Origin of the sequence: Barnesiella sp. WM24 (genome assembly GCF_004570975.1) — a bacterium.
Classification (GTDB): domain Bacteria; phylum Bacteroidota; class Bacteroidia; order Bacteroidales; family Muribaculaceae; genus Muribaculum.
Genome location: NZ_SPPC01000005.1, coordinates 229,358 through 287,028 on the forward strand (window position 1 = coordinate 229,358; position 57,671 = coordinate 287,028).

49 protein-coding genes (2 of these 49 running past the window's edge) are annotated in these 57,671 nt (G+C 51.3%); 37 read left to right on the plus strand and 12 right to left on the minus strand.

Going from position 1 to position 57,671, the window contains the following annotated elements; genetic code table 11:
- The 9 genes from E4T81_RS07170 to meaB form a co-directional block, all read left to right on the plus strand.
- A protein-coding gene (locus E4T81_RS07170) for a DUF5672 family protein (RefSeq protein WP_135042846.1) crosses the window boundary here: on the plus strand, positions 1-338 show its 3' end. 448 nt of this gene lie to the left of the window's left edge; 338 of the gene's 786 nt are visible here — the last part of the coding sequence; its start codon lies beyond the left edge, outside the window; the stop codon is at positions 336-338.
- 55 nt (positions 339-393) lie between these two features.
- Positions 394-747 (plus strand): hypothetical protein, encoded by a 354-nt coding sequence (locus E4T81_RS07175; RefSeq protein ID WP_167761761.1) that lies wholly within the window; start codon positions 394-396, stop codon positions 745-747.
- Between the two features lie 125 nt (positions 748-872).
- Complete coding sequence (pheT, locus tag E4T81_RS07180) at positions 873-3,335, plus strand: phenylalanine--tRNA ligase subunit beta (RefSeq protein WP_135042850.1); 2,463 nt, start codon at positions 873-875, stop codon at positions 3,333-3,335.
- Positions 3,336-3,375: 40 nt separating this feature from the next.
- Positions 3,376-4,101, plus strand: a complete 726-nt coding sequence (locus E4T81_RS07185) for a YebC/PmpR family DNA-binding transcriptional regulator (protein ID WP_135042852.1) — start codon at positions 3,376-3,378, stop codon at positions 4,099-4,101.
- A gap of 102 nt (positions 4,102-4,203) precedes the next feature.
- On the plus strand, positions 4,204-5,382 hold the full coding sequence (locus E4T81_RS07190) for a mechanosensitive ion channel family protein (RefSeq protein ID WP_135042854.1): 1,179 nt from the start codon (positions 4,204-4,206) through the stop codon (positions 5,380-5,382).
- On the plus strand, positions 5,379-6,155 hold the full coding sequence (locus E4T81_RS07195; protein WP_135042856.1) for a TIGR02757 family protein: 777 nt from the start codon (positions 5,379-5,381) through the stop codon (positions 6,153-6,155). Before E4T81_RS07190 ends, E4T81_RS07195 begins: the two co-directional genes overlap by 4 nt.
- Positions 6,156-6,236: 81 nt before the next feature.
- Positions 6,237-6,623: a DUF1573 domain-containing protein gene (locus E4T81_RS07200; RefSeq protein WP_135042858.1), complete on the plus strand. Its 387-nt coding sequence runs from the start codon at positions 6,237-6,239 to the stop codon at positions 6,621-6,623.
- A 3-nt stretch (positions 6,624-6,626) separates the two neighbouring features.
- A complete protein-coding gene (locus E4T81_RS07205; RefSeq protein ID WP_135042860.1) occupies positions 6,627-7,706 on the plus strand; it encodes a DUF1573 domain-containing protein in 1,080 nt (359 codons plus the stop codon).
- Positions 7,707-7,716: 10 nt separating this feature from the next.
- Positions 7,717-8,811 (plus strand): methylmalonyl Co-A mutase-associated GTPase MeaB, encoded by a 1,095-nt coding sequence (gene meaB / locus E4T81_RS07210; RefSeq protein WP_135042862.1) that lies wholly within the window; start codon positions 7,717-7,719, stop codon positions 8,809-8,811.
- Here meaB and E4T81_RS07215 read toward each other — a convergent pair.
- Positions 8,808-9,020 (minus strand): hypothetical protein, encoded by a 213-nt coding sequence (locus E4T81_RS07215; protein WP_135042864.1) that lies wholly within the window; start codon positions 9,018-9,020, stop codon positions 8,808-8,810. The genes meaB and E4T81_RS07215 overlap by 4 nt on opposite strands.
- Positions 9,021-9,091: 71 nt before the next feature.
- Between E4T81_RS07215 and mnmD the strand changes: the two genes are divergently transcribed.
- Positions 9,092-9,736 carry a tRNA (5-methylaminomethyl-2-thiouridine)(34)-methyltransferase MnmD gene (mnmD, locus tag E4T81_RS07220; RefSeq protein ID WP_135042866.1) on the plus strand — a complete coding sequence of 215 codons (645 nt, stop codon included), beginning with the start codon at positions 9,092-9,094 and terminating at the stop codon, positions 9,734-9,736.
- Between the two features lie 49 nt (positions 9,737-9,785).
- Positions 9,786-10,331, plus strand: a complete 546-nt coding sequence (locus E4T81_RS07225) for a carbonic anhydrase (protein ID WP_135042868.1) — start codon at positions 9,786-9,788, stop codon at positions 10,329-10,331.
- 125 nt (positions 10,332-10,456) lie between these two features.
- On the opposite strand, the gene E4T81_RS07230 is transcribed toward E4T81_RS07225, so the two are convergent.
- The 6 genes from E4T81_RS07230 to E4T81_RS07255 form a co-directional block, all read right to left on the minus strand.
- Positions 10,457-10,888, minus strand: a complete 432-nt coding sequence (locus E4T81_RS07230) for a hypothetical protein (RefSeq protein ID WP_135042870.1) — start codon at positions 10,886-10,888, stop codon at positions 10,457-10,459.
- 232 nt (positions 10,889-11,120) lie between these two features.
- Positions 11,121-12,698: a lipopolysaccharide assembly protein LapB gene (locus E4T81_RS07235; protein WP_135042872.1), complete on the minus strand. Its 1,578-nt coding sequence runs from the start codon at positions 12,696-12,698 to the stop codon at positions 11,121-11,123.
- 193 nt (positions 12,699-12,891) lie between these two features.
- Positions 12,892-13,149 carry a type B 50S ribosomal protein L31 gene (locus E4T81_RS07240; RefSeq protein WP_135042874.1) on the minus strand — a complete coding sequence of 86 codons (258 nt, stop codon included), beginning with the start codon at positions 13,147-13,149 and terminating at the stop codon, positions 12,892-12,894.
- A gap of 159 nt (positions 13,150-13,308) precedes the next feature.
- A complete protein-coding gene (locus E4T81_RS07245) occupies positions 13,309-13,788 on the minus strand; it encodes a hypothetical protein (RefSeq protein WP_135042876.1) in 480 nt (159 codons plus the stop codon).
- A gap of 240 nt (positions 13,789-14,028) precedes the next feature.
- Complete coding sequence (locus E4T81_RS07250; RefSeq protein WP_135042878.1) at positions 14,029-15,885, minus strand: biotin/lipoyl-containing protein; 1,857 nt, start codon at positions 15,883-15,885, stop codon at positions 14,029-14,031.
- Positions 15,886-15,974: 89 nt separating this feature from the next.
- A complete protein-coding gene (locus E4T81_RS07255) occupies positions 15,975-18,353 on the minus strand; it encodes a transglycosylase domain-containing protein (RefSeq protein ID WP_135042880.1) in 2,379 nt (792 codons plus the stop codon).
- A 348-nt stretch (positions 18,354-18,701) separates the two neighbouring features.
- Here E4T81_RS07255 and E4T81_RS07260 point away from each other — a divergent pair, with 348 nt between their 5' ends.
- The 7 genes from E4T81_RS07260 (at position 18,702) to E4T81_RS07290 (ending at position 33,890) form a co-directional block, all read left to right on the plus strand.
- Positions 18,702-20,120: a hypothetical protein gene (locus E4T81_RS07260; RefSeq protein WP_167761764.1), complete on the plus strand. Its 1,419-nt coding sequence runs from the start codon at positions 18,702-18,704 to the stop codon at positions 20,118-20,120.
- A gap of 19 nt (positions 20,121-20,139) precedes the next feature.
- Positions 20,140-21,702, plus strand: coding sequence for a hypothetical protein (locus tag E4T81_RS07265; RefSeq protein WP_135042884.1), 1,563 nt, complete (start codon positions 20,140-20,142; stop codon positions 21,700-21,702).
- Complete coding sequence (locus E4T81_RS07270) at positions 21,699-23,132, plus strand: hypothetical protein (protein WP_135042886.1); 1,434 nt, start codon at positions 21,699-21,701, stop codon at positions 23,130-23,132. Before E4T81_RS07265 ends, E4T81_RS07270 begins: the two co-directional genes overlap by 4 nt.
- 84 nt (positions 23,133-23,216) lie before the next feature.
- Positions 23,217-24,563, plus strand: coding sequence for a glycosyltransferase (locus tag E4T81_RS07275; RefSeq protein WP_135042888.1), 1,347 nt, complete (start codon positions 23,217-23,219; stop codon positions 24,561-24,563).
- A 52-nt stretch (positions 24,564-24,615) separates the two neighbouring features.
- Entirely contained in the window at positions 24,616-25,905 is a 1,290-nt protein-coding gene (locus E4T81_RS07280) for a nucleotide sugar dehydrogenase (RefSeq protein WP_135042890.1), read from the plus strand.
- A 200-nt stretch (positions 25,906-26,105) separates the two neighbouring features.
- Complete coding sequence (locus E4T81_RS07285) at positions 26,106-28,520, plus strand: DUF5074 domain-containing protein (RefSeq protein ID WP_135042892.1); 2,415 nt, start codon at positions 26,106-26,108, stop codon at positions 28,518-28,520.
- Positions 28,521-30,746: 2,226 nt separating this feature from the next.
- Positions 30,747-33,890, plus strand: a complete 3,144-nt coding sequence (locus tag E4T81_RS07290; protein ID WP_245207031.1) for a PAS domain-containing hybrid sensor histidine kinase/response regulator — start codon at positions 30,747-30,749, stop codon at positions 33,888-33,890.
- Positions 33,891-33,982: 92 nt separating this feature from the next.
- Here E4T81_RS07290 and E4T81_RS07295 read toward each other — a convergent pair whose 3' ends face one another.
- From E4T81_RS07295 to E4T81_RS07310, 4 genes are read right to left on the minus strand one after another with little or no spacing between them, the layout of a single operon-like run.
- The gene (locus E4T81_RS07295; RefSeq protein ID WP_135042894.1) at positions 33,983-34,783 is read right to left on the minus strand and encodes a phosphorylcholine transferase LicD; all 801 of its coding nucleotides are present in this window, start codon (positions 34,781-34,783) and stop codon (positions 33,983-33,985) included.
- Positions 34,784-34,793: 10 nt separating this feature from the next.
- A complete protein-coding gene (locus tag E4T81_RS07300; protein ID WP_135042896.1) occupies positions 34,794-36,221 on the minus strand; it encodes a lipopolysaccharide biosynthesis protein in 1,428 nt (475 codons plus the stop codon).
- A gap of 8 nt (positions 36,222-36,229) precedes the next feature.
- Positions 36,230-37,354 carry an NAD/NADP octopine/nopaline dehydrogenase family protein gene (locus E4T81_RS07305; protein WP_135042898.1) on the minus strand — a complete coding sequence of 375 codons (1,125 nt, stop codon included), beginning with the start codon at positions 37,352-37,354 and terminating at the stop codon, positions 36,230-36,232.
- 2 nt (positions 37,355-37,356) lie between these two features.
- Positions 37,357-39,165 carry an aminotransferase class I/II-fold pyridoxal phosphate-dependent enzyme gene (locus E4T81_RS07310; RefSeq protein WP_135042900.1) on the minus strand — a complete coding sequence of 603 codons (1,809 nt, stop codon included), beginning with the start codon at positions 39,163-39,165 and terminating at the stop codon, positions 37,357-37,359.
- A gap of 105 nt (positions 39,166-39,270) precedes the next feature.
- On the opposite strand from E4T81_RS07310, the gene E4T81_RS07315 reads away from it, so the two are divergent.
- From E4T81_RS07315 to E4T81_RS07405, 19 genes are all read left to right on the plus strand, one after another.
- Positions 39,271-40,224, plus strand: a complete 954-nt coding sequence (locus E4T81_RS07315) for an N-acetylornithine carbamoyltransferase (protein WP_135042902.1) — start codon at positions 39,271-39,273, stop codon at positions 40,222-40,224.
- Positions 40,225-40,241: 17 nt separating this feature from the next.
- A complete protein-coding gene (locus tag E4T81_RS07320; protein ID WP_135042904.1) occupies positions 40,242-41,039 on the plus strand; it encodes a formate/nitrite transporter family protein in 798 nt (265 codons plus the stop codon).
- A gap of 30 nt (positions 41,040-41,069) precedes the next feature.
- Complete coding sequence (locus tag E4T81_RS07325) at positions 41,070-41,528, plus strand: DUF4494 domain-containing protein (RefSeq protein ID WP_135042906.1); 459 nt, start codon at positions 41,070-41,072, stop codon at positions 41,526-41,528.
- Positions 41,529-41,543: 15 nt separating this feature from the next.
- Positions 41,544-42,215 carry a YggS family pyridoxal phosphate-dependent enzyme gene (locus E4T81_RS07330; RefSeq protein WP_135042908.1) on the plus strand — a complete coding sequence of 224 codons (672 nt, stop codon included), beginning with the start codon at positions 41,544-41,546 and terminating at the stop codon, positions 42,213-42,215.
- A gap of 121 nt (positions 42,216-42,336) precedes the next feature.
- Positions 42,337-43,749, plus strand: a complete 1,413-nt coding sequence (locus tag E4T81_RS07335; RefSeq protein WP_135042910.1) for an MFS transporter — start codon at positions 42,337-42,339, stop codon at positions 43,747-43,749.
- A 38-nt stretch (positions 43,750-43,787) separates the two neighbouring features.
- On the plus strand, positions 43,788-45,818 hold the full coding sequence (locus E4T81_RS07340; protein WP_135042912.1) for a transketolase: 2,031 nt from the start codon (positions 43,788-43,790) through the stop codon (positions 45,816-45,818).
- A 215-nt stretch (positions 45,819-46,033) separates the two neighbouring features.
- Complete coding sequence (gene rpsF / locus E4T81_RS07345; protein WP_135042914.1) at positions 46,034-46,402, plus strand: 30S ribosomal protein S6; 369 nt, start codon at positions 46,034-46,036, stop codon at positions 46,400-46,402.
- 3 nt (positions 46,403-46,405) lie between these two features.
- On the plus strand, positions 46,406-46,675 hold the full coding sequence (gene rpsR, locus E4T81_RS07350) for a 30S ribosomal protein S18 (protein ID WP_123485397.1): 270 nt from the start codon (positions 46,406-46,408) through the stop codon (positions 46,673-46,675).
- Positions 46,676-46,700: 25 nt separating this feature from the next.
- Positions 46,701-47,153 carry a 50S ribosomal protein L9 gene (gene rplI, locus E4T81_RS07355; protein ID WP_135042916.1) on the plus strand — a complete coding sequence of 151 codons (453 nt, stop codon included), beginning with the start codon at positions 46,701-46,703 and terminating at the stop codon, positions 47,151-47,153.
- 130 nt (positions 47,154-47,283) lie between these two features.
- On the plus strand, positions 47,284-48,702 hold the full coding sequence (cls, locus tag E4T81_RS07360; protein ID WP_135042918.1) for a cardiolipin synthase: 1,419 nt from the start codon (positions 47,284-47,286) through the stop codon (positions 48,700-48,702).
- 55 nt (positions 48,703-48,757) lie between these two features.
- A complete protein-coding gene (locus E4T81_RS07365) occupies positions 48,758-49,372 on the plus strand; it encodes a DUF4230 domain-containing protein (protein WP_135042920.1) in 615 nt (204 codons plus the stop codon).
- Between the two features lie 5 nt (positions 49,373-49,377).
- Positions 49,378-49,968 carry a DUF4230 domain-containing protein gene (locus tag E4T81_RS07370; protein WP_167761768.1) on the plus strand — a complete coding sequence of 197 codons (591 nt, stop codon included), beginning with the start codon at positions 49,378-49,380 and terminating at the stop codon, positions 49,966-49,968.
- 82 nt (positions 49,969-50,050) lie between these two features.
- Complete coding sequence (locus E4T81_RS07375) at positions 50,051-50,344, plus strand: hypothetical protein (protein WP_135042924.1); 294 nt, start codon at positions 50,051-50,053, stop codon at positions 50,342-50,344.
- A gap of 4 nt (positions 50,345-50,348) precedes the next feature.
- On the plus strand, positions 50,349-50,642 hold the full coding sequence (gene zapA, locus E4T81_RS07380; protein ID WP_135042926.1) for a cell division protein ZapA: 294 nt from the start codon (positions 50,349-50,351) through the stop codon (positions 50,640-50,642).
- A gap of 173 nt (positions 50,643-50,815) precedes the next feature.
- Complete coding sequence (gene rny, locus E4T81_RS07385) at positions 50,816-52,360, plus strand: ribonuclease Y (RefSeq protein ID WP_135042928.1); 1,545 nt, start codon at positions 50,816-50,818, stop codon at positions 52,358-52,360.
- 16 nt (positions 52,361-52,376) lie between these two features.
- The gene (locus E4T81_RS07390; protein WP_135042931.1) at positions 52,377-53,747 is read left to right on the plus strand and encodes a regulatory iron-sulfur-containing complex subunit RicT; all 1,371 of its coding nucleotides are present in this window, start codon (positions 52,377-52,379) and stop codon (positions 53,745-53,747) included.
- Between the two features lie 2 nt (positions 53,748-53,749).
- Complete coding sequence (locus tag E4T81_RS07395) at positions 53,750-54,220, plus strand: gliding motility lipoprotein GldH (protein WP_135042932.1); 471 nt, start codon at positions 53,750-53,752, stop codon at positions 54,218-54,220.
- Positions 54,221-54,251: 31 nt separating this feature from the next.
- Positions 54,252-55,433 (plus strand): Xaa-Pro peptidase family protein, encoded by a 1,182-nt coding sequence (locus E4T81_RS07400; protein ID WP_135042934.1) that lies wholly within the window; start codon positions 54,252-54,254, stop codon positions 55,431-55,433.
- Between the two features lie 18 nt (positions 55,434-55,451).
- Positions 55,452-56,867 carry a CCA tRNA nucleotidyltransferase gene (locus E4T81_RS07405; RefSeq protein WP_135042936.1) on the plus strand — a complete coding sequence of 472 codons (1,416 nt, stop codon included), beginning with the start codon at positions 55,452-55,454 and terminating at the stop codon, positions 56,865-56,867.
- 17 nt (positions 56,868-56,884) lie between these two features.
- Here the strand turns inward: E4T81_RS07405 and E4T81_RS07410 are convergent, their stop codons facing one another.
- Positions 56,885-57,671, minus strand: the 3' end of a protein-coding gene (locus tag E4T81_RS07410; RefSeq protein WP_135042938.1) for a helix-turn-helix transcriptional regulator. It continues 866 nt past the right edge of the window; 787 of the gene's 1,653 nt are visible here — the last part of the coding sequence; the start codon falls outside the window, past its right edge; its stop codon occupies positions 56,885-56,887.

Here is a 57,671-nt window from a genome sequence, read left to right on the forward strand (position 1 = left end):
GCGCAACATGGTGGCAAGTAGGCAATGGCGGACTATCATTACGACGTGTAGAGTCTCATCTGCGCGCGGTAAGAGAATTAAGACAAGAAATTGACCGATATCTTCTTTACCGCAATCACATCTACAATGAAGATGTATTTTTTTCAACAGAAGTAAACCGACACGGATTGGGGTTCTCATATCCTGACTGGGAAGAAGCTCTTGATTTTGCATTTGACAAATACCCTAAGCTCTGTTACAAGCTTAATGGCAAGAAGCTCCCCTTTGGCTGCCATGCGTGGCAAAAGCGCAGAATGAGAAAATTCTGGTTTCCTATAATCCTAAAAGACACACAGTGACGTAGAGTTGACAGAAAACTGTCCGGCTGACATTATCGAACGAATGATTCATATAATGACAGTTGAAAAGCCATTCGCATTGAAAGTAGGACCCTCGCTATCAATTGATGACATTCCCGACCACTTCGCTAATAAGGCAGAAGTAATCAGACATGAACAAAAATTCTGGGAACAACGTGACGGCGACAAATATCGTGCGCCTATTGACACCACATTTGCTCTGTATCGGCCTCTGTCCGGCCTGAACAGGTCACGTGCAGCCGAGGCTTACAGGCTTGCTCCACCCTATTCTTTACGTCATCTGCCTTGGTATGAGGACAGCGCCTGTCCTACTGAAGAAGAGTTGTTTTACCGTAATGCCTGCATCCGACCGACAATGTGGACTTATGCCTCCAACAAATCGGTATAACAGCATCATTTCGTGGAAAATCAAGGTCACAGTCAAAATGAGTTGGCTGTGACAGGATTTTTTTGTAAATTTGCGCGAATTATTATGCGGGCGTCTGTTTCTGCTCGCTTTCAAGCAAATAAGTAATGAATATCTCATATAACTGGCTCAAAGAGTATGTTGACTTCCGGCTCAGCCCTGAAGAACTTGCCGATGCGCTTACATCCATCGGTCTTGAAGTGGGTACTGTAGAAGAAGTCGAGTCAATACGCGGCGGACTTCGCGGCATCGTAATAGGAAAAGTATTAACCTGTGTCGAACACCCCAACAGTGACCATCTCCACATAACGACAGTGGATCTCGGCAACGGAGAACCGACGCAGATTGTATGCGGCGCGCCTAATGTCGCAGCCGGGCAGACTGTCGTGGTAGCCACCGTCGGCACCACCCTCTACGACGGAGACAATGAGTTTGCCATCAAGAAGTCAAAGATACGCGGTGTCGAGTCATTCGGCATGATTTGTGCCGAAGACGAGATAGGAGTCGGCACCTCCCACGACGGCATAATCGTGATTGACGGAGAAGTAAAGCCCGGCACTCCGGCTGCGGAATATTACAATCTGAAAAGCGACTGGCTAATCGAGGTCGACCTCACCCCCAACCGCGTCGACGCGGCAAGCCACTACGGAGTCGCGCGTGACCTTAGCGCGTGGCTTGCATGTCATGCCGAGCCGTCACAGCTCAAGCGTCCGTCGGTAGACTCATTTGCCACCGACCGCCATGACGGAGCCATAACCGTGGAAGTTGACGATTATGAAGCATGTCCGAGATATTCAGGCGTGACCATACGCAACATCAAGGTCGCAGAGAGTCCGGAATGGCTGAAAAATTATCTTAGCGCCATCGGACAGCGCCCGATCAACAATATAGTCGACATCACCAACTTCATACTTCTCGGCATGGGGCAGCCGCTCCACTGCTTTGACGTCGAAAAAATCAACGGCGGCAAAATTGTAGTGCGCAAGTGTCAGCAGGACACCCCCTTCACTACTCTTGACGGAGTTGAGCGCAAGCTTGACGAGCGCGACCTTATGATATGCAACGCCGAAAAGCCGATGTGTATCGCCGGAGTGTTCGGAGGCCTTGACTCGGGAGTCACCGAGTCCACCACCTCCATCTTCCTTGAAAGCGCTTACTTCAACCCCACTTCTATCAGGAAGACGGCACGCCGCCACGGCTTATCGACCGACGCTTCATTCCGCTATGAGCGCGGTACCGACCCCAACGCCACCATGTATTGCCTCAAGCTTGCCGCCATTCTGGTAAAAGAGCTTGCCGGAGGTGAGATATGTGGCGAGCCGATTGACATCTATCCTGCCGAAATCAAGCCTTATGAGGTAAATCTACGCTACGACTACCTGAACGCCCTTGTCGGCAAGGAGATTCCGACGGCTCAGGTCGACGCGATTGTAAAATCGCTTGAAATGGAGATTGTCAGCCAAAGCGACGAGGCTATCGACCTGCGTGTGCCGACTTACCGCGTTGACGTCCAGCGTCCGTGTGACGTAGTTGAGGATGTACTCCGCATATATGGCTACAACAATATCGAGTTCTCACGCAATCTGCGCGCAAGCCTTTCGTTCAAGACTGTCACCGACAGCTCCAACGAACTGCGCGAGCTGATAAGCAACCAGCTTACCGCAACCGGATTCAACGAGATTCTTAACAACTCACTGACTGCCGAAAGCTACTACGAAGGGCTCACCGACGAACATCACGCGCCGGTCAAACTTCTAAATCCGCTCAGCAACGACCTTAACGTGATGAGGATGTCGCTTCTTTTCGGCGGACTTGAGGTAATCGAGCACAACGTCAACCGCCGCGACGCCGACCTCATGCTATATGAGTTTGGCAAGGTTTACAGCCGCGACCTCTCGGTAGAGTCCACCGCTGAAAACCCCATCGCGCCTTATACCGAGACCGAGCGACTTGCCCTCTGGCTTACCGGCAACATACGCACAGGCAACTGGGCGCGCCCCGAAGAGAAAGCCACATTCTTCGACATGAAGGCAATCGTAGCCAATATATTTTCACGTCTTGGCATCAACGGCAAGGAAATCGAGCTTAAACCGGCTAAATCACCGATATACAGCAACTCTGTCGAAATCGCGACCCGTTCAGGCAAGACACTCGGACATCTTGGAATCGTGGCAAAGCAGATGCTAAAGCGTTGCGACATAAAGCAAGAGGTCATTTATGCCGACCTTGACTGGAACGCGCTCGTAAAACTCGCGCTCAAGAAAAAAGTCACCTACGCTACCCTGCCGAAGACCCATCCCGTGAAGCGCGACCTCGCGTTGCTGCTTGACGAGGCGGTGACAATGGCTCAGGTAGAGAAAATCGTGCGCGACAGCGAGAAAAGACTCCTGCGCGGTGTCGAGCTTTTTGATGTCTATCAGGGCAAGAATCTTGAACCGGGCAAAAAGAGCTACGCCATATCAATAACCTTGCAGGACGATGAAAAGACCCTGCAGGACAAGCAGATCGAGGCAGTAATGGGCAAGATAACAGCCAACCTGCAAAAACAGCTCGGCGCATCACTCCGATAATCAAATCAAAACAATCATAACTATAACGAACTGAAATATTATGGGAAGAGCTTTTGAATACCGCAAAGCCAGAAAACTCAAACGCTGGGGCAACATGTCTCGCACATTTACCCGCATAGGCAAAGAAATCACCATCGCTGCCAAGGCAGGCGGTCCCGACCCCGACACCAATCCGCGCCTGCGTGTTTTGATGCACAACGCCAAGGCGGCAAACATGCCTAAGGACACTGTTGAACGCGCCATCAAGAAGGCTACCGACAAGGACGCAAGCGATTATAAGGAAATCGTATATGAAGGATACGGACCTTACGGCATCGCCATCGTAGTAGAGGCGGCCACCGACAACAATACCCGCACTGTGGCAAATGTGCGTTCTTACTTCAACAAGCACGGAGGCACACTCGGCACCCAGGGTTCACTGTCATTCCTCTTTGACCACAAGAGCGTGTTCAAAATCAAGCCGAAGGAAGGAATGTCAACCGAAGACCTCGAACTTGAACTTATCGACTACGGTGTTGATGAAGTCGAGCCCGATGAAGAGGAAATCGTGCTTTACGGTCTCTTCGAGGAGTTTGCCAACATCCAGAAGTATCTCGAAGAAAACGGCTACGAGATTATCAGCGCCGAGTTTGAGCGCATCCCCAACGACCTCAAGGAGGTAAACGCCGAGCAGCGCGCACAGATTGAGAAGCTTCTTGAGAAGTTTGAGGACGATGACGACGTGCAGAATGTGTTCCACAACATGAAGGAGGATGACTCCGAGTAACAGTCAGTCGACACTCTCATAAAACAATTTAATTCAATCAGGGTGAATCCGTCTCTTACCGGATTCGCCCTTACTGTTTACTAACAATTAACCGCAGTCACAATGGACGATATAATGGTTGACATCGGCATTTCGGTCGACAAGCTCTCCACGTTGCAAAGAGTATTGATGTTCTGCCTCATCGCTATGGCGGCTTACCTGCTGGAGTTTTTCTGCCGCAAGGTAATCGTGAAAACAATAACAAAGGTCACCGCCCGCACCGAAACCAAATGGGACGACTACATCCTCAACACAAAGGTACTTAACTCGGCATGCCATCTTATATGTCCGGTCATAATATTTTTCTTCCTGCCGCTCATTCTTGACCCGGAGACAAGGCTCCTGTTTTATGCCCAGAAGCTTATCATCCTGTACATAATAGTCATCTGCGTGATGCTTGTGTGTGCATTGCTCGGCGGCTTCTACGAAGCGTCGGCCGAGGAGGCGGGGCTGCAACACCATCCGCTGCAGGGGCTCTCCCAGATGCTGAAACTCATAGTGATCGCCATAGGCGTGATAATCGGCATCAGTGTCCTCCTTGACCGGAATCCGGTAGTGATACTGACCGGACTCGGTGCGTCGGCGGCGGTAATGATGCTGGTGTTCAAAGACACGATACTCGGTCTTGTGGCGGGCGTACAGCTGTCGGCCAACAAGATGCTCAAGGTAGGCGACTGGATAGCGATTCCCGCCCGTGGCGTCAACGGCGTAGTGACCGAAGTGACCCTTACCACGGTAAAGGTCAAGAACTATGACAACACGATTGTCACCGTGCCCCCCTACTCGCTTGTCAGCGAGTCGTTTCAGAACTGGCGTGGAATGTGGGAAAGCGGAGCAAGGCGAGTCATGCGCTCAATCAACATCGATGTCAACACCATACGCTTCTGCACCGAAGAGGAGATGGCGCGCTACGACGCCGAGCGATGGACCGAGGGCATGGAGCGCAGCGGAGGCAGGGAGGTCAACCTGAAAGTGTTTCGCCACTACATCGAGGGCTACATCGCCCGCCATCCTCATGTCGACAAAGACGCCATGATAATGATACGCCAGCTTCAGCCTACCCCACAGGGACTCCCGGTCGAGCTCTACTTTTTCACGTCCACGACCGAATGGAAGAAATATGAATACATCCAGGCCGACATATTTGACCACACAATCGCCGTGGTCAACGAGTTCGGGCTCAAAGTCTACCAGTCGCCCTCAGGCGATGACATCATGTCACTTAAATCAATAAACCGATGACCGACCGCGACCTAAAAGAGATGCTTGACCGCGAGGCGTCACGCATCAACAATCTCAGCTTCATCGACCGCGACCCGGTGCAGTTTCCACGGCGTTTTGAAAAGATTCAGGACATCGAGATAGTAGCGCTGCTTAGCGCCACTATCGCCTGGGGCAACCGGAAGATGATATGCAACAACTGCGAGAAAATGCTCTCGCTGATGGACCATGACCCCTATAACTATGTCATGGACCGCGGCTATGAGGATCTCCCCGACATGAATATCCACCGCACATTTTTCGCCAAAGACTTCCGTCACTTCCTGCGCGGACTCAATGCAATATACAGCCGCCACAAGTCGCTTGCCGACTTTGCCGCAAAAGAGGGCGTTGCGGCAAGTGAACTCCCGTCATGGACGCTTGTCGAAAAAATGAACCGCGAGCTTGCCGCCGCCAACGGCGGTGTCACCGACTCGCGATGCCTGCCGGGAAATCTCGCGACAACGGCATTAAAGCGCATCAACATGGCACTCCGCTGGCTTGTGCGCGACGACGGCATTGTCGACATCGGCATATGGGACGTGATCTCTCCATCACAGTTGTATATACCGCTGGACGTGCATGTCGGCAACACCGCCCGGCAACTCGGACTGACCGACAGGCGCGCCAACGACAAGAAAACGGTAATCGCGCTGACGGCAAAGCTTCGCGAGATGCGTCCCGATGACCCGGTGTTTTATGATTACGCCCTCTTCGGACTCGGAGTCGACAATGAGCTGAAGATTGTCGATTAACCTAAATTAACATGGCTTTACAGTAAACCAAGTGCCTAACTTTGTATCTTTACATTGTTATAGTGTTATAATTTTTACATTATGAAAAGACATCTATTATCAATCATGACGCTGTTTTTCACGTTAGCAGCGTTAGCGGCGACTCCGGGCATAGCCTTTGACTCGGCTGTCCATGACTTTGGCAACGTAAAGGAAGCGGCAGGGCCCGTAAGCCATGACTTTGTAATCACCAACACAGGCGACGCCCCGCTCATCATCATATCGGCGACCACATCCTGCGGATGCACGACTCCCGAGATACCCAAGGAGCCTATCAAGCCGGGAGCATCAGCCAAGATGAAAGTCACTTTCGACCCCCTCGGACGTCCGGGCGAATTTGAAAAAAACATCAAGGTGAAGACCAACATAAAAGGCAAGCGCCCCACTCTTAAACTAAAAGGGTGTGTAATCCCTAAAAACAAGAAATAAACGATGGAGATCCGTTACATACTATTGTCAGCCGGCATCCTTGCAGCCTCGATGCCTGCCGTTGCCGGTCCTGTAGCCCGATGGAAAAGCGTCAGCCACGACTTCGGCGCATTTGACGAGGACATGGGAAAGGTATCATCCGATTTCGTGGTTGTCAACGACGGCGACGCCCCGCTCATGATATATGCCGCCCGCGCGTCATGTGGCTGCACTGTCCCGAGCTTTACTTCCGACCCCGTGGCTCCGGGCGACAGCGCGGTCATAAAAGTGACATATGACCCGACAGGACGCCCCGGCAAATTCTCCAAAAAGGTAAAGGTAGAGACCAACTGCGACCCTGCACAGAACATATTGACCATAAACGGAGTGGTGATAGGCGCGTCCAATACGTTGCGCGCACGTTTCCCGGTAGAGGTGGGCAATCTGAAACTGCGCAACAAGTCGGTCGCATTCGGTGACATAAACAAAGGCAACACCAAGACGGCGTTTCTTGACGGATATAACCAGAGCAATGACACCATACGCCCTGTCGTGACCGGACTTCCGCCCCACATCACTGTGACCACAAGCCCCGAGGCGGTGCCACCCGGCGAGCAGGTCACATTTACATTTTTCTACAACTCGGCACGCACATCGGACTGGGGGCTTACCTCCGACGAAGTATCGGTGACCCCCGCCGCGGGAAGCGCGGAGTCACAGCCGGTCGACCTCATCGCGGTGGTCAACGAAGACTTCTCGCGCATGGCTCCCGAAAAGCGCGAACGTGCCCCGAAGATAGCCCTCTCTTCAACGTCGATTGACCTTGGACAAGTAGCTGTCGGCACCCGCAACGAGGAGGAAATTATAATAGAGAATTTCGGCAAAGACCCGCTTGTCATCCGCAAGGTAGCCTCTCTCGACCCCGCCGTGCAGGCGTCGGTCAACAAGACCGAGGTAAAGGGCGGCTCAAATGCCCGGATAAAAGTGAAAGTCGACACTCGCAAAGTCGAAGGCGACATAGTCAACGCCCGCATAACAGTAATCACCAATGACCCCGACCGACCGGTTTCCAACATCCGCGTGGTCGGAGAATTACTAAAATAGCAACCCGCACATGACACAACATCATCATATCGAGAACGACGAAAAATACAACGGACTGACAGTTAACAGCGGCGTGACGCAACCGCCGTCGGTCAACCCGTATATGAAACCACGCAAGCGCAAGCCGCTCCCCTCGGCTGGAGAGCTCGTGGAGGGAATCCTGAAAGGCGACGTGACTACACTCAGCCGCGCCGTGACTCTCGTGGAAAGCCTGTCGCCCGACCACCAGACAATCGCGCAGGAAGTAATCGAGAAGTGTCTGCCCTATTCCGGCAATTCGAGACGCATAGGCATAACCGGTGTGCCCGGTGCAGGAAAGTCCACCTCGATTGATGTATTCGGGCTTCATGTGCTTAAAGACGGAGGCAAGCTTGCCGTACTTGCCATCGACCCGTCAAGCGAGCGCACAAAAGGCTCCATACTCGGCGACAAGACCCGCATGGAAAAACTCGCCATCCACCCCTCGGCGTTCATTCGTCCCAGCCCCTCGGCGGGAAGCCTCGGAGGAGTGGCAAGAAAGACAAGAGAGACAATAGTGTTATGTGAGGCGGCAGGGTACAACAATATATTTGTCGAGACCGTAGGTGTGGGACAGAGCGAGACAGCCGTCCACTCGATGGTCGACTTCTTCCTGCTTATACAGCTCGCAGGCACAGGCGACGAGCTGCAGGGCATAAAGCGAGGCATAATGGAGATGGCCGACGGCATTGTCATCAACAAAGCCGACGGCGACAACATAGACCGCGCCCGGCTCGCCCAGGCTCAGTTCAGGAGCGCGTTACACCTCTTCCCCCCTACACTGTCGGGATGGATGCCGGAGGTGCTTTGCTATTCAGGCTACTACGAACTTGGTATTCCCGAAGTGTGGGAAATGATTGACCGCTACTTCAAGTTTGTCGTTGAAAACGGCTATTTCGAGCGCAAGCGTCAGGAGCAGGCGCGCTACTGGATGTATGAAACCATCGACGAGAAACTGCGCCGGCATTTTTACGCCAATCCGGAAGTAGAGGCGATGCTCCGCGAGAAGGAGACACGTGTGCTCTCCAACCAGCAGAGCTCATTCACTGCAGCGCGCGACGTGCTTGACTTCTATTTCAGTCATTAGTCATCGTCCCAGTCATCATCATGATGGTGATGCTTGTGTTTCTTATGCTTATGTTTTTTGGGCTTCTTATGCTTGTAATGATGGTGACCATCATAGCCATACTCACTGCCTACACCCCAGTATCCGTGGAGTGTCTCGCAGGAAGTCAGTCCGGTGGAGCCTGCAAGCAGTATCGCGGCAAGCAGCCACGCAAGATGCTTTCTTTTCATATCAGTATAAATAAAAGCTGAGACGTTATAGTCTATTATACGTCTGAAAGCAATGTTTTGTTTACTCAAAGATGAACGATTATCCGGAAATCCGGTCCACAGCCGACGGCTCGCCTACCCTTTATCTGCCGGAAATGGACGAGCATTACCATTCAGTCAAAGGCGCCTTGACCGAGAGCCGGCATGTATATGTCGACTCTGCGCTCCGTCACCGCGCCGCCCGCCTATCCGCCGGCGAGCCGCTACGGCTCCTTGAGATAGGCTACGGCACAGGGCTCAACGCCGCGCTCTCGGAAGCCGCGCAATGCTGCCGGCTTCACTATATATCGCTTGAACTCCACCCGCTGGAGCCGGAGAGCGTGCCCGACTATGGCGTGGCGTCGCTGAAGGTCATGAACAACGCGGCCTGGGACACTCCGGTGGAAATATCGCCGCTGTTCACTCTTGAGAAACGCCGCGCCGACTTCCTGCGCGCCACGCTGCCGGCAGGCATCGATGTGGTCTACTTTGACGCTTTCGCTCCGGAGAAGCAGCCCGAAATGTGGACCGTCGACTCTCTGCGGCGCGTTGTCGACGTGATGAATCCGGGAGCCGTACTCACCACCTATTGCGCCAAAGGAAGTGTGCGCCGCATGTTGCAGTCGCTTGGACTGACTGTCGAACGGCTTCCGGGTCCTCCCGGAGGCAAACGCGAGATACTACGCGCCACCCTGTGACTTTTATTTTAATAGATAAGTGCTTATTTTTACGGAAAAATCAGGAATTATGATTGAAGAGATACTTAAACACAACAGAGATTTTGTCGAGTCAAAGAACTACCAACGATTCGTGACCTCAAAATTTCCCGACAAGAAGATAGCCATAGTAACGTGTATGGACACCCGCCTTATCGAGCTGCTTCCCGCGGCGCTCGGCATTCGCAACGGCGACGTCAAAATCATCAAAAACGCAGGCGGCACAATCACCAACCCGTTTGACTCCACCATGCGTTCGCTGCTCGTAGCCGTGTATGAGCTTGGTGTCAACGAAATAATGGTAATCGGTCACACCGGCTGCGGAGTGCAGGGCATGAATGCCGAGGAGATGCTCGACCTCATGAGGGAGAGAGGCGTAAGCGAAGAGCACATCACGCTCATGAAACACTGCGGCATAGACCTCGCGGGATGGCTCCACGGATTTGAAGAAACCGATACAGCGGTCAAAGAGACCGTCGACCTCATCCGCAACCATCCGCTGATGGCTGCCGACGTCAGAGTAGCCGGCTACATCATGGACTCGCTCACAGGCGAGCTGCATGTAATCGGCGACTGACCCCTATCGGCACAACAAGCATCATATATACAGCACAGTATACACTGATACACAAAAGTGCCACAAAAAAAGGATGATGCGCTGTAAAGCACACCATCCTTTTACCTTCGTCTTACCGGAAATCTCTATTTCGTAGTCACAACAAGCGTAAGCACTCGACCGGCTTCCGAATAATGGTCGGTCGCAAGCACTCCCGTGCAAGAGACAGTTTTTCCGTCAACGGTCTTCTCTCCCGTAATCTCGTAACCGGCGTCATGAGTGTCATCGCCCGAGGGGAGCGCGGCAATTGCAACATCTACCGACAGCGAACCGATACCCGGCACGATGCTGTTAAGAGCCATGACTCCCTTGCTTTGATCTTCAGTGTCAACAGTCAGCTTAACCTCTCCTGAAGTAACGGAAGCTCCATCAACTGTACACACAAGCGACTGACTTCCACCGGGAGTAAATGTGCCGGAAAGGTAACTTACGTAGTAGGGGCCATCATCGTCCTTACTGCAAGAATATACAAGACAGCCCAGCAATGCGACCACTAATAATAAACTAAATTTTTTCATACCTAATAATATTAATTATTAATCAATGTTTTCGCAAAGGTAAAGACAATAACAGACTAAAATCGTCATTTGACAATTGTTTTTTCTTATCACATACACACTCAACAGACTTATATTCAATAAGTTACCGCGACAAGAAATTCAAGTTTGTTATCACGTACTATTTAGTTGATTATCAACGCATTACAAAATTTCCAATAGCTAACTTCCGAATTACCTATAAATCAACAGCTTAAAACATTGACAAAAACAAATCTTTATCAGGAACATCTGAAGACATTATTTTAGCCTTCAAACGAGTTCGTTTATTATAGTAATTCCCAATCGTAATATTCATAAATAAACAAATTGAACGAAGGGACAAACCGGCAAACATATACACGAGAAACTTAATGTCAGTCTCTTTCATTTTTGGAAATTGACTTCTCAATTTTGAGATAACATTGAATCGAAATTTATTGACCAACCCTTCAAGTTCATTTATATATTTGGGATTTCGCATTGCCTCTATATTTTTCATGACCTCCAAATATAGATAATGCTTTACTTTATCACTATTCATATTTTCAAAATACTGATAACAAATGTCATCAATAATCTTGAACTGCGCACCATACATAGTTTCAACCCCTAAATACAAATTAACAAGCTCCTTTTGCTGCTCATCTAATTTTTCCTTCATTGCTGAGATTAAATCCTTCTGATAAAACACCGTTTTAGAAAATTCTTCTGCCTCACTCATTATTCTACCTATCTCACGGTTCTTTCGTCTAATTCTGTATCTAAAGAACAGTATCAATATTATCAAAATGAATACAGCACATCCTATCGCTAAAACAGCATATGTCAACAATGACTTTCTATCTTTTTCAATTCTCTTTGCTTCCTGTGAATAATAATTGTATTGAGCACGCATTACTGATTGCCTCAACACTTCTCCAATAATTGAATCCTGATGTATATTGGCATTTCTAAGTCTCTCAAATGCAGACTTAAAATCTCCTTTATCCTCATAATAACTTATCCACGCAAGATCAATTGCCAGCGCATTATTATCAAAATCAGTTTTATTCATTTTTGCCAAATAATATTTGACAGAATCAGTATTCCCAAAATACAAATGGCACTTTATCAGATTCAAATAATTTCCGGCACTTAGATAATCACAATTAAGCCGTTTTAATGAATCAATTTTCATTAAAGCCTCATCATAATGTCCAAGCTGCACAAGCGGCGATATCGCTGCATCGATGCGGTCTGTCTTAAAATCGCTATTTATGTCATTATCACTACCTAACGAATCGAGTATTTCGATACATTTTTCCGGCATTCCAATATCAGTATATGCCGTAGCCAAGTCAAGCAAAGACCATAAATAATAATCGCTATCAGGCACTTTCTTAAAATTCGCCACAGCCAATTTCCTACAGCGAACCTGCTCTTCCGCATTATACGTTGAATTATACAAATCACCCATTGTTGTATAAATACGTCCAAGATAAAAATAATCATCAAGCTCAAAAGCAATCTTCTCTGCTTTTGAAAGGTTCACAATGCAATTAGAATAATCAGCAACATTATATTGCACCACCCCTTGATAAAACAGCGCCATCATGCGGTGGCGTTCATCGCCGTGGCGGTTATAGTAGTCGGTGGCGATTGAGATGAGTGAGTCGGAGGTGATGTTGATGTAATTTTTGTCATAAGCCCGGGAAAGCAGAAGAGCGTGACGCGCCTGTTGCTCGCCGGAGAGGCGCGACCCGTCGACCGATTCAAGTATTGACAGGGCGCTGTCGGGGCGCTCAGTCATCAGGCTCTCGGCAGTGGCGAGGAGGGTTGAACAATTATCGCTGCATGACGCCGTAACGAGGCTTATCAGCAATGAAGCGACAAGTATAGCGAAGAGTGATCTCATGAAAGGCAAAACAAGGAAAAAAACGACAGAGCGGGCAAATTCCCGGCAAAGGGAATGCCCGCTCTGTAAAAGGTCAAGAAAGGAATTATTACTTAACTTTCTTACGGTTACCGTAACGGCTCATGAACTTGTCAACGCGACCTGCAGTGTCGACGAGCTTCTGCTTGCCGGTGAAGAACGGGTGAGAAGAGCTGGTGATTTCAAGCTTTACCAGCGGATAGGTAACACCGTCAACTTCGATAGTTTCCTTAGCTGCCACAGTCGAACGAGTGATAAAAATCTCTTCGTTTGACATATCCTTAAACACTACTTCACGGTAGTTTGAGGGATGAAGTCCTTCTTTCATATCGGTTTATTTTTATATATATTATTCAAACAGTTCAAAATCACGCTGGTAAGGCGTAAATCTGTAATGGCTTGCAAATTTACACATTTCCGCGCACCTGACAAAACTTTCCATGCTATTTTTAGCTATAATTCAGTCAAATCAGGTTGAAATCAGGGTTCAGAGGTCGTGGCACATCCCGAAATAGTCGGAAATAAGGTCAAAGTCGATACGATTAAACAGCTCGTCGTTGTCGATATTGCGCACATCATAGAGATAGCTGTCGAGCACCTCAAGATAAAACATCGCAACCTTGTCGGTCTCTCTCACCCGCTTTTCACGTGGCGCAATCTCGCGCCATATCGCGTCAATGCCCCGCGCCGCCTCAAGCATCAGGGCGCGGTTGGCTTGCGAATAGGTAGCGACGGCATCCCTCACCAGCCATGCTATCACCTCATTGTAAAGCTTCAGAGCCTTTGCCTTGTGGCCAGCCGAGTGGCATATCCGCGCCACGTTAAGCAGCCGCTTAGCCTTGTCGGCAACATTTTTAACACCCTTGACATCCTCAAGCACCTCGTTAACGAGGTAGTCAACTGTCACTGCATCGATTGACGACACCTTGCCGTCAGGATTGCATCTAAGCACTTTTGAATAGCTCATAGTCTGCAAAATTTAGAGATTAATGAAAATAAGTTACTGTACTCTTTTCTCATCTCAACCGACTGTGCATCAATCGCCTATATCGCCACACGGATATACACAAAAAGACGCAACAATCCCGTCGAGCGCCCCGCAGGGCTGTGAGATTGTTGCGTTATAAGGATGTCAATTATGTCAATTCATGTCGCAAATATAGCGACAATCACCGATATTCTCCAAATAAAACGGGAGAAAATTTTATCACATAAACTCCACAAGCGGAGCTTCCGTGCCCACAATGTCGCCCGGTTCAACAAAGATGCGCTTGATTACAGCCTCTTTTTCAACCTCGACATCATTTTCCATCTTCATCGCCTCATAGACGAGAATCACGTCGCCGGGCCTTACGGTGTCGCCGGGCTTGAAATTCACTTCAAGCACCTTGCCGCCCATCGGCGCCGAAAGCACCTCTCCGGTGATAGGCTCTTCAGGCTTTTTCTTGGATTCAACCTTTGCAGCCTCCGCCTTGACGCGCTCGGCATGCACCTTTTCCCACTCTTCGGCGCGGCGACGCTTCAGGAAGCCGTTGGCAACCGTAGGGAGAAGTTCAAGAAGCAGATATTCCTCGTCATTTGACGCGAGCTTGACACCGCCATACTCGGGCAACTCAGGATTTTCAGGCTTCTTGTATTTGGTCACGTCGTAGGCTTTCTCCTCAGGCGAGCCGGTAATCTTGGCGCGAAACTCTGGATCCACGGTGACGGGTGTATGTCCATACTCTCCCTTTACAAGCGAGATAAACTGATTGGAAGGATTGGAATAGTCGGCATTGCCTTTCTTGCGGTCGAGCGCGACGCTCACAGCCTGGCTGCCTACAATCTGGCTGGTAGGAGTCACCAGCGGCACCAGTCCGGCATCGCGGCGCACCTTGGGGATAAGACGCATGGCGTCGTCAAGAAGGTCTTCAGCCTGAAGCGCCTTCAGCTGCGCAACCATATTGGAATACATTCCGCCCGGCACCTCGGCCTCCTTTACAAGAAGATTGGGCTTCGGGAAACCGAAATATGCCTCGATCGCGTGACAGGCGTCAAGGAGCGCCTCCTCATCATTGGCATGAGCTGCACGGATAGCGCGGTCAAACTGCTCGTCAACATCGGCGGGAAGCACATCGGCAACCGGGTCAAACTCTTTCGGGAAAGTCTTCACAAGGTCGAAGTCATGCAACTCCTCGCGCACCGAGCGCAACTCCTTGCGTATCTTAGCCACGGCATCCATGTTGACCTCGACCTCGATGCCGAGCTTACGGGCAAACACATAAATAAGTTCAAGCGCCGGAGCGGCAGAGCCGCCGCCAAACCACCATATGTTAGTGTCAAGTATATCCACTCCGTGGATCATCGCCATAAGCGACGATGCAAGACCGTAACCGGGGGTGCAATGGGTATGGAAATCCACGGGCACTTTAAGCGCCGCTTTCAGCTTAGGCATTATCGACGCTATGCGCGACGGATTGACAAGACCAGCCATATCCTTGAGGGTTATGATCTTGGCGCCATATGCCTCCATAGCCACAGCCTTCTCAACGAAATACTCGTCGGTGAATATCTTTTCGGGTTTCTTGGCAAAGAGTCGGGCGAAGAATCCTGACGGAGCCTCCTCCTTCGGGTCGACAGTATAGCACACGGCGCCGTCGGGAATACCGCCAAGCTCGTTAATCATGCGTATCGACTCTTTAACATTGTCAAGGTCGTTGAGCGCGTCAAAAATACGCATCACGTTAAGACCGTTTTTGATAGCCTCTTTGTAAAAACCCTCAAGCACTGAATCGGGGTAAGGCACGTAACCAAACAGGTTTCTGCCACGCGACAGCGCCGACAGAAGCGACTTGCCCTTCATCGCGGCACTCGCCTTGCGAAGGCGTTCCCACGGCGACTCGTCAAGATATCGCATCACTGAGTCAGGGACGGCGCCGCCCCATACTTCCATTATATAAAAACCGGCATTTTCATAAAGTGGCAAGAGCCTGTCGATACTTGACTGGGTCATACGCGTGGCAAACAAAGACTGCTGTCCGTCACGCATCGTGAGATCACGGATTTTCAATTTCTTCTGTTCCATACCTTTAAGAACTTTGAGTTACAAGGTTATATTTAAGGCAAGCAAAGATAAATGAAAATCGTTAATTATGGAAATTTATCTGTAATTATTCAATCAAAAACTCCTTCGATACTTTCCTGCGTGGAATCGGACTCATCGACATACTCGCCGAAGTATTCCTTGGCACAAAGATCAAGATTAGACGGGAACTGGAATTTCACGTCCTGACTGTAAGGCAGCGTAGGGTCATCATACACTTTTTTCATGTAAAGACCATAGATAGGAAGCGCCATTGACGCGCCCTGCCCCATCGCCATGCCGTTGAAATGGATATAGCGTTCTTCTCCGCCTACCCACACTCCCGACACAAGCTGAGGGGTGAATCCCATAAACCATCCGTCGGAATTTGAATTGGTGGTTCCGGTCTTGCCGCCCATCTGCGCGGTCAGCCCGTAAGGCGCGCGACGCAGGCGGTTACCGGTACCGCCGTCGACCACATTAAGCAGTATCGACAATATCTTATAGTAAGCCTCGGAGCTTATCACCTCGGTATGTTTCGGAGCAAACTCCGATATGATGTTACCGTTGTTGTCGGCGATTGCGGTCACGAAAAGCGGGTCGACGCGCATGCCCTTGTTGGCAAACGCCGAATAAGCCGTCACCATCTCCTTGACCGACACGTCACAGGGTCCGAGACACAGCGCGATTACCGGGTCAAGATGATTGGTTATGCCGAAATTATGCATGTTTCTTACAAGCGTAGCCGGAGAGAGCTGGCTCATAAGACGCGCCGAAATCCAGTTGTTTGAGTTGGTGAGCGCCCAGCGTATGTCGACCATTTCACCTACCCTCGCGTGTCCTGCATTACGCGGAGCCCAGGGACGCCCCACCTCGTCGTAGATGACCGGCTGCTCGTTAAGAAACTGGTCGCAGGGGGTGTAGCCCTCCTCCATCGCATAGGTGTAGAGAAACGGCTTGATGGTCGAACCGATCTGACGCCTGCCCGTCGACACCATGTCATACTGGAAGAATGCGAAATTGGGGCCGCCGACATATGCCTTCACATGACCGGTCACAGGATCCATCGACATAAACCCGGCACGCAGGAAATGCTTGCTGTACAGTATCGAATCAAGAGGGGTCATTACGGTGTCGACCGTTCCCGCGTAAGAAAACACCTTCATTTCGACCGGGGTGTTGAACGCCTTGGTGATCTCCTCGTCGGAGTGGCCTTCCCTCTTCATCGCATACCAGCGGTCGCTCTGCTTCATGCCTTTCTTTATCAGCGCATCGAGCTGAGCCGACGACAGCTCCTCGCGGTTGGTCGTGTAGGGAGCGCCCTTCACGCCGCGTTTCTCCCTGAAGAAGCTCGGCTGCAGGGTCTTTCCGAGATGCTGCACCACCGCGTCCTCGGCATAGCGCTGCATCCTGGAGTCAATCGTGGTGTATATCTTCAGTCCGTCGGTGTAGATGTCATATTTTGAGCCGTCGGGCTTGGGGTTTTTCTCAATCCAGCCAAAGAGGGGGTTGGTCTCCCATGCAATCGAGTCGTCGATAAATTTCTGCTTCTCCCAGCCGCGATAGTCGGAGCGCACAGGCTTCTTCGCCTTCAGCACCCGGCGCAGCTCTTCACGGAAATAAGGCGCGAGACCTTCCTTGTGGTCGACCTTGTGAAAGTCGAGCACAAGTGGGAGCTGCTTCAGGGAGTCAAGCTCCGCCTTTGACAGCATGTCGTTCTTATACATCTGCTCCAACACCACATTACGGCGTTCGCGGGTGCGCTCGGGCTTTCTTACCGGGTTATAGTACGACGGGTTTTTCACCATTCCTATAAGCGTCGCCGCCTCCTGCACGTTCAGGTCCTTAGGGTCTTTTCCGAAATATACATATGCAGCCGACTTGATGCCCACGGCATTGTAAAGGAAGTCAAACTGGTTGAGATACATCTTTATTATCTCATCCTTGGAGTAGCAGCGTTCAAGCTTCACAGCAATCATCCACTCGATAGGCTTCTGCAAGGCGCGCTCCATAAGTCCCTCCGACCTCGGCGAATAGAGCTGCTTGGCGAGCTGCTGGGTTATCGTCGAGCCGCCTCCGGCATTTTTCTGGTGCATCACGAGAGTCTTCACCGCCACGCGTCCGAGTGCGCGCAGGTCGATGCCTGAATGTTCCTCGAAGCGTGAATCCTCGGTAGCGATAAGGGCGTCGATGACATTCTGGGAGATGTCGTCAAACTCGACATACACCCTGTTGCCCGTATTGGCAAAATAGCGTCCGAGCTCCTCCCCGTCGGCCGAATACACAACTGAGGCAAAGCGGTCCTTCGGGTTTTTAAGTTCCTCGATAGGAGGCATATATCCAATCACGCCGTTATAGACAAGGAAGAAAAAGAAAAACACTCCTCCCACGATGAATACAAACACCGCCCACATGGCGGCGATTATGCCCTTGCGGCTTCGGCGCGGTCTATCGTTGTTAGATTCGCTCATGCAATAATGATATATAACTATTTAAAACCAGTTTCTAATGACTTATCTCAAGCAACCCTACACTGACCGGCATCAGGCAAAGAAGCATCAGGCGATTTTCGCGGGGTCACTTATTGAGCGCAAATTTACATATTTATAGTCATTCAGTCCTGCTTTAGACCTATAAAATTCAATAATGTCACGGCTCTGACATAAAATAATTCAAAAATTGCCCGCAACCGAGCCAAAACCTATTGATAAAATAAAATATAATTGCTATCTTTGTCAATAGTAATAAACCGACCTAATATCAACTAACTATTGACAGCCCCCTTACTCGTTGATCGGGTAAGCTATACGGCATCATTTATGTACCTGATCATAATGAACCGACCTAACCACATTATAGCCTTATTTCAGGTAGTGGGCATAGCCATGATACTTTCATTGCCTGCTGTGACCTGCCGCCTGTCGGCGCAGAATCAGCGCGGCATGGAGATTCTTGCCAACTTCGACAGCCGCTTCGAGCATCTCGACTCCCTCATATTCGGTAGCCGCGACAACAACCACCCGGCATCGTTGAGCGTGACCGACTCCATGTCACGCGGCCACAGCAGCGAATCGCGGGAAAACCTCAACCGAGCCATCGACCGCAGGACCGAAGCCGAAATCGGCGAGATAAAGAGCCTTACGGGACTCCGGTTTACGGGTCAGACCTACTACCGCCTCGACGGCGAGCTTGGCATGGACGACGATGACCCCGTGTCGGTCTACAAGGGCAAGCTACAGGCGGAGTTGAGATGGTATCCGTTTCAGAGCGCGCTCTTCAAGCGTGAAGGACGCATCGAAGAACAGAAAATACGCGGCAAGATTGACAAGCTCGCCTACGACAAGGAAGACCTCGGAATGCTTGTGGAGCGACAGAAAGAGCGGTTTCGCCAATACAGCGACTCGCTGATGGGCGGCGTGCTGCTGCAGCGCATACGCAACCTCAACATGCTTAGCGCCGCATACATGTATCTGCTTGAAAACGAAAATATCCCCAGCGACGACCTGCTCCAGATACTCAACGAGAAAGCCGAGGCTGAACGGATGCTCGCCTCGATTCCCGGCCGTCACCTCCCGGCGCTCGACCTGTCACGCCCCGCAGGCTATTTCGTTCAGATAGACACCGCCGCCTATATGGACCATGTGCGCAAGACACAATATGACATCTCCACGCTACAGCTACAGATGCAACTGCTCGAGCAGCAGGAAAAAAACACGAGCTACTGGACCGAGGTAAACGCCGCGCCGTTTGTGCGCTATTCCTACTATACGCGTCTTCACGCGCCCAATTCCTCCAATGTCGACGCCGGGCTCGTGTTCACCATTCCCCTTTCGTTTGAGTTCTGGAAGAAAAAAGACTCGCTTCGCGCCCGCCGCAACATACTCGCGGCTGAAGAGAGCCATATAGCGACGCGCATCATGGAGGCGATCAACGCCATTCTGCTTGACATCGAGCGCTACAACAACGCCTCCATCGGTGAATACCGCCGCATGGAAGAGCTGAAAAAATATCTCACCATGCGCGCCAACGCCTACGACAACCGCGTCGGCGAATACAACAGGCTTGCCAGGATGAAAGAATACAACAGCTATCTTTCCTGCTGCGAGAAATTTATCGAATTTCAGTACCGCAAGGACTGCTGCATAGCCGATCTACAGAAATTCCTGACCGACGAGTCGGTGCTCCGCTTCTGCCGCGAGATACCCCTCCAGTCGGTCACTGTCAATATTAACCAGTAACAGCCCGCCGATAACAGATATGAAAAATTTCACCTACCGCTCCCACGACGAGAAGGAAAACATTGAAGAAATCCTGCGGCAACGAAAACGCAAGGTCAACCGCCAGCAGATTGTCGCAGCCACTGTGCTTGGAGTGATTCTGGTAATCCTCGGGCTATATTTCGGAAGAAAAGTCGTCTACTCCGACTTTGACGGCTACATACATGTCGACGCCAACCAGGTGAGGACTCCTTTTGACATCTTCCTTGACAGCCTATATGTCGAGACCGGCGACATCGTGATGCCCGGCGACACGCTCTACTCCTATTTCATGATGGACATCATGAGCGAGCAGGCAAATATCAACACCGAGCCTACAATCGTGGCGCGTAACCGCGACCTTACATTACGCCACAACAGCCTCCTTCAGGAGATTGCCGTGCAGAAAGTAAGAATCGCCGAACTGCGCAAGCAGATCTCGCTCGAAAACCACAACATCCAGTTTGGTCTCAGCGACAATTCCCACCGCATGGACCTCGAACGAATGCTCAACGAGGCGCTCGCCATGCTGAAGGCGATGCAGGCGGAGGCGGGAATGCTCGCCGGCATGCGCCACTCCACCGACCCCTCGCGGCGAGGAATCCACGGCGGCAACGGGGCGCAGATATATGACAACATCGGACTGCGCTCAATGCAGGCGGCACGCCGCTACCGCCTTGCCACCGACTCGGCTATCATAGTCAACATCGTGGCGCCCGACCGCATGGTCTTTTTTGAAAAAGAACTGCTCATGACGGCACAACACCTCAATCTCACTGACAACAACCTGCATGTCGTGGCCTACATCCCGCCTGACAAGATACACAATATCACCTACAACTCGCTCGCCGAGATTGTAGTCAACGAGAATCTGTCGTTTGACGCCCATGTGTCAATCATAGGCATGCGCACAGAGGAGATTCCCGAAAACCTCCGCAGCTACTTCACGAAAAAGAACACGGCGCTCATCGCGAAGCTTGACATCGACTTCGACCAGCGCATACCGTTCTGGAGCGTGGCGTCGGGGCTACCCGTAACCATACGCATAAAGAATCTTGACACCTGGAAGAGTGACTCGCCGAGCAATTACCTATGGGTGACCACCGGAGCCGGAGTCAGCGAGGAGTCACTTGTCGAATACCAGAACCGCCGTCGCCACTACAGCGTAATCGAGCGCCGACTCGAAGAGCAACGCGCCGACTCGATCAAACGCGCCCGCAAGCAGCAACGGGCCGACTCGCTCGCCGCCTTAAAGCAGCGCGAGGACAGCGCCTTGCAGGCTGAACGCCAGCGACAGCTAATCGCCGCCGACTCGGCAAAGGTGTTCTACATTATCACCAATGTATATAACGCGGAAAGACACGCCACCGACCGTGTCGCGGAATTGAACGATATGGCACTGATGCAGAGCGGAAAGCTCAACAGAAGCGGAAAGTGGTATGTATATGCATCACGCCACTCATCGGCCGATGAAGCGGCAGCCGAACTAAAGACCATCTCAAGGACTCAGCGGGAATTCCGCGACGCCTGGATACTTGACACAAGAAAGCCGGAAAAGAAATGAACACAAGAAATCACATAAACGAGAAATACCAGATTATCACCAACTACAGCCGACGCAAGATATTGGTGATTAACGATGTGCTTGATGTGGACCGCACTCCGGAACTGGAGTTTGAGGATTTTGACGCAATGTTTATCAACGTGATCAATCCCCTCCACGACTACACGAGGCTCGCTATCCGACTTGCCTCCCCGCTTCTGTCGGAGAAGTGCAGGTTCAAGCCCTGTTTCGTGACCCAGCGTCTTCAGGGATGGCTCGGCGAGGCTGAAATCATCGTCGACGGTTATGCTTCGTCACCCACCGACCGTGACCTCGCGCAGACAATCGATGAAATCTACGGTGCGATGCGACGCCTCAACTTCTTGCTCGGTACAGAGCCGGTCGTGACCCATGCCGAAGAGATGTTCCGCCTCGTGAGATATGCGATTTCAAGAGGGCGCTTCACCTTCAGCTCGGAGCCGGTAAGAGGCATGAGCCTCGGCTACATGGCGCTCTACAACTACACGATGTGGTACACCGGACAGGAGCGCATAGCCGCACAGGAACGCGAGTTTTTCCACTCCGAGATGCTGCGCCTCGGCTACATCCGCCATAGCCGCTTCATCGACAGGATACACGAGTGTCCCCACTGTGGCGGCAGCCACCTCTTCTTTTTCGAGACATGCCCGAAGTGCAACAGTTCCGACCTGCGACAGCAATCGGTAATCCACCACTTCCGCTGCGCCAACGTGTCGCCGGAGTCAACCTATCAGTGGGACGGCGAGCTCAGGTGTCCCAAGTGCCACGTGCTGCTGCGCCACATCGGCGTGGACTATGACAAGCCCTCGGCGATATACACCTGCAACCAGTGTGAGGAGTCGTTCATGTATCCCGACATGAGGGTGCTTTGCTCGTCATGCAAGAGAAGCCTCCAGACCGATGAACTGCTGTCGCGCGACGTCTATGAATATGAGCTCACCCCCGACGGCATCCACGCCTTTGCAGGCAACGACGTGGTCCACACCATCAGCCAGGCAGGATTCTTCGGCTACACCTCGACACGCAACTTCATGGACTATGTAAGGCAGTTCTCGACAGCCTCCAACAATCAGGACGAGGTGCTTGTCGTGACCCGATTCTATGTGTTTGACCCCAACGCCGACGAAGGTCCCTCGCTTGACGCCCGCCCCCCGGTCGTGCAGGCGATGGCGCGATTCTTCACTTACAAGAGCGCGATATGGGGTAACAACTATTACTTCATGAGCCGTGTGCGCGAAGGCGAGATCGGACGCCAGCAAAGCAAGATGGAATATGAGCTGAAGGCAGAACTTAACGACTACAAGTCGCTCCACGACGGATTTCAGTTTGAGCTTGTCGAAACCTACATATACCATCCCGACACCGACCCGGAGACATTTGTAAGACGTCTCGAAGAGTCACGCCGGAAGTAATCGTTTACACATTATTATATATAATATACCGAAAAATATTAACCGCTTACCGAAAACCACTAAAAACCTGACAGATTAAACCCGATGATAGAGTCATTTTTTAAAGGAGTGCTTTACGACATCTTTGAGCTGCTTAACGGCATCATGGTGTGCTTTTCCACCAATTTATCGTGGGAAGTGGCGCTCTCTACATTCTGGTTTCTGTTTATCATCGAGTTTCCGCGTTACTACCTGCTCGACATCATAACCGCGCTGCGACACGTATTTCTCCACAAGTCGCTACGCCGACGCGACATCGTGGCGCGCAATCTCCTGTACACAGAGATGCCGCTCGTGTCAATCCTCGCGCCCGGAAAAAACGAGGGCAGACACATCTACAAACTCGTGGAGTCGCTGCGTGAACAGACCTATCAGAACTTCGAGATAATAATCGTCGACGACGGCTCTGACGACGCGACACCGATCATATGCAACGACCTGCAGCGCGCAGGCTATATAACCAAGTTTTTCCGCCTCAACCTCGGTGGCGGAAAGGCATGTGCCGCCAACTTCGCCGCGTCTCATGCCTCCGGCAAATACATAATCCATCTTGACGCCGACAGCTCTCTTGACCGCGACGCCATAGAGAAAATCCTCATCCCCTTCTACTTTGACCGCAACATCAAGGGCGTCGGCGGCTGCATAAAGGTGCGCAACGCCCACGAGTCGCTATGCTCAACCCTTCAGGCGCTTGAATATCTGAAGACCATCATGGTCGGGCGCATGGGCTCCAACATGCTCGGCATCTATCACATCATCTCGGGCGCGTTCGGAGCGTTTGAGACCGAGGCGATACGCGAGGTAGGATGCTGGGACATAGGCCCCGGACTCGACGGCGACATCACCCAGAAACTGCGCAAGGCGGGCTACAAGGTATGGTTTGCCAACGACGCAGTGTGCATGACCAACGTGCCTACGTCATGGATGAAACTCTTCAAGCAGCGTAAACGCTGGTCCAAGTCGCTCGTGCGATTCCGCATCCGCAAGCACAAGGACATCCTCTGGAGCGACCGCAACTTCTCGTTTCTCAACATGCTTTCCAATATGGAAAACATCCTCTACGACTTTGCGTTCAACTATGTGTGGTTCTTCTACATAATCATGCTTTTCTTCATGAACGTCGACCGCCTCTGGGAGATAATCGTCATCGGCTATCTCATAAGAATGGCGTTTGCGATAATCGCGTTTGGCGTGATTCTCATCATCACCGAGCGCCCCAGGGAAGAGGCAAAACTGTTTCCCTACGTTTTCATCACCACTTTCTATACCGGATATTTCTTGCGTATAACGCGCCTGATAGCCCACACGTCGGAACTCTTCTTCTACTCGTCCTACAAAGACGCGTGGAACCCGAAGAAGACATCTGCCGTGGCAAGGGCTGAGGGCTTATAACTAACTGATATTCACTATGATAATTACCCCCCCCAATTCAGATTTGACAACAATGAATGAAGAGACAGTTCTGAAACCGGAAATAGCCATCCTCGGACTTGGTTACGTGGGATTGCCGTTAGCATGCATGTTTGCAGGCAAATATCGTGTGACAGGACTTGACATCAACGCCGACCGCGTAGACCGCCTCAACCAGGGTATCGACACAAACGGCGACCTGCCCGAAGGCACTCTCGACAAAGCCCTCGCCGGCGGACTGAGGTGTACAAGCCGCCTCGACGACATCAGCGGCTGCAATGTATATATCGTCGCCGTCCCCACCCCGGTCGACGACTTCAACCGTCCCGACCTTCAGCCGCTCATTAGCGCAAGCCGTGAGATAGGCATGGTGATTAAAGAAGGCGACACGGTCATATTTGAGTCGACCGTATATCCCGGAGCCACGGAAGAGGAGTGTGTGCCCGTCATCGAAAAGACTTCGGGACTGACATTCAACAAAGACTTCTTTGTCGGATATTCGCCAGAAAGGGTCAACCCCGGCGACCTCGCCCGTCCCGTCAACCGCATATGCAAGATTGTGTCAGGCTCGACTCCCGCCACGACCGACTTCGTCGAGAGCCTCTACAGCTCCGTACTGGAAGCGCCTGTCCACCGCGCCTCAAGCATAAAAGTGGCTGAAGCCGCGAAGGTTCTTGAAAACACCCAGCGCGATGTCAACATCGCCCTGATGAACGAGGCGGCGAAGCTGTTCAACGCCCTCGGCATCGACACCAACGATGTAATCGAGGCGGCGGCGACAAAATGGAATTTCCAGAAGCTGCATCCCGGTCTCGTAGGCGGCCACTGCATAGGTGTCGACCCATACTACCTGATTCACAAGGCCCACGCCCACGGAGTGACCCCGAGGCTCATGACCGAGGCGCGCGCTATCAACGACAGCATGTCGAGATATGTCGCCAAGCGCGCCGCCGACATTCTTACCGCAGCAGGGAAGCCCGAAGCCGAAGCCGACATACTCCTGCTCGGATTTACCTTCAAGGAAAACTGCCGCGACACACGCAACACCAAGGTTATCGACATATACCGCGAACTACTGCCCGATGCCGCCTCTGTCGACATCTTTGACCCGCATGTCGACAGCGACACGGTAAAAAAAGCCTATGGCATTGATATATTGACTGATGAAAATAAAATTTCAGAAAAAAAATATGACCTCATAATCCATAGCGTGTGCCACTCGGTATTTAACGATATGAACCTTCGGAAATACCTCCGCGAAGGCGGCGCAATCTACGATTTAAAAGGAACTCTCGACCGGAGCATTGTAGACCAAAGACTCTGATAAAATACAATAAGTACCGGCTGCGGAGACATCCTTTAAAAACGCAATGCGTTAATTAACAGTTTAAAAATTTGGTTGTTATATAATTTTTTCATATATTTGCACATTATTAACCCGTACACCTAAAAGTGATATAGTAGCAACCTTTTTAGAACAATTTTAACATTTATACCAATCTAACATTCTAACTTAATTTAAGGATGAAAAAAGCTAACTTAAATTTGCCGGAACTTTCCCGCAGAAACGCGCTCAAGTGTGGAGCCCTCGCGCTTGCCCTCGTGGCAATGACCGGCTGTAAGGATGATGCACCCGACACTAACGGACCTGCCGGCACTGATGTTGTCGAGACAGTGGATGGCATCGACCTCTCCGTACACACCAATCCCGCGTTGGCTAAGACCTACTACAACTCAAGGCTTGCTCTCGGCAGCCGCGCAGCCAATGACGACCCCAAATTCCCGGGCATGCCGGGTATACCCTCCGCTGACGCTCTCGCAGCGATGAACCCGATTGACGGAAGCTCCAATCTTTATTACTATCAGGGCTATAACGGAACCCCCGAGTTCTATCTGAAAGGCGATGTTACAGCCAACCAATTGTCAACTGAAATAAAATATGTAGGTGATGACTATCAGACACATGATGTCGAGGGTACTATCAAATACTATATTGACGGCAATGTAACCATCAACGGTATCGGAGGAGATGGCAACCGCAACATGGAGATCCACATTCTTAACGGTGGTACACTTGACTGCGCATCTAACATCCCCGGCAACACCACTCTTTACATCCATCAGGGTGGTAAGATTGTCCGTGCCGGAAATCCGAACTATATAGACATCCTCGGCGACGTAATAACCGACGCTGACCTTGTTCTTGACGGAATTGACATTAAGCTTCAGGGCGATTTCTATACTACCGGCAAGCTACACGGAAACATCGTTACCCTCATAGGTGCTGAAATCTATGCAGGTTGTGCTGTTACTGCCGACGAGACTATCTACCTCACCGGTAACAATTCAATAATCTCGGCAGGATATGTATCTGCTCCTGTTATTGAACTTGCAGGCAACGAGCCTCTTACTGTTCTTCTCCGTGATGGCGGCTACCTAAACGCTACAGAACAGCTTCGCCTCAAAGACATCGGTAATGTATTCGTAAGAGCTGACGACGGCGACTACGCAATGGTAGAAACCGACGTGCTTGATGTCAACAACAAAGACCTCATAGGAACATTCCAGAATATTGCTATCAAATACAATACTCAGATTGGTACTGAGGAAAAAGGAGCTGACGAAACCATTGTTGAGCTTTGGTTTGATGAAACAGTAAAAAAGAACGCAGAAATCGATTACACCGTTGAGGATTCTAACGACGAATGTGCACCCAAGGTTGTAGAAGGTCCGAAAGACCCGACCCCCGACCCGACCCCGGATCCCGAACTTGAAAATGTCGGTAGTGTAGAGCCCGCTGAACATTCTCACCCGATTTCAGCAACCTCTATCTTCACCGTAGGCAAGGACGCTTATCTCTCTTGGCACACTCAGGGAGGTGACTTCCACGGATGTATCGAGCACCTCACCGTTGACAACGGTACTGTAACTCTCAACTCTTATCTTGAGACTGCACCGTCCAACGACACTTACGGAGCTATTGACTTCAACCACGTGATATTTGACAACGGTAAGATTTTCGTTGCCGGTGACCACCCCAAGAAAGGCGGTATCCTCGGATGGATTAACTGCGACGGCGGTACATTCCCCACCGGAAACAACGCGAAGCTTAACCTTATCACTCTCTACAAGGAGCAGTATGTAGTAGGTGAAGACACTCTTTATTCTAACGGTGGCTCAGGCAACTGCATCATCCGCAACGGCGAATACTACCAGACCGCATCTGTTGCCGGTTTCGAGACATTCAACGTAGCTGACTTCACCGAGTCTACCTGGAAGCTCAAATCTGTAGCAAAACTTCCGTCATGGTCATTTGACCCGACTCTTGCAGAAGCGCCCGCCAATCCTTGGGAACGTGACGGCTCACGCACCGGTAAGCATATCGCTACCGACGGCTCAAAGGTTGTCATGCTCACTCTCATCAACCGCGACAAAGCAGCCAACACTGCCAACGCGTCAATCAAGGTGTTTAACGCGGCTGACGTTAACTACGAAAACGAAGTTGCTTCTTACGTAGTTGAAGACGTGCTTCTCTCACCGGTTGACGGTAAGGACGTAATCGCCATCGAAGGCAATGACATCTGGGTATGTCTCGGACAGGGTGGTGTAAAACACCTCGCTCTCGCAGGCAACACTCTCACCGAAGTAGCTTCATTCCGTCTTGCAGACAAGAGCAAGGAAGAGCTCAAAGGCTGGGAAATGTCAAGCAAGGAAGCTGCCGCAGCTTGTGCCAACGGTCTTGCTGTTGATAACAACTATGTATATATCGCTCACGGCGGTGCCGGTCTTATCGTGCTCAAGAAGAATGACCTTTCATTCGTAACCCGCACTCGTTACACCGGTGGCAACTCAGCCAACTACATCGCCCTCCACACCGACGGTTACATCTACGTAGCTTACGGAAAGAGCAAAGTACAGGTTTACGCTTGGAAAAAATAATCCCGACTGATTAAATCATCCTTATATAGAAGGGGCTGCTTCACCGCAGCCCCTTCTTCATTTCTATACCCCACCTACACCGCGCGGGCGAGCTTCCACTCGCCCCTACACTGCATGTATAAACCACCATTGATAACACCCTGTGCCACACCGCCTGTATAAACCGCCATTGATAACGCCCTGCACCACACCGCGTAGCTGTACAAACCGCCATTGATAACATCCTATACCTCATCGCGTAGCTGTAGGGGCGACTGGAAGGTCGCCCGCAACACCAACCCTGCAATCTAGCAATCTATCCCCGCAAGGGGATAATCCATGTTTAGCCGTGGGTTGAGCGTAGCGATACCCACGGTACCCCGCAACAAAACAATATCGTTTCCGCAGGAATCATCCAAACATCAACCGCGAGGATTCCTTACGGAAACCCATCCCGGATGACACGTTTTCCGTGGGTATCGCTACGCTCAACCCACGGCTACAAATCAGACTATTCCCTGCCGGGAATGTCAAAAACAACCCCGCAATCCACAACACCTCCCCCGCCGACATCGTTAACGCAACGCGGGCGAGCTTCCACTCGCCCCTACACTGCCTGTATAAACCACAATTAATAACATCCTGTGCCCACACCCTGCCTGTATAAACCGCCATTGATAACACCCTATGCCCATACCCTGCCTGTATAAACCACAATTGATAACACCCTGCGCAACACCGCGTAGCTGTAGGGGCGACTGGAAGGTCGCCCGCAACACCAACCCGGCAACCGACAATCCATCCCCGCAAGGGGATAATCCATGTTTAGCCGTGGGTTGAGCGCAGCGATACCCACGGTACACCGCCACAAAAAACAATATCGTTTCCGCAGGAATCATCCAAAAATCAACCGCGAGGATTCCTTACGGAAACCCATCCCGGATGACACGTTTTCCGTGGGTATCGCTACGCTCAACCCACGGCTACAAATCAGACCATTCCCTCCCGGGAATGTCAAAAACAACCCCGCAATCCGCAACATATCCCCGCCGACGCAACGCGGGCGAGCTTCCACTCGCCCCTACACTGCCTATACAAATCCCATTGATAACATCCTGTACCTCACCGCGTAGCTGTATAAACCGCCATTGATAACACCCTGTACATCGCCGCGTAGCTGTAGGGGCGACTGGAAGGTCGCCCGCAACACCAACCCTACACACAACCTATCCCCGCAAGGGGATAATCCATGTTTAGCCGTGGGTTGAGCGTAGCGATACCCACGGTACCCCGCCACAAAAAACAATATCGTTTCCGCAGGAATCATCCAAACATCAACCGCGAGGATTCCTTACGGAAACCCATCCCCGATGACACGTTTTCCGTGGGTATCGCTTCGCTCAACCCACGGCTACAAATCAGACCATTCCCTGCCGGGAATGTCACAAACAACCCCGCAATCCACAACACGTCCCCCGCCGACGCAACGCGGGCGAGCTTCCACTCGCCCCTACACTGCCTGTATAAACCACCATTGATAACACCCTGTACATCGCCGCGTAGCTATATAAACCGCCGTTGATAACACCCTGTGCCTCACCGCGTAGCTGTAGGGGCGACCTTCCAGTCGCCCGCAACACCAACCCCGCAATCCGCAACATACCCCACCGACACAGCCGACACAACGCGGGCGAGCTTCCACTCGCCCCTACACTGCCTATACAAACCCCATTGACAACATCATGTGCAACACCACGCAGCTATATAAACCACCATTGACAACATCCTGTCCCACACCCTGCCTGTATAAACCACCATTGATAACACCCTGTGCCTCACCGCGTAGCTGTAGGGGCGACTGGAAGGTCGCCCGCAACACCAACCCTGCAATCCACAATCTATCCCACGCCGACGCAACGCGGGCGAGCTTCCACTCGCCCCTACACTGCCCATACAAAGCCCATCGATAACACCATGTGCCTCTACACTGACTGTATAAACCGCCAGTGATAACACCCTGTGCCCAGACACTGACTGTATAAACCCGCTTTGATAACATCTTGTGCCCCACACTGCCTGTATAAACCGGCGTTGATAACACTCTGCGCCACACTTCGCGGGTTGGTTTCCCGATTTTATGTCGTAAAACATAATGTTATTTTTACAGAAACATAAATGAAAACTTACGAGAATTACTAACTTTGCATAAATACAACCAATCTAAGACAACTATTTTACAATATATCCATGAACGATTTCAGTTGCAGACTCAAAGCACTATTCACAATCACTGCTATTGTTGCCACATCACTGCTTTCATCTAAAGCGGAAGCCGTCGACCGCAACAAGCCGTCAAAAGAGATAATGATTATAAACGCCTACAACGAAGGCGCGCCCTGGAGCCAGTCATTCATCAACCCCATAATCATGGAGGCGGCTAAAGAGCATAAGTTTGTCACGACTATCGAGCACTTGAACATGAATTATGTCACCAATGACTCGCTCTACAACATCATGTCAAAAGGTGTGCTTGACAGGATTAACAAAGAAAAGCCCGACGGGCTCGTGATGATCGGAGAATCATCATTCGGACTTGTCGACACTATAAAAGCTGTGTGCGGTGACATCCCTACTATCCTGCTCGGAAATTCTGACAAAGTGGGCACGTCCAAATATTATCTCACCGGAATCGAGGGTGAGGACACTGACGACAACCTTGTACCGCTGTCACAGCTACGCAACAAGTACAATCTCACATTCATTGAGTCGCCGTTCATGTACAAGGAGACTATCGACCTGATAGTGAAGATGAACCCCAAGCTCAACAAGCTCATATTTGCTGCCGACGCGCTTGCCCCCAACCGCCATATCAACAAGAAAATTAGCAATTACCTTGCGTCGACCTACCCGTCGCTATCTTATGAGTGGCTTGTGGCCGACGACAACAACAGCGGCAAGCTTCTCGACTATCTCATGACCCACAGCGACACTACGGGCTTCCTGTTTTCATCATGGTTTTTCTCCCAGCTCGACGTAAACGGTTATCCCCAGCTTGTGTCGGGAGAATACAGGGCTATACCTCAGGCGATACAGCCTGTCTACGCTCTGCGCGAGGCATATATCGGCAACGGAATTCTCGGAGGCTACTTCCCCAACCACAAAAAGGTAATCGAAACGCTGGTAAGCTACGTCAACATGATGAACGAGGGGAAAAACATGAACAGCGTGCCCTTCTACTATCCCGAATATCCCGAAGACTTCAACTATGTCATCAACTACGAGCAGCTGCTCCGCGACGGCTATTCGACAAGCGACTGTCCTCCAGGCACAGTATTTGTCAACAAGCCCGACACATTGTGGGACGGCTACAAGTGGTATATAATCGCGATAATCCTGCTTATCGCCGCAATTGCTGTGATTATCTCCTTGCGTTCGCAGGCACTCCACGCCAAGATAAAGGCTACCAGCGCCCACGACGCGCTTGTGCGCAACATGCCTATCGCCTACGCATCGGCAAGCCTCACCACCGACAGCGAAGGACACGTGACAAAAATCAACTACAAGTCAAGCAATACATCGTTTGAGACACTTTACAGCCAGAACGGAGCCGACGACACCGACTCGTTCTTCAACATGGAGCATCTCAAACGCCTTGTCGACACAGCGTTCAACGAAGGACACTCGGTGACATTCACCCACTACTTCAAAGCCACCGACCAATACTACGAGTTTCTAATCGTCCCCAACAAAGAGACCAACACAGTTGACATCTTCGGCAGCGACACCACTAAACGCAACAAGGCTGAAAGCACCCTGCGCAACTCTCGCAAACAGCTTGAGATGACACTGAGCGTGGCTCATATCATCCCCTGGCGCTGGGACATCAAGACACAGCGCATATACTGCGAGTCACAGCGTGTGTTGAAACATCTTAAATTCCCGACACTGCGCGGCTCTAAACGCGGCATGAACATCATAGACTCAAGCGAGTATTTCCAGCGCATCCACCGCGAGGACCTGCCGCGTGTCCGTCAGTCCTATCAAGAGCTTGTCGACGGCAAGACCAACTATGTAAAGGAAGAGTTCCGCATCATCACCAACGACAACGGACGTGAGATCATCGACTGGATGGAAGTCAACGCCGCCGTCGACAATAACGACGAAAACGGACGTCCGGTTTCGCTCGTAGGCTCGCTGCTGCTGATTACAGAGCGCAAGAAACAGGAAAACGCCCTTATCCACGCTAAAGAGCGCGCAAGCGAGTCTGACCGACTCAAATCGGCTTTCCTCGCCAACATGAGCCACGAGATACGCACCCCGCTCAACGCAATCGTAGGATTCTCCAACCTGCTCGCCAACACCAACGATGAGGAGAAGAAAGAGAAGTTTATCGGCATAATCGAAAACAACAACCAGCTTCTGCTACAGCTTATCAGTGACATCCTCGACCTTGCCAAAGTAGAGGCAAACACTCTCGAGTTCATCTATCACCCGACCGACCTCAACGAGCTTATCCGCAATCTTGAAAGCACTGTGAGAATGAGAGTAAAACCGGGCGTTGTGCTTAACTTCACCCTCGGCGCGGCCGAATGTAATGTAAGGACCGAGCGCAACCGCCTCTCTCAGGTGATAATCAACCTGCTCACCAACGCATGCAAGTTTACCGACCACGGAAGCATTACGTTCGGCTACGAATTGCGCGGTCATGAGATTTACTTCTATGTACGCGACACCGGTATCGGCATCGCGCCCGAAAAGCAGAAGAGTGTGTTCCAGCGCTTTACCAAGCTCAACAATTTCGTACAGGGCACCGGACTCGGTCTATCGATAAGCCAGAGCATCATCGAGAAGATGGAAGGACGCATCGGCGTAGAGTCGCCCGGAGAAGGACTCGGCTCGACATTCTGGTTTACCATCCCCTATCTCCCCGTGCAAGTATCGGAAGCCAAACCCGCCGCTGAAGAGGCGGAGACTGTCGCCGCCCAGCAGCCTCAGAAAGAGACCATCAAGCGTCAGGAAAAACTGACACTGCTTGTCGCCGAAGACAATGAGAGCAACTACCTGCTCTTTGACACAATCCTGTCAAATGACTATAACCTCATCCACGCGTGGGACGGCAGGGAAGCGGTAGAGCTGTTCAAGCAACACCAGCCCAATATCATCATCATGGACATCAACATGCCCAATATGGACGGCTATGAGGCGACACGCGAGATACGCAAGGTGTCAAAGACCGTGCCCATCATCGCTGTCACTGCCTACGCATTCGCTTCCGACAAGGAGCGAATCATGGAAAACGGATTCAACGGTTATGTAAGCAAGCCCGTAAACGCCTCCAAGCTCAAATCGGAGCTGAAATCGACCGTCGACTCGTCATTCATAATGTTATAACGCATAACTTGACAACACGATTTTTTCTACGCGGTGGCATAAAAGCCATCGCGTAGCTGTTTTTATAGACGCAGCGATTGCGGATAAAGACGTCAGAGGCTTATACGCGACGCGTGGACCTGGATTTTATCGGGATCGGGCAGACGCATATAATCGCCATAGATGCGGCGCAGATAGGCGTCAGGATCGGCAGGCGCCTTGAAGGTATATCCCTCAAAGCTCACCTCGCTCACAGGCAGAAGTTCCGGCAGCCGACGCTCAGCCGAGAAAAAACTCGGGATGACGTGACGCATGCGGTCGCCGGCGCCGACACGGCTCACAGCCGACATCACGGGAAACACTATCCCGTGGAGCGCTCCGCGAAGCAGACGGCTGCGCAGTGAACGCGGCGACTTGACACGCCACTTCAACTCTGTGCCGACAAGCTTGCACCCGAAACGATGAAGACGGCGTGACGATGACGGCGCGATGGTAAACACATCAATATAACATCCCCTGTATTTCAGCAGAGAGTCAAGACCGTTGCTCTCCTCAACCAGCGAGCCGAGGTCGCGCAACTTACCGAATGCAAAAAGAAATTCCGGGTCAGTGGCAGTTGTCTGCACGACATACCTCGGGTCGGCGACACGCTCTACAGCCTCACGGAACCTCGGGAAGTCGGCGGCAAGCATCTCGACATCAACATCGTCATCCCACGGGATAAAGCCCCCGTGACGCATCGCGCCTATAAGAGTGCCTGAACTAAGCCAGTAAGGAATATCGTTGTTACGGCACACTTCATCTATAAACCGCAACATCTCAAGCAGTTTCAACTGGTGGCGGCGCAAAAGCGAGCCGTCGGGACTGAATCTTTCACGCAGAGAGGCGTGAACATCGGCATCTATCATCGTCATTAACAATTACTTATTTTTTCTTCACAAGCTGCAGAAGCTGTCGCAGGTCACCGAGCGCACGCAACCTGAACAGAAGCGCCAGCGCAACATACAGCAACAGATAGGCGGAAGCACACACCCACCACGGCAACATGCCCATAAACGGTGCTACAGCCAGTCCCGCTGCAGCTCCGGTGGCAAGCGGAGGCAACACACAGCGTATCTGCCTTCTCAGCGGACATCCGACGTAGCGGCGCGACAATACAGCGTTTACAACAAATATATTGAGGTTGCTCACCACAATCGCCCACATGATGCCCTCCATTCCGAAAAACATACCGACCAAAAGCAGCACAAGCAGCAGACCCCATTTATAAAAGCTCCACCTGAACAGCGCATCGCTGTGACCCAGGGCGGCGACTGCGTAAAAATTGACATTCTGCAGCGACACGAATATACCGCCGACACACAGGATGCGGAAATATGGCACACAGGGAAGCCACACGTCACGGTAAAGAGTCACCACAAGCGGCTCAGCCACTATCATCAGCACTATCAGAAGCGGAAACACTACGGCAGCGATGACGCGCATGCCGAGAAGCGTCATTTCGACAAGACGCTCCCGGTCATTCTGTATATTGGAAAATACCGGGAAAAGCACCTGAACAAGCACCTGCGGGATTGAATAGGAGGTCATTTGGTCAAGCTTGTAAGCCTGCGAATAATAACCCATGTCGGCAGCCGAAAACCGTTTTCCGATTATTACGCCCTGAAGATTGCGGCATATCTCGTGCAGGATAGAGGCGGCAAGCAGATAGCCTCCGAATCCGAACAGCGAGCGAAACGACTTCATGGAAAACACGGCAACCGGATGCCAGCGGTTCAATATCCAGTAAAGCCCCGTGACCATCGCCTGGTTTATAACAGTCATGGCGACAAGACTCCACACGCCAAATCCCCTGAACGCCATGACGATAGCTATCGCCGAGGCGATTATATAGCTCGTGAGATTCACTACGGCAAGACGCTTGAAGGCAAGCTCCCGCTTCATCCTGACAAGCTGCATCTGGGCAAGCGCACTGATAACCAGGTTAAGACTTATCACCCGCAGCACATCGCGGAGGACAGGCATGCTGAAATAACCGGCAATAAACGGTGACGCCACAAACAGCACCCCGTAGAGCAAAAGCGAAAAACCGAGATTCCAGAAAAATATCGTTGAATAATCAATGTCAGTCGGCTCTTTACGCTGAATCAGCGCAGAGGCAAAGCCTCCGTCAATGACAGTCTGCGACACCGCGATAAATATGGCAAGCACCCCTACCGTACCGAAGTCGGAAGGCAAGAGCAGATTGGCAAGCACAAGATTGACAACAAACTGCAGCACCATGCCGCCGAAACGGTCGGCAGTGGCCCACACAGTCCCTTTCAATGCCTTTTTGCCAAGCGAGTCAGCCATACCACCGGTCAGCGCTTTATTGACGATATAAGATAGTCGATCGAGGCAGCGTCAAGACAAGCCACAGCTGCAGCGTCGGGGCTGTCGGCTATCTGACCGTCCTTGATATAACATTTCCCCACTCGCTCCTGAAACCACTCTATCACGCTGTCAATAACCGGAGTCGCTATGTCAAGACGCGAACACACCATTTTTATCAACATCAGCCCGTAAGGGAAGTCCTCTGTGAAATAACGGTTGTCAAAGTCGGGCATATACCCGCCGTCGACCTTCTTCATCGGCGCCGCGATGCCCTTGAAAGCAGCGATGCTGCGTATCTTACGCGTGAGCGACTCGGCGTCGACCGACTCATAATAATCCAAAAGACTCGGGACATGGCTGCGGTCAATGCCCAGACGCGCCACAGCCTGCTGAAACTCACTGTCACAGGCGATAAGCATCTCGGAACTGTCGTCGGTCCAATCGGCATAAAACGCCGGTATCTCCTTCATCGGGGAAATGCAGTCACGGAACATCGAATAAAGGCGCGCCGGGTGCAAGATGGGATTACTGTTGGTCAATGTCACCTCAAGCGGATGGGCAAGGACCGAGACCGGCGTGGAAAACATGTCGGCGAAAAGCGCTACGGCAGCTGCCGTGTCGTCAACTCCGCTGAACGCGACATTTATACACTTGCGATAGCCGAGCAGATGAGCCGAGTGACCATACTTCTCAAGTCGCGAGATGAAAGGCACTCGCTGCAGTCCGAAAAGACGTGACTGCGTGCCAAGCACGTTTATAGCCATGATGAAAAAGCCCGTGCATGAAAACACGCTGCCTACAAGGGTGTCGCGCTCAATCCAGGGCTTAATCGCCTCCAGCTTGTCATGTATTGCCGGACCCGGAAGACACACAAGCACGACATCCGCCCCCTTTACCGCTACGGCAGGGTCGGCGGAAACGCAGTCAAGATGTCCGCTGAACAGGTTTCCGTCAGGGTCGGTGACATCAATCGTCCTCCCCCAGTCACCGGGATGGTCGGTGAGCACTCTCACCCTGTAGCCGCGCGCGGCGACATATCCGGCAAGCACAGTCCCGACATTACCGCCGCCGACTATACATATCCCGGTTTCATTTCGCGGGTATAATGTCATATTCACAACGATTTTAACGCATCAATAAGTGTACAGTTGTCAGCCGTGTCCCTCACGGCAATACGTATATACTGCGAGCCGTCGCGGAAACCGCGTTTGCCCGAGCAGTCCTTTATGAGCAGCCCGTAACGGTCAAGCAATATCCTCGCCAGCCCGGCAGCCGAAAACCTTGATGTCACCTCACACAAGAAATAATTAGCCGCCGACGGCATCACCCTGAGATAATCTACCGTAGACAACCGCTCGTACATCTCGTCGCGCACCTTCCTGATTTTACGGCACGCCTCTTCATAGGATTTCTCATACTTGCCGAAAATCTGCATGTAATATTCGCCAAATGAATTTATGTTCCATATCGCACACTCCTTCCTCAACGACTTTATAAGATCCGTGTCAGCGCTTGCAAGCACACCGAGCCTGAGACCCGGCACACCGTAAGACTTCGATATGCTCTTTACCACTACCAGATGAGACGCGGTTTCGAGAATACTATTAAGCAGCATGGTGTTATCGTCGCCATCGGCAAAGTCGACAAACGACTCGTCGACGACAAGCCTCATGCCTCGGTTACGGGTCCACTCCACAAGCTTCATCAAGTCATGACGCGGGATAAAGTTGCCTGAGGGGTTGTCGGGATTGATGACAAGCAATGTGGAAATATCCTTATCCGAGAAATAATCCATCAGGTCGGCGGCTGTATAGCGGAAATCATCGCCCGACGGGACAAACACCTCGACATCATCCTTATTCATCCGGTTAGGATACTCTTCAAATGTAGGCGCAGTGACACCAAGCCTGCCCGCCGTTAGTCCCATCAGCGCCTTTATCAGTTCGGCGGCACCGTTGCCCGTGACCACATAGTCATGACGCAATCCGAAATATTTCGCACCAAGAAGCGAGTTGACCCCCATGCCGGAAGGATAATTGCGCAACAACACGTCAAAACTGCTCTTCATCTCCTCAATCATCTTCCCGGTAGGGAAATATGGATTGACCAGATAGCAGAAATCCTTCAGACCGGGATATCGCCAATAGCCGCCATAACTGTGTTGCAGCTTTTCAAGACGTGAATCAGTGTCGGCAAATATAGTCTCGGCGATGCGCAGGTCCTGCACGTCGTCGATTTCATACCACGGCATTGCGCCCACGGAAAGAGCCTTTATGCCGGTAGCGTCGACAAGGGTAATCACACGCAACACCTGCTCGTAATACTCATTGGCGCCCAACACCTTTATATACGCCTCAAGAAAAGGCAGATAACGCCTTACAGCAAACTCGCGGCTGAACTTATATATGTTGACAGTCTTGTAATAACTGTCTATGTCATTATAGCAGAATGCCTTTTTGGGGATGAAGCTGATTATATTGTCGTCATCGTCAATGCGCACCATAGTCCCGTCCATCCATGACTCATATTTGGCGACAAGCGCCACGTCAGGATAATCCGACTCATATATCATGTCGATTATGGCATCATCGACGATTATGTCCGACTCCAGCAGCAGCGTGTCATCGTCCTGCATTATATCGCGGGCAAGCCACAGAGAATAGATATTATTGGTCTTGTCATATACATCATTCTCGACATAACCGATATTCATGTCAGGATACTTCCCGTCAATATATTCTCTCAGCTTTGCACCCTCGTAGCCGATTACAATCACTATCCGCGACAAGGGCAACCTCCGCAGCTGCCGGAGCATACGGTCAATCAGAAACTCACCGTTGACAGGCACCATGCATTTGGTATTTCCGGCGGTAAATTCGCCGAGACGACGCCCGAGTCCGGCTGCCAGTATAATTGCTTGCATACTAATAATTGAAGTTAAACAGATAGCAAAGTTACCATTTTTTGACGTTATAGGTAGCGTCTATATGGAAATATTTGAGTAACTTGCGCCATAATTTGCAATCAGATGAAACAATTTACCAATGTAAACGACATAGGCGACCTTCATCTTGCAGTGAAGGAAGCGCTTGAAGTAAAAGCCAACCGCTTTGGCTATAAGCATCTTGGAGAAAACAAGACCCTCCTGATGATATTTTTCAACTCCTCTCTGCGCACAAGGCTCAGCACCCAGAAGGCGGCGATGAACCTTGGCATGAACGTAATCGTTCTCGACGTCAACCAGGGCGCGTGGAAGCTCGAGACCGAGAGAGGTGTAATCATGGATGGCGACAAGCCGGAGCATCTGCTCGAGGCAATTCCGGTAATGGGCTGCTACTGCGACATTATAGGCGTAAGGTCATTTGCCCGCTTCGAGTCAAAGGCCGATGACTACGAGGAAAAAATCATCAACCAGTTCATAAAATATTCCGGTCGCCCCGTGTTCTCAATGGAAGCAGCGACGCGTCATCCGCTTCAGTCGTTTGCCGACCTTATCACCATCGAGGAATACAAGACCGTCGAACGCCCCAAAGTGGTACTGACGTGGGCACCCCACCCCAAGGCACTTCCCCAGGCTGTCCCCAACTCATTTGCAGAGTGGATGAACGCGGCAGGATATGACTTCGTGATTACTCATCCCCACGGATATGAACTCGACCCGAGATTTACGGGCAATGCAAAAATCGAGTATGACCAGGACAAGGCGCTTGCCGGAGCCGACTTCGTGTATGCCAAAAACTGGAGCGCATATACCGACCCCAACTACGGCAAGGTATTAAGCACCGACCGCAACTGGACCATCACCGCAGAAAAAATGGCACTGACCAACAACGCCTACTTCATGCACTGCCTCCCTGTAAGACGCAACATGATTGTAAGCGACGACGTAATCGAGGGTCCGAGATCAATCGTGATTCCGGAAGCCGCAAACCGCGAAATCTCCGCGGAGGTGGTGTTGAAACGCCTGCTTGAATCACTCTAAACGGTTTACCTGAGACGATGGCGACAAAAACACCTGCCGAAGTGATAGACTCCGCGATGACCGCCGGACAAAACAAGCTGCGGTTACAGTCTTCAGGCTATACACGATTCGCGATACTTACAATACTTGCCGGAATATACATCGCCTTCGGCGGCACCCTGTCGCTCATAATCGGCTATGGATTCCCCGGCATCACAGCCGATAACCCTGCTCTGCAGAAGCTTCTGAGCGGAGCCATGTTCCCGATAGGGCTTATCCTGGTCGTGGTGCTTGGCGCTGAATTGTTCACAGGAAACAATGCCATGCTGATGCCGCCGCTCATCGCCGGGAAATGCCGTTGGCGCGACGTGCTTGTCAACTGGGCTGTGGTCTATCTCGGTAACTTTTTCGGCGCGTTGCTGTTTGTGTTTGCCATGGTCTACTTTGTAGGGCTCACAGCCCCCGAGCCCTACCACTCGGCTATAATAGGCATTGCCAAAGCGAAAGTGTCAATGCCCTGGCTCGTAGTCATGGTGAAGGGCATAGGAGCCAACTGGTGTGTATGCGTTGCCATATGGCTTGCCATGTCGGCAAAAAGCAGCGGAGCAAAGATGTTTGGATGCTGGCTCCCGGTCATGGCATTCGTGGCGCTCGGCTATGAACACTCCATCGCCAACATGTTTTTTATCCCCTGCGGAATGCTTGAAGGCGCTGATGTAACGGCATGGCAGATGGTGTGGCGCAATCTGGTGCCCGCCACCATAGGCAACATCATCGGAGGCGCTTTGCTCGTAGGCTGTGTCCACACATATCTGCACCTCAAAAAAGAAGCATAACTACAATTATAATCACAATATAAAAACTATATCACAATGAGCAATTGGTTTGAAACGAAAGTTCGTTACGACAAGTTGATGGAAAACGGCACACAGAAAAAAGTCAATGAACCCTACATGGTCGATGCCCTGAGCTTCACCGAAGCCGAGGCCCGCACCATCGAGGAGCTGACTCCGTTTATTTCCGGCGACTTTTCCATTTCGGCAGTAAAGCGCACCAACATAACAGAAATATTCTGGGATGACGCAGCCGACAAATGGTATCACGTGAAAGTCAACTTCATCACTCTCGACGAAAAGACCGCAGTCGAAAAGAAGACAACAACCCACATCCTCGTGGCTGCAAACAACTTCCGCGAAGCCCTTGACAATTTCATGGAAGGGATGAAAGGCACGATGGCTGACTTTGAGGTATCGTCAATAGCAGAGACCACGATAATGGATGTGTTCAAGGCAAAACTTGGCGGCAGCGAATCATCGGCTGAATAAAAACGCGTCATCATAATGGACCGCATAGGACAGCGCATCACCGACATCAAATCGACACTGCCCGAGGGAGTGACCCTCGTGGCGGTGTCGAAATTTCATCCTGCCCGGGCTATAATGGAAGCCTACGGTGCCGGGCAGCGTGTGTTTGGCGAAAGCCGCGCGACAGAGCTTGTTGAAAAGGCATCCACCCTGCCCGATGACATAGACTGGCATTTTATCGGGCATCTTCAGACCAACAAAGTGCGCCTTGTCGTGCCCCACGTCAACCTCATCCACAGCGTCGACTCGGAGCGCCTGCTCCGGTGTATTGACACCGAAAGCCGGCGCATCGGCAAAGTGACCGACGTGCTGCTCCAGCTTCATGTCGCCCTGGAAGAGACCAAATATGGATTTTTACCCGACGAGCTCACGGCGCTGCTCAAAGAAGGCATCCTTGAGGAGACTCCGGGCGTCAGAGTGCGCGGCATAATGGGTATGGCAAGCAATGTCGACGACGAGTCACGCATAGCAAGCGATTTTCAGGCAATCAAGCAGGCATTTGACAGTATAAAATCATTGTCTCTGCCCCGCATGGAGGCATTTGACACGATAAGCATGGGCATGAGCCATGACTATCCGCTGGCTATAAGCCACGGAAGCAACATGGTAAGAATAGGCACAACAATATTCGGGGAAAGAGAATATTGACCGCAATACATGTTTTTCAGCATATCAGCATCCGTCACTAAAAAAAAATCGCTAATTTTACAGAATTAACCAAAAATCGCTATTTAATCAAGAATCACTATTTAATCAAAACTGATTACACATGGTACAAAAAGCACAAACCAACGGCAGAACGATAGCCATCATCGCGATGTTTTTCCTATTTGCGATGATTTCGTTCGTCACAAACCTCGCAGCCCCCATCGGCACTATATGGGGCAACACATTTGAAGGCAACAGCGTGCTCGGCATGATGGGCAATATGATGAACTTCCTCGCCTATCTGTTTATGGGAATACCCGCCGGCAACCTGCTCGTAAAAATCGGATATAAGAAGACCGCTCTCTGGGCAATGGCAATCGGAGTCATCGGTCTTTTCGTACAGTATCTTTCAAGCCAGGCAGGCGCCGACACCGCCCTGTTCACAATGCAGTCTACCATCGACGAAGGCGGCATGATGGTGACAAAGGAATTCACCGTGTGCCTGAACTTCTTCATATACCTTCTCGGAGCTTTCATATGCGGATTCTGTGTATGTATGCTCAACACAGTCGTAAACCCGATGCTCAACCTTCTCGGCGGAGGCGGCAACAAGGGCAACCAGCTGCTGCAGACAGGTGGTGCGCTTAACTCTCTGTCAGGCACCCTCACCCCCTTCTTTGTAGGTGCGCTCATCGGTCAACTCACCAAGTCCACCACCATCCAGGCGGTGACTCCGCTTCTGTTTATCGCGATGGGAGTCTTCGTGGCAGCGTTCATCGTAATCTCATTTGTGGCAATTCCCGAGCCTAACCTGTCTAAAGGACACAAGAAAGTAAAATACAGCCACAGCCCGTGGAATTTCCGCCACACTGTGCTTGGTGTAATCGGTATATTCATCTATGTCGGCATAGAAATCGGTATCCCCGGAACCCTCAACTTCTATCTTGCCGATCAGAAGGCATCGGGAGCCGGCGTAATCGGCGACGCCTCCACCATAGCTGGAGCCATCGTTGCCGTCTACTGGCTGCTCATGCTTATCGGACGAAGCCTCAGCGGTGCTATCAGCGGCAAGGTGTCAACCCGCGCCCAGCTTATCAGCGTGTCGGCGGTAGCCACAATTCTCGTAGTCCTCGCCATCTTCATCCCCAAGACAGTGACAGTGCCTGTACCTGAATTTGTCTACAGCGGACTCAACGGAGAGCAGGCAATGGTGCCTGTCAGCGCCTACCTGCTTGTAATCTGCGGTCTTTGCACCTCGGTAATGTGGGGTGGTATCTTCAACCTTGCCGTAGAAGGACTCGGTAAATACACGGCACAGGCGTCGGGTATATTCATGATGATGGTAGTAGGCGGCGGAGTGCTTCCGCTCGTGCAGCAATTCATCGCCAAGGAAGCCGGCTACATGACCAGCTACTGGCTGATTGTCGCATGTCTGCTTTACCTCTTGTTCTACGGTCTCGTCGGCAGCAAGAATGTCAACACCGACATCCCCGTAAACGAAGAGCTCTCTGAAGAAGAACAATTATATCTCTAACTATACCTATACTTAATTTATTTTTAACTTTTTTATTTATGGACAAAAACCTCATGACTCGCGCAGCCGACAATATCCGTGTTCTGGCTGCCTCAATGGTCGAGAAAGCAAAATCAGGCCATCCCGGCGGTGCTATGGGTGGCGCCGACTTCGTAAATGTCCTGTACTCATCGTTTCTTGTAACGGATCCAGACAATCCTACATGGATTGCACGTGACCGGTTCTTCCTTGACCCGGGCCACATGTCACCTATGCTTTACTCTGTACTTGCTCTCACAGGTAAGTATTCGGTCGACGAGCTGAAAGAATTCCGCCAGTGGGGAAGCCCCACTCCCGGTCATCCCGAGCTTCATCCGGAACGCGGCGTGGAAAACACGTCAGGTCCGCTTGGACAAGGTCATGTAATGGCTGTAGGATGTGCCATCGCAGAGCGTTTCCTTCAGGCTCGATTCGGCGACTGGATTGCCCACAAGACTTATGCCTTCATTTCTGACGGTGGCGTACAGGAAGAGATTTCACAGGGCGCAGGACGTCTTGCAGGATTCCTCGGACTGCACAATCTCATAATGTTCTATGACAGCAACTCAATCCAGCTCTCAACTGAGACCAACGCTGTGACTACCGAAGACACAGCTGCGAAATATCGTGCATGGCACTGGAACGTGATTGAAGTTGACGGAACCGATCCTATCGCGATGGCAGGAGCGCTTGAAGCTGCTATCGAAGAGAAGGAGCGTCCGACAATCATTATCGGAAAGACCATCATGGGACGTGGAGCAGTGACTGCCGAAGGAAAGTCATACGAAGGAAAGTGTGACACCCACGGAAACCCGCTGAGCGCTTCAGGCGCCGACTTCGCCAAGACTATCGAAAACCTTGGCGCAGATCCCGCCGATCCGTTCCACATCTGGGATGACGTGAAGAAACTTTACGAGGACCGTGCAGCAGCACTCCGCGAGGAAGTAAAGGTGCGCCGCGCTGCCGAAAAGGCATGGCGCGAGGCTAATCCCGAGCAGGCTGCTATCCTTGACGGCTATCTCGCAGGAAAGCTGCCCGCAATCGACTGGAAGGGCATCGCTCACAAGCCCGGCATCGCAACCCGTCAGGCTTCAGCCGACGTGCTTGCCGAACTTGCCAAGAAAGTCGGCAACATGATATGCTCGTCAGCCGACCTTGCCAACTCTGACAAGACCGACGCATTCCTCAAGCAGACCCATCCGCTCACTCACGGCGACTTCTCAGGAGCATTCCTCCACTGCGGCGTGACCGAGCTTACCATGGCTGCAATCATGAACGGTATCGCCCTCCATGGAGGACTTATCGGCGCGTGCGGCACATTCTTCGTATTCTCTGACTATATGAAGCCCGCTGTGCGTATGGCTGCCCTCATGGAACTCCCCGTGAAGTACATCTGGACTCACGACGCATTCCGTGTAGGCGAGGACGGTCCTACCCACGAACCCGTAGAGCAGGAAGCCCAGATACGTCTCATGGAAGAGCTCCGCAACTTCAAGGGTCAGCCCAGCATGCTCGTGCTTCGTCCCGGTGACGCAGCAGAGACCTCAGTTTGCTGGAAGATGGCGATGGAAAATACCAAGACCCCGACAGCCCTTATCCTCAGCCGTCAGAACATCCCCGACCTTCCCGCAGCAAGCGGCGACCGCTACGAAGAGGCTCTCGGCGCTGAAAAGGGCGGTTATGTAGTGGTAGACGCAGCCAACTCCGCTGTCACTCTCGTGGCAAACGGCTCGGAAGTGTCACTCCTCGTAGAGGTGGCAGGCATTCTCGCCAACGAAGGCATCGCTGCCCGCGTGGTATCTGTGCCCTCAATCGGACTCTTTGAGTGCCAGCCCGAGGCTTACCGCAACAGCGTGATACCTGCCGATGGCAAGGTGTTCGGCTTGACCGCAGGTCTTCCCTCAACCCTTCGCGGAGTTGTAGGTCGCAACGGTGAAGTGTTCGGTCTCGACCACTTCGGCGCATCAGCCCCCTACAAGGTGCTTGACGAGAAGTTTGGCTTCACCGCACCCGCAGTGCTTGCCCTCGTGAAAGCCTACATCAACAAGTAATCGATCCCGACAACAACTTATTACCCGGGCGGGGCGCAGTTAACCACACGGCGCCCCGCCCCTCTTTTATCATCGCTCGACAGTCACTAACGGAACATAAACGACGCCGTAAGCATCGGGCATGAAAAAGATTTTTGCGCAGCTATTGCACAGATGGAGAAAAAGTTGTAACTTTGCGGCGTTTTTAACACATTATTAAATAATAATTATTCACAATGAATCATTACGAAACCGTTTTCATTTTAACTCCCGTTTTGTCTGATGCTCAGATGAAGGAAGCGGTAGACAAGTTCACCGGTGTGATCAAAGCCAACGGTGGTGCTATTGTCAACGAAGAAAACTGGGGTCTCCGCAAGCTTGCTTACCCCATCCAGAAAAAGTCAACCGGCTTCTACACACTCGTAGAGTTTGACGCCACTCCCGACACCATCAAGAAGCTGGAAATCCAGTTCCGTCGCGACGAGCGCGTGCTTCGCTTCCTGACATTCCGTCTTGACAAGTATGCTCACGAGTATGCAATCAAGCGTCGCAGCCTCAAGGGTGCAAAACAGAATCAAACAACCGAAGAAGTAAAGGAGGACTAAATCATGGCACAGGCACAATCAGAAATTCGCTATCTCACTCCGCTGTCAGTGGACGTAAAGAAGAAGAAATATTGTCGCTTTAAGAGAAGTGGCATCAAGTATATCGACTACAAAGATCCTGAATTCCTCAAGAAGTTCCTCAACGAGCAGGGCAAGATCCTTCCCCGCCGCATCACCGGTACTTCACTCAAATTCCAGCGTCGCGTAGCCCAGGCTGTGAAGCGTGCCCGTCACCTTGCACTCCTTCCCTACGTAACCGACTTGATGAAATAATCTTAACAACAGAGACAATTACATTATGAAAATTATATTGAAAGAAGACATCTCCGGTCTTGGTTACAAGGACGATGTTGTTGAAGTAAAAAACGGCTATGGCCGCAACTACCTCATACCCCAGGGCAAGGCAGTAATCGCTTCTGAGTCAGCGCTCAAAGTTCTTGCTGAAAACCAGCGTCAGCGCGCCCACAAGCTTGCCAAGATTAAGGCTGATGCCGAAGCTGCCGCTAAGGCGCTCGAAAATGTAGCTCTGACTATCGCGGCTAAGACCAGCGAGGCAGGCACTATCTTCGGCTCGGTTAACGCAGCAACTATCGCTGAGGCTCTTGAAAAGCTCGGTCACAACGTAGACCGCAAGCTCATCACCGTTAAGGAGACCATCAAGGAGCCCGGAAAGTACAACTGCACTATCACTTTCCACAAGGAAGTGAGCGTAGAACTTCCCTTCGAGGTTGTAGCAGAAGCAGCTGAATAATCAGCAGCTACCAAGCTATCTAACAATACACAAAATGCCGCGTCGATATTGGCGTGGCATTTTTTTGTTGTCATTGTCATGCTTTTTTGCTAACTTAGGGGGCGCGCCCGATTAAGGGGCATATGGGTCTATGGCTTGGTACAACATCTTACTATTACTGGCATATGCCGGCACCATAATAAGCCTTGTGGCAGTAGTGTTGTCGGAAAACCGCAATCCGGTGAAGTCGCTCGCCTGGATTACGGTGTTGCTCATGGTGCCTGTGTTTGGAGTGGTCTTGTACATCTTCTTTGGAAGAAGCCTTAAAAACACCCGTATGATTACACGGCGCAACCGCCGGAGACTGCGCAAGAAAGAGTCGTTCCGTAGCGTGGACGTGTCAAAGCTCGCGCTCTCGACAGCCAGCCGGCAGCAGATAAAAATGGCGAAGACAATCACCGGGTCAATCTACTATCCGGGCAACAAAGTCGAGATATTCACCGACGGACACTCAAAATTTGACGCGCTTATCGCTGACATGGAGAGCGCGAAGGAGTATATCCACCTTCAATATTACATATTTACCGACGACAATACAGGCACCCGCGTTGCCGAGACACTGATGCGCAAAGCACGCGAAGGAGTGAAGGTAAGGGTAATCTATGACCATATCGGTTCAATCAACACAAAATCAAAGTTTTTCCGCCGCATGACAGAAGCGGGCGTTGCCGTGTACCCGTTTTTCAGGGTCACATTCCCGGTATTTGCCACCCGCATTAACTGGCGCAATCACCGCAAGATAGCCATAATCGACGGAAAAGTGGGCTACATAGGCGGAATGAACATCGCCGACCGATACATAAACGGCGTCGCCTACGGGATATGGCGCGACACCCATCTGCGCATAACCGGACCGGCTGTCGGCGGACTGCAATATTCCTTTGCCATCGACTGGAACTTCATGGGTCAGCCGCTGCTTGAGGAAAGCGCCGACACCTCGATACACAACGAGCCCCACTTCACCGCCGGCATACAGATGATGACCAGCGGCCCCACAAGCACGTGGAGTAACATAGCGATGGTGTTTCAGAAAGCCATCGCAAACGCAAAGAGATGTGTATTCCTTCAGACACCCTACTTTCTGCCTACAGAAAGCCTGCTGCGCACACTCCAGGCTGTGGCACTCGCAAAAGTCGACGTGCGCATAATGCTTCCGGCAAAAAGCGACTCCGCGATACTGACCTATGCGTCAAGGAGCTACATCCGCGAGTGTCTGCTGTCAGGCATAAAGGTGTATCTCTATGAAGGGGGCATGCTTCACGCCAAGACAGTGCTTGTCGACGATGAATTTGTGTCAGTAGGCTCCACCAACTTTGACTTCCGCAGCTTTGAACACAACTTCGAGAGCAACGTCTTCATCTACTCCCAGGAAATAAACAGGCAGATGAGGGAAATATTTCTTGAAGACCTCACCCAATGTGTCAGGATAAGCCCCTCGGAATGGAACAAACGCCCCAGATGGCAGAAGATAAAGGAGTCAATATTCAGGTTGCTGAGCCCGGTGCTATGACGCAATATCTCCCGCGCTGCCACGTTTAATAATAACAACGACTATCTTACAACCTATGAAACTTGGAATCATAACGTCGGCGCTCGCGCTGGCGGCACTGATTTTCACCGGATGCCGCAAAAATGAAGAGCCCCACGACATATACAACGAAATCAAATCGGTCAACCGCCTGAACCTCGCCGGCATGACGATATCAAAAATGGCGACAATCGACGATATTACCCTCGACGAGGCAAAAGGAGTGAAAGAAACCGCCGACGCACTGCTGAACGCCATAAAAATCGGCGACCGCATAGCCGTGTACTCCTACGACACATATCTGCGCGCCTACATCGACCTGTCGGAACTGACACCATCCGACGTCGCCGTCGACGAATCGACCCGCTCAGTCACCCTGTTGTTGCCGGCGATAAAGACCGAATTTGCAGGAAGAGACCTTCCTATACGCGAAAATCACTACCGCGTGACCGGACTGCGCTCGGCTATAAACGCCAAAGAGCGCGCCGCGATAAAAGAACGCATGAACGAATCGCTCAAAGCCGAAGTAAGGCGCAACCCGCAGTTTCAGAACCATGTGAAATCAGAAGCACGCAGGAAAGCCGTCGCCTACTTTGAGTCAATGCTGGGCAACCTTGGCTATTCCGCCGACATTTCATTCAAATCAAAATGACGCTCATGAAAACTTCAAAAATCATATTTGCCGTGGCTGCCGTAATCGCCCTCGGCTCACTGGCTCTGCTGGCACCACGCTATTTCACTCCAAAAGAGGAAGACCGCGACATCATGGACTCGACCGTAAAAGAAATCAAGTCAATGGTAAAACTATGTTCAGCCGACATCTACGAGGAAGTGCCGATAAAGGCATCGATAGGCAACCGCCACATATTTGCCCGTGTAACATTAAAAGGCACTATATCATTTGACATCGAGCGGCTTGACATCACCCGGGAGGGCGACACCCTGCATGTCGCCCTCCCCCCGGAAGAAATCGAGATTCTCGAATCGACCGACAAAGACTCTTACATCGTCATAGACACCTGGAGCGACAAGCTTATGGGCAACAGCCGCTTCACTACAGAAGAAGAAAACAAGATTAAAGAGAAAGTCAAGCAAAACGCCATAAAAAACATATATGCCAAAGGCTATGTCAGACAAGCAAGAGCGGAGGCGGCGGCCAATCTTGGCAATATGATTTCGACGCTCACCACAAAGCCCGTAAAGGTCACCGACCCGACCCCCGGAGGCAAAATGAACAAAGGCAATTAAAATGACGGTAAGAAATTCAATTTTCAGTACAAATATTTGCATTATAAGATTTTTATCGTACTTTTGTAAAAATTTGGGATAAATGGCAAGCGACTTACAGCAGACACTTTTGCGTATCAGCCGTAAGGCGGAGTCTCTGACCGAGCGATACAATGCGCTCTATCAGGCTAAACAAGAAGCCGATGAGACTATTGACAAGTTGGAAAAGAAGATATCGAGTCAGGAAGACGAGATAAGAATCTTGAAAAGCAGAGTAGAATATCTCACAGTAGTGACTACCGCTATCCCCAACCGTCAGGATGTCGCATTGAGCCGTGCCAGGATTTCCGAATTAGTGCGGGAAATCGACAAGTGCATCACAGAGCTAAGCGAATGATGCGATGAAAGATAAACTGAATATAAAAGTAAAATTGGCCGACCTTGCCCCGCTTGGCATGGTTGTCAGTTTTGAAGGCGAAGAGGAAGTCAGGCTTGCCGAGCGATATGTCAATCGCGTCTGGAGCACCTGGATGGAATCAAAGCCTGCCGACAAGACATCAAAGGATGTACTCGGAATGGTAGCGTTACACTTTGCAAAGCTCTATGTAATAGAGCAGCGCAAAAACGAGCGTATCGATGATACGCTGAAGGAGTTTGAGGAGAAGTTTGACAATATATTGCTCAATATAGAGTGAACCTGCGGCAGACACCTTCCTGCACATGACATATTCAGGGGACAACGCTCCCCCACGTTTTGAGAGAAGTAACCTGCACTTATAGCCATAACCGCACCTGTACAAAGGTGAAAGCATGGCTTATGAGTGCTTTTTTGTTTAATATTATTATCATATCACATTATTCACATATCATGGATCCACTCATATTATCCATCGTAGTAGGAGTAGTGGCTGCCGTAATAGGAGTAGCCGCCACCATCATAGTCCAGAAATCTATAGGCAGAAGCCAGGCAAAGACAATCGTTGATGAAGCCAAGCAGGAAGCTGAGGTGCTGAAGCAGAAAAAACTTCTGGAAGCAAGAGAAGAAGAGCTTCAGATCAAGACTGAGGCTGAAAAGCAGGCAAACTCAAGACTCGCCAAGGTGCAGCAGTCGGAAGCACGCATCAAGCAGCGTGAACTGCAGCTCAACCAGCAGCAGGGCGACATAGCCCGCCGCCGCAACGAGATTGACGCCACTAAGGCAAATCTTGAAGCACAGGCAGTGGTGCTGGAAAGCCAGAAAGCCGAGCTTGACAAGCTTACACGCACCGCCCAGGACACCCTTGAGCATATCTCGGGGCTCTCTGCCGAAGAGGCTAAAGAAAAGCTTATCGAGTCGCTTAAAGACGAGGCAAAGACCGCGGCGGCAAGCTATATCAACGACATCATGGACGAGGCAAAACTCACCGCCAACAAGGAGGCAAAGCGCATCGTGGTGCAGTCAATCCAGCGTGTCGCCACAGAAACCGCAATCGAGAACTCGGTGACCGTATTTCACATAGACTCCGACGAAATCAAAGGTCGCATAATCGGTCGTGAAGGTCGCAATATACGTGCCCTTGAAGCTGCAACCGGCATTGAAATCATTGTCGACGACACTCCCGAGGCAATTGTACTCTCCGGATTTGACCCCGTGCGTCGCGAAATCGCGCGTCTTGCCCTGCATCAGCTTGTAGCCGACGGACGTATTCACCCCGCCCGCATCGAAGAAGTTGTCGCCAAGGTGCGCAAGCAGATTGAAGAGGAAATCGTAGAGACGGGAAAGCGCACTGCAATCGACCTCGGTATCCACGGACTGCATCCCGACCTCATCCGCCTTGTAGGAAAGATGAAATACCGTTCAAGTTACGGACAGAACCTGCTCCAGCACTCTCGCGAGACAGCAAACCTATGTGCGATCATGGCTTCGGAACTCGGACTCAACCCCAAGAAAGCACGTCGCGCCGGTCTGCTCCACGACATAGGCAAAGTGCCCGATGAAGAGCCGGAACTGCCCCACGCACTCCTCGGCATGAAACTTGCAGAAAAATACAAAGAGAAACCCGAAATATGCAACGCTATCGGCGCCCATCACGACGAGATAGAGCAAACCACCCTTCTGGCTCCCATCGTCCAGGTGTGTGACGCGATCTCAGGCGCCCGTCCGGGTGCGCGCCGCGAAATCGTAGAAGCCTACATCAAGCGTCTCAATGACCTTGAGCAGCTCGCGCTCTCTTATCCGGGCGTAATCAAGACTTATGCCATCCAGGCAGGTAGAGAGCTGAGAGTTATCGTAGGAGCCGACAAGATTGACGATGTTGAGACCGAAAAGCTCTCTTCTGAAATCGCAAAGCGCATCCAGGATGAAATGACTTATCCGGGACAGGTTAAAATCACAGTAATCCGTGAAACCCGTTCAGTAAGTTTTGCAAAATAAAGCAGCCGGGTGAATCATGACAAAAGATATTGACGACATAACACCGCGCCGTGACGAAAACCGGTCGTCGCGGGAATGTAACGGCAAGTGTGGCGGAGGATGCGGAAACTGCGGAGGCTGTGACAGGTCTCCGCGCGGCAAGCTCCACTGCTACAACTGGCTTGGCGACATTCCCGGAGGATTTGCCGATTTCGACATGGTGGAGGTGCAGTTTAAAAATACCCGCAAAGGATTTTACCGCAACAACGCCAACCTGCAGCTTGCCATAGGCGACATGGTTGCCGTAGAGGCATCGCCGGGTCATGACATAGGGCAGGTCACTCTCACCGGACAGCTTGTAAAGCTGCAGATGAAGAAAGCCAATATCAAGCCCGATGCAGAGATACGGCGCATTTTCCGAAAAGCAAAGCCTGCCGACCTCGAAAAATATGAGGAAGCGAAAGCTAAGGAAAACGACACCATGATACGCTCGCGCAAAATCGCCGAGAGCCTGAAGCTCAACATGAAAATAGGCGATGTCGAGTATCAGGGCGACGGCAACAAAGCTATATTCTACTATATCGCCGACGAGCGCGTCGACTTCAGGCAGCTGATAAAGGTGCTTGCCGAGACATTCAAGGTGAGAATAGAGATGAAGCAGATAGGCGCGCGACAGGAAGCGGGGCGCATAGGCGGTATCGGTCCATGTGGACGCCCGCTGTGCTGCTCAAGCTGGATGACCAATTTCGTCTCTGTGGCTACGAGTGCAGCAAGATACCAGGACATTTCGCTTAATCCGCAGAAACTTGCCGGACAGTGTGCCAAGCTAAAATGCTGTCTTAACTTTGAGGTGGACACTTACGTGGAGAGCGTCAAGCGCATGCCTGCACGCGACATAACCCTTGAGACTGCCGACGGTACATTCTACCACTTCAAGACCGACATTTTCAAGCGGGAAATCACCTACTCCACCGACAAGTCAGTGCCGGCTAACCTTGTCACAATCTCTGCCGACCGTGCCTTTGAGGTAATCTCCATGAACAAGCGCGGCGAAAAGCCTGAAAAACTTGCCGCCGAAGGCAGCGAGAAGCCGAAAGAGCGCAAGGAGTTTGTAGAAATTGTAGGTCAGGACAGCCTCACCCGCTTTGACAAGGCGAAAAAGAAGAAGAAAAAGAAGAAGCCCCAAGGCGAAAAGAAGGAGGGAGGAGCAAGACCAGACAACGGACCGAAAGCCGATAACAGAAACAAGCCCCCGCAGCAGCCGCGCCAGCCCAAGCAGCCGCGCCAGCCCCAACAACAGCAACAACCTCAGCCGCAACAGCATCGAAACAGGCAGGCTAAACAGCTGAGACATGACATTTCGGGCGAAAATAAGCCAAAGGACACTTCGGCAACCTCCGACAATTGACAATGACCAATATAAAGTTTAAAATACTTATTTCTCTTATATCATTATGCCTGGGTGCCTGTGTGCCCGGGCAAAATGACTTTTGTGAGTTTCGTCAACTGCCGGAAGATGGATGGCCCTACGGCGATACCCTGCGGTTCTCGCCGGTATTTGCCGACTCGACCTCGACCGCGATTCCGGTCATAGCCATCCGTCATAACAACGCCTATGCCTACAGCAACCTGTGGCTTGAGTTGTCGCGCATGTCACCCGACAGTTCTGTCATGATACTTGACACAATCAATGTCAGGCTCGCCGACATTTACGGACGATGGCAGGGACACGGATTTGGCGCCTCCTACCAGCACGCCGACACGCTTTTCACCGCGACTCCGGTGCGTTCCGGCGAATCGGTTGCCGTGCGCCATATAATGAGAGTCGACACGCTGCGTGACATTGAACAATTAGGCATCCTGTTCGTTTCGACTAAATAGTTTACAGTTAAACCACAACCGAAATTCAATTATGGACTTACATGCTCTCACCCCGGAAGCTGAAATAAACCGACGCATAGAAAAGATTCATCATGCCATGACAGATGCCGAAATGCCTGCCATGCTCGTAACCAGCAATGCCAACATATATTATACTACCGGCAGGGTCATAAACGGATATGTCTACATCACAGCGGCAGGCAAACCACTTTATTTTGTGCGCCGCCCTCTCGGCATCGAAGCCCCTGACGTAATCTATATACACAAGCCTGAACAGATTGTCGAAAAATTGCAGGAACGCGGACTCGAACTGCCCGACACAATAGGGATGGAGCTCGGGCTTCTTGACGTCATGACATTTGAACGACTGAAAAAAGCATTTCCCGGGATAAAACCCGTCAACGCGTCGCCTGTGCTTCGCGCCGCACGCTCTGTAAAGACCGACTTTGAACTTGACTTGCTGAGACGCTCCGGAGTAAAACATGAACGTGTATATCGCCGCATCCCTCTCCTCTATCAGGACGGCATGAGCGACATCGAACTACAGATTGAGATTGAACGTGTGTCGCGTCTTGAAGGCTGTCTCGGACAATTCCGCATCGCGGGAGAGTCCATGGAACTGTTTATGTCCAACATCCTCGCAGGCGACAATGCCGATGCTCCCACCCCCTACGACTTCGCAATGGGTGGAGCGGGACTCGACCCGTCACTGCCCGTGGGTGCCAACGGCACTGTCATAAAACCGGGCATGACAGTGATGGTCGACTCCAACGGAAACTTTACCGGCTACATGACCGACATGACCCGAGTGTTCAGCCTCGGCGATGTCAGCGACATTGCCCTGAAAGCCCATCAATGCTCTATCGACATATGCCGCGAGGTAGAAAAGCATGCCACTCCCGGCACCCCGGCATCAAAGCTTTACGAACTCGCCATTAATCTGGTGAATGAACGAGGACTCGAACGATACTTTATGGGTCACACCCAAAAAGCGGGATTCATAGGTCATGGCGTAGGCATCGAAATCAACGAACTTCCCGTTATCGCGCCACGCAGCCGCGATATACTTGTCAAAGACAATGTAATCGCCCTTGAACCGAAATTTGTAATACCCCACGTCGGGGCTGTCGGCATAGAAAATACATATATCGTGACCGACAAGGGTCTTGAGTGTATCACTACAGCGCCCGAAGAAATTATTAGCTTAAACTGAAAAATCACTCTAAACTGCATGAATTTAGCCGAAAGGATAGACTCTACGCTTTTCCATACTGTAGGCGACACCGCCGACTCGCTTGACCGCCCCTGCTATGTTGTGGGCGGATACGTGCGTGACATATTCCTGTACCGTCATTCCAAAGATATAGATTTTGTCACCGTCGGCAGCGGCATCGAGGTTGCCGAGGCGGTAGCAAGAAAGTTCGGCAAGGCTACACGATGTAATGTATTTAAAAACTTCGGCACGGCTCAGGTAAAACACCGTGGCATCGAGCTTGAATTTGTAGGCGCCCGTCGTGAGTCATACACCCACGACAGCCGCAAACCCATAGTCGAGGACGGGACCCTTGACGACGACCTTGCAAGACGCGACTTCACCATCAATGCAATGGCAATATCGGTAAACAGCGCGTCATTCGGCGAGTTGATTGACCCTTACGACGGCATCGGTGACCTTGACCGGCAGATTATACGCACACCCCTTGACCCCGATATAACATTCAGCGACGACCCTCTGCGCATGATGCGTGCCATACGTTTCGCCACACAACTCGGATTTACAATCTACGACGAGACCTTTGACGCAATATCACGCAATGCCGCGAGAATTGAAATCATATCGCGCGAGCGCATCGTCGACGAGCTCATGAAAATCATGGCATCGCCTGTGCCATCAATCGGCTGGTATCTGCTCGACAACAGCGGACTTCTGCCCTATATCCTTCCGGAACTTAACGCCATGAAAGGCGTGCAGACCGTCAACGGACGCGGTCACAAGGACAATTTCGACCATACCCTTCAGGTGCTGGATAATGTCGCGCGAAAAAGCGACAATGTGTGGCTCCGCTGGGCGGCTCTCTTCCACGACATCGCCAAGCCGGTCACAAAACGCTGGGACGACAGGCTCGGATGGACATTCCATAACCATAATTTCATAGGGGCGAAGATGTTGCCTCGCATTTTCCGCAACATGCGACTGCCTCTGAACGAAAAGATGAAATATGTCCAGAAGTTAGTCGAACTCCACATGCGCCCTATCGCACTCGTAGAAGAAGAGGTCACAGACTCTGCAGTAAGACGCATGATTTTCGAGGCCGGCGATGACATCGAGGATCTGATGACCCTCTGCGAAGCCGACATAACGTCCAAGAATCAGGAGAAGGTGCGCCGGTATATCGACAACTTCCGGCTTGTGCGCGACAAGATGGCTGAGCTTGAAGAGCGCGACCGCATCCGCAATTTCCAGCCCCCCGTAAGCGGAGAGGAAATCATGCAGATATTCAATCTTCCGCCATCACGTGAGGTAGGCACGATAAAGGAAAATATAAAAAATGCCATACTTGACGGAGTGATACCCAATGAACGTGAAGCCGCCCTTGACTTCATGTATAAGACCGCGGCATCACTCGGCATCAGCCGTGATAAGTGATTGCTCTCTCCCTCCACCTATCCCAGCAGATACACTACAATATCTTCTTTCTCCGGCACACCGAGCTTCTTTCTTATGGAGGTTTTACGGACATAAATTGTAGAAGTGGTGTGACCGGTGATTACGCTGATTTCCTTTGTCGAGAAACCGGCCACCATAAGCACTATTATCTGTTCCTCTTTCGGACTCAGAACATCGCCATATCTGCTGTGGAGTGTACTGTAGAATCCCGAATACAAATTGTCGATTATCTTATAGACATTTTCCCAGTCGACGAGTTCACCGTTGGTTTCGCCATCAATTGATGAGATCTTACGAAGCATTTCCCGGTTCTGTTCGGTAGGGATCTCAGCCACCATCTTGATAATTCCGAGTTGCTTGAGCATGACGCTACGCAATGCTGAAGAATCATTGATTTCACATTCTTGTGCGGACGGAGCAGATTTATACTCATCTACCATTTTTTGCAAGGCTTCGATTCGTTCCTCGTTTTCGCGCTCCCGCTGACGGCGCGTTATGATGATCCAGAATGCACCTGCCACCACAAGCAACGCGACAATACCGATTATCAGGATTACCACCGTCTTATGTTCGCTTTCCGCTTTCAGAGCCAAAGCGCGGTTCTGCTGGTGCAATGCACCGCGTTCAGACTCCAACTGCGAGGCTTTCATTCGATTGTAGCGTTCGTTCTGTCGGTTATTCAACCCATTAATGTGCGTGAGCTTGATTCTGCCGGTCTGCTTGAAGTCTATGATAGCATGAATAAGATTACTGTAACTGCGGAAATAGGCGTCATCTTCTCCT

What these genes read in the sequence shown, in the direction of transcription:
- E4T81_RS07285 (WP_135042892.1), top strand. Translation starts at nt 26,106, where the DNA reads ATGAAAAAAGCTAACTTAAATTTGCCGGAACTTTCCCGCAGAAACGCG.
- E4T81_RS07395 (WP_135042932.1), top strand. Translation starts at nt 53,750, where the DNA reads ATGACCAATATAAAGTTTAAAATACTTATTTCTCTTATATCATTATGC.
- rpsR (WP_123485397.1), top strand. Translation starts at nt 46,406, where the DNA reads ATGGCACAGGCACAATCAGAAATTCGCTATCTCACTCCGCTGTCAGTG.
- pheT (WP_135042850.1), top strand. Translation starts at nt 873, where the DNA reads ATGAATATCTCATATAACTGGCTCAAAGAGTATGTTGACTTCCGGCTC.
- E4T81_RS07175 (WP_167761761.1), top strand. Translation starts at nt 394, where the DNA reads ATGACAGTTGAAAAGCCATTCGCATTGAAAGTAGGACCCTCGCTATCA.
- E4T81_RS07370 (WP_167761768.1), top strand. Translation starts at nt 49,378, where the DNA reads ATGAAAACTTCAAAAATCATATTTGCCGTGGCTGCCGTAATCGCCCTC.
- E4T81_RS07240 (WP_135042874.1), bottom strand. Translation starts at nt 13,149, where the DNA reads ATGAAAGAAGGACTTCATCCCTCAAACTACCGTGAAGTAGTGTTTAAG.
- E4T81_RS07250 (WP_135042878.1), bottom strand. Translation starts at nt 15,885, where the DNA reads ATGGAACAGAAGAAATTGAAAATCCGTGATCTCACGATGCGTGACGGA.
- E4T81_RS07290 (WP_245207031.1), top strand. Translation starts at nt 30,747, where the DNA reads ATGAACGATTTCAGTTGCAGACTCAAAGCACTATTCACAATCACTGCT.
- E4T81_RS07400 (WP_135042934.1), top strand. Translation starts at nt 54,252, where the DNA reads ATGGACTTACATGCTCTCACCCCGGAAGCTGAAATAAACCGACGCATA.
- rplI (WP_135042916.1), top strand. Translation starts at nt 46,701, where the DNA reads ATGAAAATTATATTGAAAGAAGACATCTCCGGTCTTGGTTACAAGGAC.
- E4T81_RS07190 (WP_135042854.1), top strand. Translation starts at nt 4,204, where the DNA reads ATGGACGATATAATGGTTGACATCGGCATTTCGGTCGACAAGCTCTCC.
- E4T81_RS07375 (WP_135042924.1), top strand. Translation starts at nt 50,051, where the DNA reads ATGGCAAGCGACTTACAGCAGACACTTTTGCGTATCAGCCGTAAGGCG.
- E4T81_RS07265 (WP_135042884.1), top strand. Translation starts at nt 20,140, where the DNA reads ATGAAAAATTTCACCTACCGCTCCCACGACGAGAAGGAAAACATTGAA.
- E4T81_RS07390 (WP_135042931.1), top strand. Translation starts at nt 52,377, where the DNA reads ATGACAAAAGATATTGACGACATAACACCGCGCCGTGACGAAAACCGG.
- E4T81_RS07315 (WP_135042902.1), top strand. Translation starts at nt 39,271, where the DNA reads ATGAAACAATTTACCAATGTAAACGACATAGGCGACCTTCATCTTGCA.
- E4T81_RS07245 (WP_135042876.1), bottom strand. Translation starts at nt 13,788, where the DNA reads ATGAGCTATTCAAAAGTGCTTAGATGCAATCCTGACGGCAAGGTGTCG.
- E4T81_RS07405 (WP_135042936.1), top strand. Translation starts at nt 55,452, where the DNA reads ATGAATTTAGCCGAAAGGATAGACTCTACGCTTTTCCATACTGTAGGC.
- rpsF (WP_135042914.1), top strand. Translation starts at nt 46,034, where the DNA reads ATGAATCATTACGAAACCGTTTTCATTTTAACTCCCGTTTTGTCTGAT.
- zapA (WP_135042926.1), top strand. Translation starts at nt 50,349, where the DNA reads ATGAAAGATAAACTGAATATAAAAGTAAAATTGGCCGACCTTGCCCCG.
- mnmD (WP_135042866.1), top strand. Translation starts at nt 9,092, where the DNA reads ATGAACGATTATCCGGAAATCCGGTCCACAGCCGACGGCTCGCCTACC.
- E4T81_RS07280 (WP_135042890.1), top strand. Translation starts at nt 24,616, where the DNA reads ATGAATGAAGAGACAGTTCTGAAACCGGAAATAGCCATCCTCGGACTT.
- E4T81_RS07270 (WP_135042886.1), top strand. Translation starts at nt 21,699, where the DNA reads ATGAACACAAGAAATCACATAAACGAGAAATACCAGATTATCACCAAC.
- E4T81_RS07260 (WP_167761764.1), top strand. Translation starts at nt 18,702, where the DNA reads ATGTACCTGATCATAATGAACCGACCTAACCACATTATAGCCTTATTT.
- E4T81_RS07300 (WP_135042896.1), bottom strand. Translation starts at nt 36,221, where the DNA reads ATGGCTGACTCGCTTGGCAAAAAGGCATTGAAAGGGACTGTGTGGGCC.
- E4T81_RS07200 (WP_135042858.1), top strand. Translation starts at nt 6,237, where the DNA reads ATGAAAAGACATCTATTATCAATCATGACGCTGTTTTTCACGTTAGCA.
- E4T81_RS07215 (WP_135042864.1), bottom strand. Translation starts at nt 9,020, where the DNA reads ATGAAAAGAAAGCATCTTGCGTGGCTGCTTGCCGCGATACTGCTTGCA.
- E4T81_RS07365 (WP_135042920.1), top strand. Translation starts at nt 48,758, where the DNA reads ATGAAACTTGGAATCATAACGTCGGCGCTCGCGCTGGCGGCACTGATT.
- rny (WP_135042928.1), top strand. Translation starts at nt 50,816, where the DNA reads ATGGATCCACTCATATTATCCATCGTAGTAGGAGTAGTGGCTGCCGTA.
- E4T81_RS07225 (WP_135042868.1), top strand. Translation starts at nt 9,786, where the DNA reads ATGATTGAAGAGATACTTAAACACAACAGAGATTTTGTCGAGTCAAAG.
- E4T81_RS07340 (WP_135042912.1), top strand. Translation starts at nt 43,788, where the DNA reads ATGGACAAAAACCTCATGACTCGCGCAGCCGACAATATCCGTGTTCTG.
- E4T81_RS07195 (WP_135042856.1), top strand. Translation starts at nt 5,379, where the DNA reads ATGACCGACCGCGACCTAAAAGAGATGCTTGACCGCGAGGCGTCACGC.
- E4T81_RS07310 (WP_135042900.1), bottom strand. Translation starts at nt 39,165, where the DNA reads ATGCAAGCAATTATACTGGCAGCCGGACTCGGGCGTCGTCTCGGCGAA.
- E4T81_RS07305 (WP_135042898.1), bottom strand. Translation starts at nt 37,354, where the DNA reads ATGACATTATACCCGCGAAATGAAACCGGGATATGTATAGTCGGCGGC.
- E4T81_RS07320 (WP_135042904.1), top strand. Translation starts at nt 40,242, where the DNA reads ATGGCGACAAAAACACCTGCCGAAGTGATAGACTCCGCGATGACCGCC.
- E4T81_RS07330 (WP_135042908.1), top strand. Translation starts at nt 41,544, where the DNA reads ATGGACCGCATAGGACAGCGCATCACCGACATCAAATCGACACTGCCC.
- E4T81_RS07295 (WP_135042894.1), bottom strand. Translation starts at nt 34,783, where the DNA reads ATGACGATGATAGATGCCGATGTTCACGCCTCTCTGCGTGAAAGATTC.
- E4T81_RS07230 (WP_135042870.1), bottom strand. Translation starts at nt 10,888, where the DNA reads ATGAAAAAATTTAGTTTATTATTAGTGGTCGCATTGCTGGGCTGTCTT.
- cls (WP_135042918.1), top strand. Translation starts at nt 47,284, where the DNA reads ATGGCTTGGTACAACATCTTACTATTACTGGCATATGCCGGCACCATA.
- E4T81_RS07235 (WP_135042872.1), bottom strand. Translation starts at nt 12,698, where the DNA reads ATGACTGAGCGCCCCGACAGCGCCCTGTCAATACTTGAATCGGTCGAC.
- meaB (WP_135042862.1), top strand. Translation starts at nt 7,717, where the DNA reads ATGACACAACATCATCATATCGAGAACGACGAAAAATACAACGGACTG.
- E4T81_RS07275 (WP_135042888.1), top strand. Translation starts at nt 23,217, where the DNA reads ATGATAGAGTCATTTTTTAAAGGAGTGCTTTACGACATCTTTGAGCTG.
- E4T81_RS07255 (WP_135042880.1), bottom strand. Translation starts at nt 18,353, where the DNA reads ATGAGCGAATCTAACAACGATAGACCGCGCCGAAGCCGCAAGGGCATA.
- E4T81_RS07335 (WP_135042910.1), top strand. Translation starts at nt 42,337, where the DNA reads ATGGTACAAAAAGCACAAACCAACGGCAGAACGATAGCCATCATCGCG.
- E4T81_RS07185 (WP_135042852.1), top strand. Translation starts at nt 3,376, where the DNA reads ATGGGAAGAGCTTTTGAATACCGCAAAGCCAGAAAACTCAAACGCTGG.
- E4T81_RS07205 (WP_135042860.1), top strand. Translation starts at nt 6,627, where the DNA reads ATGGAGATCCGTTACATACTATTGTCAGCCGGCATCCTTGCAGCCTCG.